This is a genomic window from Geodermatophilus sp. SYSU D01105, assembly GCF_054050095.1.
The window spans coordinates 169,991-221,698 of sequence record NZ_JBJGYR010000009.1 but is presented as its reverse complement, the minus strand read 5'-3'; the positions used below and the strand labels follow the sequence as shown (position 1 = coordinate 221,698).

Here is a 51,708-nt window from a genome sequence, read left to right as displayed (position 1 = left end):
CCCCCCCCCCCCCCCCCCCCCCCCCCGCCCCCCCCCCCCCCCCCCCCCCCCCCCCCCCCCCCCCCCCCCCCCCCCCCCCCCCCCCCGGGCGGTCTAGAGCGCGTCCAGGACCTCGTTGGCGCTGGCGGCCTCCCAGCGGCCCATCCGCGTCGACCGCGGACTGCCCCTGCAACTGCACAGCGGCTACGGCGACCCGGACCTGGACCTGCACCGGGCCAACCCGCTGCTGCTCATGCCGTGGCTGCGCCGGGTGGAGCCGACGGCGGTGCCGGTCATGCTGCTGCACAACTACCCGTACCACCGCGAGGCCGGTTACCTGGCGCAGGCGTTCGACAACGTCTACTTCGACGTCGGCCTGGGCCTGAACTACGTCGGCAGCCAGAGCCCGCAGCTGATCGCGGAGTCGCTCGAGGTCGCCCCCTTCACCAAGCAGCTGTACTCGTCCGACGCCTGGGGGCCCAGCGAGCTGCACCTCTCGGGCGCGCTGCTGTGGCGGCGGGGGATCAGCGCGGTGGTCGGGCGGTGGGTGGCAGCGGGGGAGTGGTCGGCGCGCGACGCCGAGCGGGTCGCGCGCCTCATCGGGCACGAGAACGCCCGGCGGGTCTACCGGCCCTGAGCGGCCGGCGCCGGACCGCCGGGGCGGCCCCGCCCCTGTGCCGCACGGCAGCGACCGCGACCGGGGACCGATGACCTGACCGACGACCGGCTCCGCGAGCAGGATCGGCGGCACCGATCCCGAACCGCGCCGTCCCCCGAGGAGTCCCCATGCCGGACACCGCGCTGGCCCGCCCGCACCGCCGCTCCGGCCCGGACCGCGGGTGGCGGCACCTGTACCTGGCGGGTCTCACGGCGCTCACGGGCTACTCGGCGGCGCTGGGCTGGCAGGCGCAGGTGGTGTCCTACCCGCTGTACCGGGCCGTCGGGGACGCGGAGTTCGCCGCCTACCACCGGCAGTACGACGCGGCGATCCCGCTGGTGGTCGTCGTGCCGGGCTTCGTGTCCTTCCTCGCCGGCGCCGCCTTCCCCTGGGCCCGGCCGGCCGGGGTGCCCCGGTCCGTGGCGGCGGTCGTCGGCCTCGGCGGCGTCGTGTCGATCGGGTCGACGGTCCTCTGGGCCATCCCGATGCACGACCGGCTGGACGAGGCCGGCCGGTCCGACGCCACCATCGACAGCCTGCTGCGCGCGAACCTGCTCCGCACGGTCGCGCTGACCGCGAGCACCCTGGCCCTGGTCTGGTCGGCGTGGCGCTGTGGCCGCGGGACCGGCGCCGCCCGCGCCTGACCCCGGTCGGTCCTCCACCGCTCCCGGCGCCGTGCGGACGGGCCCCCGCCCGCCCTCGTCGCGGGATCAGGCGGGCTCGGGCACGCCTCCCGGGTCGCCACCGGGGTCCTCCGGTGTCGCCTCGACCGGCGGCGGCGGGAGCGGCTGGGGCGCATCGGGCAGCAGCTCCGCCGGGTCGTCCGGCACGGGTGCGTTCGGGTCGATCTCCGGGTCCGGCTCCGGCAGCGGCACGGTCATGCGACGAGTCAACCAGTGCAGCCGCGGGGCCGGACGGCGCAGGTGGGGGCTGGTGTGGCGGAGGGGTTGCCGACCTCCGACCAGGTGGTGATCGTCGTGGTCGACCAGGCAGCTGAGCGGGACCTGGGTCGGGCGCGTCACAGGGAGCCGGGATGCGGATCGTGCTGTTGACGGCCGGGAGTCGCGGAGACGTCGAGCCGTTCCTCGCGCTGGCCCGACGAGCGCGGGACGACGGCCACGATGTCCGTCTGGGCGTGACGCGCGACTTCCTCGACACGGCCGAGGACGTGGGCGTCGACGTCGCGCCCCTGGACGCGGACTTCACGCGAGTGGTCACCCAGCAGGGGGTCTCGGCGTGGGCCGCGCTCCGGTCCTACCGCTCCGTGGTGCGGCCCATGATGGTCGCGATGCTGCGGTCCGCAGCCGAGGCCGCGGTGGCCTTCCGCCCCGATGTGGTCGTCCACCACCCCAAGGTGCTGTCCGCGCCGGTCGCTGCCGCCCACCTGGGGGTGCCCCACGTGCTGGTGGAGCTCGTCCCGACCCTGACCCCCACCCGCGAGTTCCCCGCGGCTGGGGTCACGACGGCGGACCTGGGGCGGTTCAACCCGTTGACCTATCGCGTGCTGGCCGGCGCCTCCACGGCGTTCGCCGGGGCGCTGCGCGAGATCCGGGGCCGCTTCGGGGTGCCGGTGCGCGGTCCGCTCCCTCCTCCCTCGCTGACCGTCGTGCCGATCAGCGAGGTCCTCCTGCCGCGGCCCCACGACTGGCCGGACACCACCCGGATGACCGGGGTCTGGCAGAACCCGCCGGCGGGTCCGCAGCTCGACGCCGAGCTCGAGGCCTTCCTCGACCCCGGGGACGTCGTGTACGCCGGCTTCGGGTCCATGGCCGCCGGCGACCCCCTCGCTCGCGGCCGGGCGGTGGTCGACGCGGTGCGCGCAGCCGGACGACGGGTCCTCGTGACCACGGGATGGGGAGGCCTGCGGATCCCCGAGGACCGGACCGGCGATGACGTCCTCGTCCGCGCCGGCGTACCGCACGCCGCGGTCCTGCCCCGCTGCAGCGTCGCCGTGCACCACTGCGGCGCCGGCACGGTGCACGCCGTCCTGCGGGCGGGGGTGGTGTCGGTGCCGGTGCCGTTCCTCGCAGACCAGCCCTTCTGGGCTGCACTGCTGCACCGACGCGGCCTCGGCGCGGCGCCGGTACCCGCGCGGCGGCTCACCGCTGACCGCCTCGGGGAGGCACTGGCCACCCTCCCCGGTCCCGGCGCCGCGGCGGACGCCGCCCGTGCGATGGCCGGGGAGGACGGCTGCCGGACCGCGATCGAGCTCCTCCGACAGCTGTCCTGAGGTCGTGTCCGGGCAGGTGTCCCCGCCGCCGGCCCGGCCTCGGCACCGTGAGTCCCTCGCGACCTGCAGTGAGCAGCGCGCGTCGCCGACCGGCGATCCGCCCGGGTAGCACGCAGCTCCCTTGACAGGTGATCGCGGGTCGAGGGAGGACAGCGTTCCTGCCCGAACCCCTCTGGAGGACGGCCATGACCTCGGTGACCGGTGGCCGGTCGGCGGGTGTCCGGCGCGATCGACGCGCCCTGGCGTTCGCCTGGGGGGTCACCCTCCTCCTCAGCAGCCTGCCCGGGATCATCGCGGTCGAGGTGGCTGGGGTGCGCCCTGCCGCGGCTCACTGGTGGGGGTTGGCCGCCGCTGTCCCCCTGCTCGGCGTCGCGGGGGTGTGGCGGCCGGCCCGGCCCGTCCTGCGGTACCTGCTCGTGGCGCTCGTCGCGTTCTGCGTGGCCTACGTCCTGCCACCGCTGCTCAGCAGCTGGATCGGGGCGGGCGGGTCGGACCTCGGCCGCATCCTCGTCAGCAGGACCCTCTTCCTCGTGGTGGCGGTGGTCGTGGCCGGCCTCCTCGTCGCCGGCCTGCGGATGTCACCGGCGGAGGCGTTCCTCACGCCCGGGCGGATGGCCGCACCGAGCGGACTGAGCCTGCCCGGGACGTCGCGCACGGTGAGCTGGGCGGTGCTGGGACCCTGCGCCGCGGTCGCCCTCTTCGCTCTCATGGCGGCCGTGACGTGGCCGGGCACGGGTCGCGACCCGACGGGCCTGGCGGCGCTCGTCCCCCTGCTGCCGTGGGTCATCGGCTGCGCGGCCGCCAACGCCCTCGGCGAGGAGGTGGTGTACCGATCCGGCCCCCTGGCCACGCTGGTCGACGTCGTGGGCTCCGGTCAGGCGGTCCTCCTGACCTCGGTCTGGTTCGGGCTCGCCCACTACTCCGGCTCGGTCCCCGAGGGGTTCGGGGGAGTGCTGCAGTCCGGCGTCCTGGCGCTCCTCCTCGGCGCGGCGATGGTCGCGACCAGGGGGCTGGGCTGGCCGTTCCTCCTGCACTTCGCCGTCGACCTCGTCGTGTTCGCCTCGATCGCGCTCGTCAGCACCTGAGCGGCGCACCGACCACCCCCGGCCGTCCCCGGTCAGCCGGCGCGGTCCTCCCGTTCCACCGACCCGGGCGGCCGGATCGCACCGGCGCACCGGGCTGCGGACGCCGTCGGCACAGATCGCGCCGTCCGCCGCCTCCCGGTAGGACTGGAGCGGGGCGCCACGGGCGTCCTCATCGCTCTCCCGGGAGGACCCGCGTGACCGCCCCCAGACTGGACACCGCCCCGTGGGTGGTCCGCGAGCCACACGTGGACCTCGAGACGATCGGTGTCACCGAGTCGGTCTTCAGTCTCTCCAACGGCTACCTCGGGATCCGGGGGACGCTCGACGAGGTCGAGCCCCACGGCATGCGCGGCACCTACCTGTCCGGGGTCCACGAGACCCATCCGTTGTCCTACCCCGAGGGTGGCTACGGGCAGCCCGAGGAGGGGCAGGCGATGCTCAGCGTCGTCGACGGCACGCCGCTGCGCCTGCTGGTCGACGGCGTCCCGCTGGACGTGCGCGAGGTCCGGCCGGAGGTCCACGAGCGCACGCTGGACCTGCGGACCGGCACCCTCGACCGCCGCGTGCGCTGGACGGCGCCGTCGGGCACGTCGGTGGAGGTGTCCTCCCGGCGGCTGGTGTCCCTCGCGGAGCGGTCGGTGTGCGCGGTCCGGTACGAGGTCCGCGTGCTGGACGGGCCCGCGCACGTCGTGGTCCGGTCCGACCTGGCCGCCGGCGAGGTGACGCCGACCGGCGTGGAGAACGACGACCCGCGCGTCGCGGAGTGTCTGGACCAGGCCTTCGAGCCCCGGGCACAGATCGGCAACGCGACCGGTGGCGCCCTGGTGGAACGGACGCGCCGCTCGGGCATCACCGTCGCCGCCGCGGTCGGACACCAGGTCGACGGCGGACGGGTGCGCACCCACGTCGACGAGCAGCACGTCATCACCACGGTCGCCGCCGACCTGCTCCCCGGCGAGGGGATCACGATCGTCAAGGCCGTCGGGTACAGCTGGTCCTACGACGCCGGGTCCGACTCCGTCCTCGGCGAGGCGTCGGCCGCCCTGAGCTCGGCCCTCGACCTCGGGTGGGAGGGGCTGCTCGCCGGCCAGCGGGCCGCGCTCGACGAGCTGTGGGCGAGCGCGGACGTCGAGGTCGACGGCGACCCCGAGCTCCAGCAGGCGCTGCGCTACGCCGTCTTCCAGCTGCACTGCTCCGCCGCCTGCATCTCCCGTGCCCCGGTCGGCGCCAAGGGGCTGACCGGCATGGGGTACAGCGGCCACACGTTCTGGGACGTCGAGGGGTTCGTCCTGCCCGCCCTGACGCTGCTGCGCCCGGAGGCGGCGGCACGCCTGCTGCGCTGGCGGTCCAGCACCCTCGACCTCGCCCGCGAGCGCGCCGCGACGCTGGGGCTGGCGGGGGCCGCCTTCGCGTGGCGGACGATCAGCGGGCGCGAGGTCTCCGCGTACTGGCCCGCGAGCACGGCGGCGATGCACGTGAACGCCGACATCTCCCGCGCCTTCTGGCTCCACCAGAACGTCACGGGCAGGGACCTGGTCGGCGTCGGGGGCCTGGCGGTGCTCGTCGAGACCGCGCGGCTGTGGATGTCGATCGGCCACGAGGACGCGGCCGGGGGGTGGCACCTGTTCGGCATGACCGGGCCCGACGAGTACACCGGGGTGGTCGACGACAACGTCTTCACCAACCTCATGGCCCGGGCCAACCTGCGGCGCGCCGCCGACGCCTGCCGGCGACACCAGGAGCGCGCGGCGGAGCTCGGGGTGGACTCCACCGAGACCGCCGCCTGGCGGGCCGCGGCGGACGCCGTGCACCTGCCGTGGGACGAGGGCCTGGGCGTGCACCCGTCGAACGCGAACTTCACCACCTACCGGGAGTGGCCCTTCGAGGACCAGCGCGACGCCTACCCGGTCCAGGAGCACCAGCACTACGCCACGTTCTACCGGCGGCAGGTGCTCAAGCAGGCCGACCTCGTCCAGGCGCTGTGGTGGTGCCGGGACGAGTTCACGGCCGAGGAGGTGGCGCGCGACCTCGAGTACTACGAGGCCCGCACCGTCCGGGACTCCTCGCTGTCGGCCGCCGTCCAGGCGGTCGTGTGCGCCCAGGCGCAGCACCCCGACCTCGCCCTGCGCTACCTGCGCGAGGCCGCCCTCGTGGACCTGCGCAACGTCACCGGCGGAACCGCCGACGGGCTGCACATGGCCTCCGTGGCCGGCACCTGGCTGGCGTTCGTCGCCGGTCTCGGCGGGCTGCGCGAGGACCACGAGGACCTCGAGATCGCGCCGCTGCTGCCGTCCTCGCTCTCGCGGACCGCCTACTCCGTCACCTGGCGCGGCCGGCTGCTCCGCGTCGAGACGACGCGGGAGGGCACCACGGTCACGCTGGTGCGCGGAGAGGGTCCCGTGACCGTCGTCGTGGACGGCACCCCGCGGTCGGTCGACGCCGGAGCCCCCGTCCAGGTGCCGCTCCGTGCCCCCACCCCGGTGCTCGACGAGCCGCGGCAGCCGGTCGGGCGGGAACCGCGCACCTGAGGGGTGTGCCGCCCGCCGCCCTCCTCAGGGGGAGCCATCCGGCCGGCGGGCACCCGGGACGCTGTGCCCACCCGACGCTCCGGGCGCCGGGGCGCCGGTGGACTCCTCCCCGCCCGGCAGCTCGCCGGCCACCTCCGCGTCCCCGCTCCTCTCCTCCGGCGGGTGGGCTGCCGTGGCCAGGGAAGCCCGTGCTGCCGCCGCGTCGGCGAGAGCCCGGTCCCGCGCCTCCTCCGCGCGCAGGCGGTCCCGCCGGCTCTCCTCGGCACGTCGCTCGGCGCGCTCAGCGCGGTCCTCCTGCTCCCTCGCCCGCTGCGCCGCGGCACCGGCTCGCGCCTCCGCCGCCTGGATGCGGCCCTCCGCGGCCGTGGTCTCCAGCCGGGCGGCCGCCTCCGCCTGTTCGGCGCGACTGACCGCCCGTGCGGCGTCGTCCCGGGCGCGCGCGGTCTCCGCGCGGGCCGCGCGCTCGGCCTCCAGGGCCGTGTCCCGCGCGGCCTCCGCGGACGTCGCCCGCTCGTGTGCTGACGCGGCCTCGGCGAGCGCGCGGTCCCGTTCCTCCTGCGCACGGGCCGCCTCGCTGCGTGCGGCCGCGGCGTCGCGGGCGGCCGCGTCGCGGCGTCGTTCGGCGTCCCGTCGCCCCGCCTCCGCCTCACCTGCGGCCGCTCCGGCGGCGGCCGCATCGGCGCGCGCCCGCTGCGCTTCGGCCTGCGCGGCGTCGGCGGCCTGCCGGGCGGTGGCCGCCCGTTCCCGCGCGGTCGCGGCCTCGTCCCGGGCACCGGTCGCGTCGGCCTCGGCCCGCGCCGCCACCTCGAGGGCCTCCCGCGTCGCCCCCTCCGCGACCGCGCGCACCCGGTCGGCCAGGGACGCACGCTGTTCGGCCTCGGCGACCTCGCGACGCGCGTCGGCGCGGACGGCCGCCCGCTCCACCTCCAGCAGATCCGCGTCGGCGGCCCTGGTCAGCACCTCCCCGGCACGGCCCACCTGGACCTCGATCTCCGCCAGGGTCTGACGGAGCCGGTCGGCGACCTCGGTCAGCGTCTCGGCGGGCCGCGCTCCCGGCAGCGGGGCCGCGGGCGTCTCCGGTGCGGCGGGTGCGCGCCCGGCCGCCTCCGCCCGGCGGGCGGCGAAGGCGGTCGTGCGGTTGTGCTCCGGGAGGGAGCAGTACGACGAGCGGCCGCCGGTCGGCGGCGGTGGGGCCACGGGGCGGTCGCAGTGCGGATAGCCGCAGGTGGCCGTGCCAGGGGTCATGGCACCGAGTCTGCGTCCGTTCGTCCGATCAAACGACCGGGGCGGACGAACGACCGCGCCGGTCCCGGGGACCTCTGGACGGCGCGGGCGCCACCCGCACTCCATAATCAGCTGTTATGGAGCGTGCGGACGGCGGCGGGGGACTCGTGCCCTCGGGCGCCGCGCCCCCGCCCGGCGGGCACGGGGGCGCCGCCGCGGGGGGCCTGGTGCTCCCCGGCGACGTGGAGTCGGTGGGGCGCTACCTCACCGCGGCGAAGGCCGACTCCACCCGGAAGGCCTACGACGCGGACTTCCGCGCCTGGACCGCCTGGGCGCGGCAGCGCGGCTTCGTCCCGCTGCCGGCGGCGGACGCCGCGGTGGCGGCCTACCTGGCGGCGCTCAGCGACGCGGGGGCGAGCCCGCGCACCATCGCCCGCCGGCTGTCCGGCATCGCGCACGCGCACCGGGAGGCCGGGCAGCCCAGTCCGTCCGAGCACCCCGGCACGCGCGAGGTCCTCCGCGGCATCCGGCGCACCGCGGCCCGCGACGGCCGCCGCCCGAGGAAGGCGCGGGCGCTCGACACCCAGACGATCCGTGCGCTGGTCGAGGACCTCCCGGACGGGGTGGCCGGCCTGCGCGACCGGGCCCTGATCCTCGTCTCCTTCGCCCTCGGGCTGCGCGCCTCGGACGTCTGCGGACTGGACGTGACCGACCTGGCCCCCGCCGGGCACGGCGGCCTGGACGTCACCATCCGCTGGTCGAAGACCGACCAGGAGGGCGCCGGCGACGTGCTGGCCCTCGCACCCGGGGTGCGGGCGCGGACCTGTCCGGTGCGCGCGCTGCACGCGTGGGTCGACGCGGCGGACCTCGGCGGTTCCGGGCCGCTGTTCCGCAGCGTCGGGCGGGGTGCCCGGCCCCGGGTCGGACGGACCCGGATGGCCAGGTCCTCCGTGCGGCTCGTCCTGCGGCGTGCCGCCGAGCGTGCCGGCGTCCCCCTGGAGGGGCTGAGCCCCCACAGCCTGCGCCGGTCGTTCGCGACCGAGGGGTACCGGGCCGGCGTCAGCGAGCGGGAACTGGCCCGGACGGGCAGGTGGGCCTCGGTGACCACGATGCGGGGGTACGACTCCAGCAGCCGCTGGGCGGACCCGGCATCGGCCCGGCTCGGTCTCTGAGCGGCCCGGGCCAGGCCGCCCCGGGACCCGGGGCGGCTCCTGTCGAGGTGGTGCCCGTGGCCGCTGCGGTCCTGCCCCGGGTGACAGGATGCGGCGCATGGCCTCGCCAGGGGTGTCGGCCGGGCCCGACCGCACCGCGTTCGTGCTCGGTGGCGGAGGAGTGCTCGGTGCGGCCGAGGTCGGGATGCTGCAGGCGCTGTTCGACCACGGCGTCCGGCCCGACCTGGTCGTGGGGACGTCGGTGGGGGCCATCAACGGCGCGGTCGTCGCCGCCGACCCGACGCCGAGCGCGGTGGACCGGCTGCGCGCGGTGTGGGAGGAGCTGGCCTCCCAGCGGGTCTTCGCCGGGTCCGTGCTGGCGCGGGTGGGCACCCTGGTGCGGACCCGCACCCACCTGCACCCGCGCGAACCGCTGCGCGACCTGCTCCTGGCCCACCTGCCGGTGCAGACCTTCGCCGAGCTGCGTGTGCCCTTCCAGTGCGTCGCGGCCAGCATCGAGCGGGCCGCCGAGCGCTGGTTCACCGACGGCGTCCTGGTCGACGCGGTGCTCGCTTCCTGCGCCGTCCCCGGGCTGCTGCCGCCGGTGGAGCTCGCCGGCGAGCACTACCTGGACGGGGGGCTGGTGCACAGCATCCCGGTCGGCCGGGCGGTCGCGCTCGGCGCCGCCACGGTCTACGTGCTGCACGTCGGGCGGATCGACCGTCCGCTGCGCCCGCCCACCCGGCCGTGGGAGGTCGCCCTGGTGGCCTTCGAGATCGCCCGGCGGCACCGGTTCGCGGCGGACCTGGCAGCGCTGCCACCGGGTGTCACCGTGCACGTCCTGCCCTCGGGGAACCCGGGCTCGCCCGCGACGGGCACCCTGCGCTACCGCGACTTCTCCGGTGTGCCGGCCCGGATCGAGCGCGCGCACGCCGCGGCCCGCGGCTACCTGGAACGGAGCGGCGCGTCCTGGGACGGGGGAGCCTGAGGTGCTGCCCCCACGCCGCGTCCGCCGGGTCACCGGTCCGCTCCTGATCGGCGCGCTGGTGGCCGCGGTCGTCCTCCTGCCCGTGCTCGTGGTCGCGGCCGTGCTCGCCTCGGTGTTCCTGCCGGGGCGCTGGCGCGTGCTGCGGCTGCTGTGCTTCGGCCTGGTCCACCTGGCGCTGGAGGTGGCCGGGCTCGCCGTCGCGGCGGTGCTCTGGGTGCTCAGCGGGCTCGGTCGCCGGTTGTCGGCCCCGGCGTTCCGGGCCGCCCACTACACCGTGCTGCGCCTGCTGCTCGACGTGCTGATGCGGGTGGCACAGCGGGTGTTCGCGCTGCGACTGGTCACCGACGGCGAGTCCTGGTCGCCGCTGGACGACGGGGTGCCCGGCTCGACGAACGCCATGGTGGTGCTGTCCCGGCACGCCGGTCCGGGCGACTCCTTCCTGCTCGTGCACACCCTGATGAACCGCGACCACCTGCGCCGTCCGCGGATCGTCCTCAAGGACGTCCTGCAGCTCGACCCGCTGATCGACGTCTACCTCAACCGGCTGCCCAACCACTTCGTCCCGGCCGATCCGACGGCGGGGTACCGCTCCGAGGAGGCGATCGCCGACCTGGCCCGCGACCTGGGCGAGGAGGACGCGCTGCTGATCTTCCCGGAGGGTGCCAACTTCACCCCGCGGCGCAAGGTCCGCGCCATCCAGCGCCTCCGCGACCGGGGGCTGCTGTCGGCGGTCCGCCGGGCCGAGGCGATGCGGCACCTGCTGCCCCCGCGTCCGGGCGGGGTGGTCGCGGCGCTGGGTGCGGCCCCGCACGCCGACGTCGTCCTCGTCGCGCACACCGGTCTGGAGCACCTGAGCACGGTCGGCGATCTGTGGCGGGGCCTGCCGATGGACAAGACGCTGCACCTGCGCTGGTGGTTCATCCCGGCCGCCGAGGTGCCGCGGGACGAGGCCGAGCTGACCGACTGGCTGTACCACTGGTGGGAGACGATCGACGACTGGATCGCCACCACCTCGGCGGCGGCGCGGTCCGAGCGGGGGGTGCGCCGTACCGGTGCGCCGGCGGCACCCGACCCGGCCTGAGCCCACGAGCCCCGGGCGACGGCCGGTGGCGGCGCCGGCCCGACGTCCGCGCCACCACGGGACGCCCCGTGACCCCACGGGACGGCCGTGGAGCCGCCGACGACGCCGGCCGGGCCGTGGTGTCGCCGGAGTGCGTCCCGGGAGCGTGGTGCCGTACGTCGAGGAGCGACCCCGGTCGCCGTCGTCAGGCGGCAGACCGGCGCACCGGCGCCACCTAGCGTCGCTGGGCGACGGCGACCCGCCAGGGCGCCGGGACGACCAGCGAGAGGACGCACCGAGATGTCGCGCACGAGACTCACCACGGTGGCGCTCATCGCCGTCGTGTGGACCGCGATGCTCTCCTTCGGCGGTGTCGCCGCCGAGACCGTGGTGCTCTACCCGAACGTCTTCGGCGACCCCCCGGCGTCGCTGGACCGGGCCCGGGAGTTCCTGGCCGCGGCAGGTCCCAGCGACTACTTCCCGCCCCTGGGCGCCGCAGTGGTGGTCAGCGGCCTGGCGGCGACCGTGGCCACGTGGCGGGAGCCGCGACTGCGGTGGTGGGTCCTCGGCGCGGCCGCGGTGTTCGTCGCCTGCGACGGCGTGTTCTCGGTGCTGTTCTCCTGGCCGCGCAACGAGATCATGTTCGTCCACCCGCCCGGCACGCACCCGCCGGAGCACCTGCGTCAGGTCGCCGGGGAGTTCGTCGCCGGCCACTGGGTGCGCCTGGCCGGCGGCGCGCTGACCGCCGCGCTGACCTTCACCGCGCTGCTGCGCTGGGTCCGGATGACCGCCCCTGTCCCGGCTGCGGCCGAGCCGGTCGCGGCCGATCGGTGACCCCCCTCGTGTCCGTGCCGCCGTGCCGCACCGGGCCCGCGGTCCACCGCTGCGGGGTCCCACGCGGCCCGTCCCGGTCGTCGCCCCGGAGCGAGGAGCCGACAGCATGACCGCGACCCCGCCCGGCCCCGAGCTGCGGGTGCAGCACCTGCCGACCGGCGAGACGATCCGGGTCACCGGCTCCGCCTCCGGCTGTCGTCGTCCGCGCGACGGTGAGGGTCCCGCGGGCGGTCGCCGCGCCGACGCGCGAGGACGTCCGCCGACCCGCCGGGCTCCCTACCCTGACGTCGTGCCCGATCCCCGGGACGGCCGTGCGCGCGGCGGCGAGGTGGACCCACGCCGGGCCGACCTGCTGCTCGCGACGACGCAGACCCTCGCCGTGGCGCTGGTCATCGCCGCCGACCTGGAGGGGACCGGCCGGGCCACCCCCGGCGCCCACCTGTTCGCCGTCGGGTTCGGCGCCCTGGTCCTGGCGGGCCGCCGCGCTCCTCGCCTGGTCCTGGCGCTGACCGTCCTCGGCGTCTTCGCCTACTACGCCCTCGGCTTGCCTCCCATCGGCATCGCCCTGCCGGCCGTCGCCGCGCTCTACCGCGCGGCCGAGGTCGGTGTCCTCCGCTGGGCGGTCGCAGCGGCGACGGTCCTCGTCGCCGTGGCCGCCTGGGCCCGGGTCGCCGAGGGGCTGCCGACCGCGTACCTGCTCAGCTACGAGTTGCTCACCAACGTGGCGCTCGCCGCCGCGGCCATCGCACTCGGCGTGAGCGTCCGTGCCCGCCGGGAGGCCCGGCTCTCCCAGCAGCGGCTGCGGGCGCTGGCGGCCGCCGACCAGGCCCGGGAGGCCGAGCGGCGGCTGCAGGCCGAGCGCGTGCGCATCGCCCAGGACCTGCACGACTCCGTCGGCCATGCCATGTCGGTGATCGCCCTGCACGGCAACGTCGCCGCGGAGGCCATCGGCCGCGACGACGAGGTGGCCCGGCGGGCGGTCGAGCAGATCGGGGTGGCGACCTCCGCCCAGCTGCGGGAGCTGCGGGCCACGGTGAAGCTCCTGCGTTCCCCCCAGGGGGACGTCGAGCGCGGAGCGGTGGGCCTCGCCGGGCTCGGGCACCTCGCGGACGCCGCCCGGGAGGCCGGGGTCGTGGTGGACCTCGAGGTCACCGTCGGCGAGGGGCACCTGGACCGTGCCGTCGAGGCGGCCGCCTACCGGATCGTGCAGGAGTCGCTCACCAACGTCATCCGGCACTCCGGAGCCACCCACGCGGCGGCCACCGCCACCCTGCGTGGGGACCGGTTGGAGCTGGTGGTCACCGACGACGGTCCCGGAGGCCGCCCGGCAGGGCCGTCGTCCGCGGGCAGCGGTCAGGGGCTGGCCGGCATGCGGGAGCGGGCGGCCGTGCTCGGCGGGCAGCTCACCACCGGGCGCAGCGCGACCGGTGGCTTCGAGGTGCGCGCGGTGCTGCCGGTGAGGTTGGACCCGTGATCCGGATCGTGCTCGTCGACGACCAGGAGCTCGTGCGCACCGGGCTGCGGACCCTCGCGGAGCGCGACGGCGACATCACCGTCGTCGGCGAGGCCGGCACCGGTCGCGCGGGCCTGGCCCGCGTCCGCGAACTGCGCCCCGACGTCGTCCTCATGGACGTCCGCATGCCGGAGATGGACGGTCTCCAGGCGACCCGTGCGGTCGTCGCGGACCCGCAGCTGCGTGACGTCCGCGTCCTGGTTCTCACCACCTTCGACGAGGACGAGCACGTGTTCGAGGCCATCCGCGCCGGCGCGGCCGGCTACCTGCTCAAGGACGTCTCGCCGACGGACCTGCGCCAGGGGATCCGCGTCGTGGCCGCGGGCGAGTCGCTGCTGTCGCCCGCGGTCACCAGGACGGTGCTGCGGTCCCTGGCCGACCGGCTGCAGGCCGCGGTGGACGACACGCCGCTGCAGGCGCTCACCGGGCGGGAGAGGGAGGTCCTCGCCCTCGTGGGCCGGGGCCTGTCCAACGAGGAGATCGCCCGGGAGCTGTTCCTCTCCCCGGCCACGGCGCGGACCTACGTCTCCCGGCTGCTGACCAGACTCGGCGCCCGGGACCGGGCCCGGCTGGTCGTGCTCGCCTACGAGACCGGGCTCGTCGTCCCGGGGACGTGAGCCCGCCCTCCGAGGGGGACCGGCCGGCTGCGCGTGTATCAGCAGGCCCCGCCCGGCGCTCCGTCCGGTGCAGGCGCGGACCGGCCACCGGCTCGGGGGAGTGGCCGGTCCCCGCCGCGGCTCTCCACCCGACACCGCACCCGGGAGTGGCCCATGTCCGCGCAGGAGCCCGGTCGCCAGTCCCCGGACGTGCCGTACGAGGCACTGCTCACCGGTCTCCGCCGGTTCATCCGGACCGAGGGGGAGCGCTACCTCGACGATCCGAACGTCTCCTCCATCGGCCTCGGCCACAAGGTGACCGACGGCCGGGTGACGTCGGAGCTGGCGGTGCAGTTCACCGTGGAGGAGAAGTGCGCCGAGCCGGAGGCCCTCACCGTGCTGGGCACCACCCCGGTCCCGGAGTCGATCACGGTCGCGGGGATCCGGATGCCGACCGACGTGCTGGAGCGCCGCTCCCTGCCCGCGTTCACCGGGGAGGACGACGGCCCCCCACCCCGTGGCTTCGTGCGGCTGGAGGACCTCTTCCTGGAGCTCGAGGTCGCGGGCCTGCGGATCGGCACCGCCGACGTCGACCGGCGACCCCCTGAGGGAGCCCTCCGCCGCTAGCGGCTGCCGTGGGGCGGTGCCCGGCGCACCGGGGTGCCGCTGTCAGTCGGTATCAGCGGCACCCTCCCGTCGGTCCGGACCACGGGCGGCCGGTCCGGCGCCCAGGGCGACAACTCGACCAGCCTGCGGGGACCCCCGGGTCCCGTGCCGCAGGCGACCCCGACGAGGCGAACCGATGAAGATCTACGACCCCGCGGACTGCGTCGTCTACGTCCACATGGGCCGCGACGAGGACCCGTCCTCGACCCCTCCGGCCAGTGGTCGTCCCTGCACCTCGCTGCCCGCCGGATACGCCAACACCTCGATGCGCACCCGCCTCCGGCTACCCGAAGGCCCCTTCGGCCAGGGAGTGCAGCGCGCGCACGCCCGGCGCGAACAGGTACTCGGCGCCCCGGGTCACCACGAGGTCGGGCCGCACCGGGACGAACCTCGGACGCCCCTCGGGCATCGGGATGGTCATCTTCCCGCTCCCCTCGGCGCCCCCGACGAACCAGTCCCGGTCGTCGCCGAGCCCGAAGGTGTCGCCGTCGTTGCACCAGTGCACCTGGATGGTCTCGAACTGGCGGGCGATGTCGGCGTTGAAGCAGAGGAACAGCAGCCCGCGACGCCCGGCATCGCCGTCGGCCCCCGGGTCGTAGGGGTCCCCGTAGGGCATCCCCCGGCGGATGATCCGGTGCCGGGCGGTCAGCCGGCCGCTGTCCCGGAGCGCCCCGCCGAAGTCCAGCGCGTCCCGGGGGTTGACCCGGCGCACGTGGGCCCCCAGCGGGCAGCGGTGACCGTCCCGGTCGTCGGGCAGGTACCGGAAGTCGTTGGCCGGCTGGTCGACCGCCACGTCGCTGAGGTCGCCCGGAGGCCTGCGGTACGGCTGGGTCTCCAGCGGTGTGCCGTCGCGCCAGCGACCCATGACCTTCGCCGCCACGAGCTCCGGGGCCAGCCCCGTGCGGCGCGCCGCCTCGGCGAGGAGGGCCTGGAAGCCGGGCACGTCCTGCTCGAGCTTGCGGTACACGACGTAGGTGCCGTTGCGGACCACGTCCGGGTGCGGCTCGGTCTCCACTTGACCGTCCTCGTCGCGGTGGCCGAGGAGGAACTCGCCGAGCCGTACCGGCCGCCAGCCACCGCCCGGCAGGGGGACCCCGACCCCGCTGTCCCAGGGCGCCCGGTGGCTGCTGGGCCGGTCGACGCCCTCGATGTCGGGCTGGGAGAACCCGTCGGCGTAGCCGAAGTGCTCCCGCCGGTGGGCCAGCTCGTGCGTCTCCTGCACGTCGGCGACCGTCAGGCCGGGGACCGCCTCGACCTCGCCGCGCCACCGGTCCCGTTCCCGCGCCAGCGCGTCCCGGTCCCGCGTGCAGGCGGTCAGCACCAGGTGCACGTGGCCGGTGCCGAGGTGGCGGTCCCAGCCCCGGGGGTCACTGGGTCCGACGTCGCCCAACTCGGCGGCCCGGTCGCGGGTCGACGCGCGGAACACCTCGGGGAACCGGGCCAGGAGCGCCGGCCGCAGCCCCAGCCGCTCGAACCCGCGGTAGGTGACCGCGACGTTGAGGGTGGCGTCGGGCCGCTCCTCCTGCGGCCAGCGGGCCGCGGTCGTCACCCGCCCCGCGACCCGGCGGAGGCACTGCCGGGCCGCCTCGGCGGTGTCGGCGTGCAGCAGCAGGTGGACGGCGTGCCCGAAGCCGTAGCCGTTGAGGATGTTGCCCTGGACGTCATCGAGGTCGAGCCCGGTGCCCATGGCTCAGGCCCCGCCGTCGCCGAACTCGGTGAGGAAGGCCGCCTGCAGGTCCACGTCGTCGCAGCCCTGGGTCTGCCCCGCGAACCGCGCGTGCCGGCGGCGGAGGTCGAGGGCGTCCCCGACCTCCTGCACCGTGGCGTCGTACGCGGCGAACCACCGGTGGACCGGCAGCCGGTTGTGCAGCAGGTAGCGGCAGAACTCGGCGGCACGGTCGTGTCCGGGATAGCCGACGCAGTGGCCCCACACCGCGTCGGCGTCGGGCCCCAACCCGTCGCGGAGGTCCTCCACGTGCCGCTCGGGCGGGCGGTTGGCGGTGCTGGTGAACAGCAGGTACTGCATCCGCAGCGGCCGCGTCCGGCGGGGGAGGCCCCGGTACCGCCAGGGTGCCCCGGAGAGCACGACCACGCGCGCGAAGTGCGTCTCGGCCACCCGGCTGAAGGGGCTGTCCCCGGCCGCGGGCAGCCGCGCCAGGGACTCCCGCAGCGCGCCCTCCTCGCCGGGGACCACCGGCGTCAGCACGGTCAGCGGGGTGGCCGGCCAGGTGGAGCTCACAGGTCCCCCTCTCGTCGGGCGAGGAAGCCGCGGTAGAGCACCGCGAACTCCTCGGCGGTGGTGGTCCGGGCAGCGCGCGCGAGGTGCCGGTGCTCCTTGGCCACCTCCAGCGCCGAGAGGACGGTGCGGACGGTCGCCTCGGGGTGGGCCGCCCAGCAGTGGGCGCCCGCGACGGCCAGCTCGCCGATGTAGCCCGCCAGCGCGGTGACCGACCGGGTGCCCGGGAACCCGGCGGAGGTGCGCCAGATGTTCTGGACCTTGGAGCCGACCGCGTGCACGAAGGTCTCGACGTAGGGCTCCGTCGGCGCGCTGTAGACGGTCTCCCAGAGCAGGACCCCGTGCGGCAGCCGTTCGGCGACCTGTGGCCGCCCGTTGTGCGGCGGCCGGGGGAGGACGGTCCACCGGATGAAGTGCACCGACTTCAGCGGACCGAGCCCGGTGAGCGCCGGGATCCGGCCGGTGAGCGCGAACAGCAGCCGCAGGCGCACGCCCCCGAGGGGCCGGAGCGCCGTGAGCACGGTGATCATGCCCGCCCGGCCGGCGGTGTCGGGGCGCAGCGGGGCCGCCCGGGGCGCTCCGGACACCGCCGGCTCGGGTGCGTCCGGCCGGGCCCGGGCGACGACCGCGGCCCGGCCCGGCGTCGGGAAGGAGCGGTACCTCATGGCCGGCTCCGCTCGCCCAGCTCGACCTCGAGGCGACCCGGGAACAGCCCGTCCCAGCGGGTGCGCCCGGCGGGACCGGGTGCGCGCCGCAGCTCCGCCGAGCGCAGCAGCGGGGCCAGGAGCGCCGGGATCTGGATGCCCATCGTGTGCTCCCCGGGGCACCGGTGCGGACCGCCTCCGAAGACCTGGTACTGCGCCGCGGCCCGCGTGGCGTCGAAGTCCTCCGGGTCGGGGACGGCGGTCTCGTCCCACATCGCCGAGTGCGTGCCGACGAGGACCACGGTGCCCGGGGTCAGGGGCCGGGCCCGCGGGGTGCCCGCGGCCAGCGTCGTCGTCGCGGTGCACCGGCGGGGCAGCCGCGGCTGGACCGGCCGGAACCGGTAGACCTCCCACAGCAGGCGGCGCAGCTCCCCAAGGTCGTCGCCCCGCGCGGCCCGCCGGGCCAGCTCCAGGGCGGGGGGACGGTCCAGCAACTCGTCCATGCCGAGCAGCGCCGCCCGCGCGCCGTGCCACAGCCAGCCGATGGCCATCCCGATGACGTTGCCGCGGATCTCCGCGTCGTCCAGCGCGGTGCCGGGAGCCGACTCCTGCCGCTCCACCAGTCGCCGCAGCAGCGTGTCGGGCCCTCCGGGGGTCCGCCGGACCTCCTCGACCAGGGACGTCAGGTGCGCCTCCCACCGCCGCCACGCGACCTCGGCCCGCTGCGCCACGGACGGGATCTCCCCGCGGTTGAGGAAGATGTGCTCGAACAGGTCGCGGCCCCACTGCAGGCGGGTCTCCCGGTCCGGGCCGGGGATCCCGACGTACTCGTCGAGGACGTCGTCGAACACCGGCTGCACCAGCTCGGCGACGACCTCCAGGCGTCCGGTGCGGCGAGCGTGCTCCACCCGGGCCTCCGCAGCCGCCGCCGTCCGTCGCCGGAGGCGGCCGGCGTCCGTGCAGCGCAGCACGGCGTCGATCTCGGCGCGCTGCCGGCGGTGCTCGGCGGGCTCGGACCCGAGGAGGAACGCCCCGGGCAGGTGGTGCGCGTACGGCCAGGCGAAGGCCTCGGTGCGGTCGAGCACCTCGTCGACGTCCGCCCGACGCGTCACCACGACCAGCGACCGACCGACGCGGGACAGGGGCCAGTGCCGGCGCACCGGCCCGAGGCGGGCCACCCGGTTGGTGCTGAGCACCTGCGCCAGCCGGGCCGACACCCGCCGCCGGAGCTCGTCGACGAGCAGCGGGAGCGGGGCGTCGGCGCGTTCCTCGGACACCTGCACGGGGATCACCGCCCCTGGGTCGCGCGGATCCGGTCGGGGGAGCGGCCAAGCTAGTGACCCGGCTCGCGGTCGGTCGATACTCCGGCGGCCCACCTCGGGTGTCGGGTGACGTCGCGCAACCAGACGACCACGTCGAGCCAGCAGTAGGCCGCTCGTCCCGACGCGACGACGTCGTCCACCGACAGCTCGGCCGGCCGACGGACCGGGGCCCGTGACCTCGGGGCCGCGTCGTCCCGGGCCTGCTCGTCCGACACCCGGAGCGCGAGGTCCATCAGCTGCCCGTCGTCCCAGCGAGGGCGATCTCTCCGGCTCACCGGCCCACCTCCCTCCGGGTACCCGCCCTCGCACCGGGACCGAGGGACGGCGGTGGGCTCCCCACGGCGTCGGTGTGGGACAGAGGGACCGATCCCCGCGGCTGATACACCCGGCCCGGGACGGGAGCCCCGATCAGCGGGACGTCAGCGGCGACGGATCCGGGTGTACCGACGGTCGCCCGGTCCCTACAGTCGGCTCATGAGCCGGGCGCTCAGGTACACCCCGCCCCTCGCCAGCCGGCACCTGATCGTGCGGCCCCGGCTCCTGGGGCCGCTGCGCAGCCGTTTCGAGCGCCCGCTCACCGCGGTCGTGGCGCCCGCCGGCTTCGGCAAGACCACGCTGCTGGCGCAGGCCGTGAGCGAGAACGCGCTCTCCCCGTCGGGAGAGGACCGCTGGCTCACCTGCCAGCGGGACGACACGACGCTGTCGGTCCTGGCCTCGGGCGCCTTCGCGGCGGTGGGGCTCAGCGCCCCCGTGCCGGAGGACCCGCGTCAGGCTGCCGTCGCGGTGGCCGAGGCCCTGTGGAGCGCGGCGCCGCGCCAGGTCGCGCTGGTCCTCGACGACGTCCACCTGGTGACCCCGGGATCGCCGGCGGCCCGCTTCCTCGGCCACCTCGTCGAGGAGCTGCCGGGGAACGGGCACCTCGTCCTCGCCTCCCGCCCGCCGCTGCCGCTGTCGGTCTCCCGCCTCGTGGCCAGCGGTGGGGCGGTGGTGCTGCGGGAGGCCGACCTGCAGTTCCGGGACGACGAGGTGGCCGAGTTCGCCGAGACCCGCGGGGTGTCGCCGGAGCTGCTCAGCGACGTCGGCGGCTGGCCGGCCCTCGCCGAGCTGACCGCCACGGCCGGCCCCTTCGCGGTCAGCGGGTACGTCTGGGAGGAGCTGCTCACCCAGCTGTCCCCGGAGCGCCGCTCCGCCCTGGCGCTGCTCGTCGCCGTGGGCGGCGCGGACGAGGAGATCGCCGCGGAGCTGCTCGGCCGGGACGTGGACCTGCGGGCCCTCCTCGAGGGGCTGCCGCTGGTCGTGCGGTCGCGCTCGGGGTGGTGGTCGCTGCACGGGTTGTGGGCCGCGGCCCTGCAGCACCGCCTCGACGCCGGCCAGGTGGCCGGCGCGCGCCGGACCGCGGCCGCCGTCCTGCGCCGCCGCGGCCAGTACCACGAGGCGATGGGGCTGCTGCTCGACGCCCGCGCGTGGGACGACGTCCGCGGGCTGGTCGTCGAGGTCTGCGAGTGCTGCACCGCGCTGGTGCCGACCGACGTCCTCGAGTCGTGGCTGCACCGGTTGCCGCGCGACGTGCGAGCGACTCCCGAGGGTCTGCTTCTCGCCGCCATGGTGGCGGAGCCGACGAGCCCGGCCGCGGCCGAGGAGCTGCTCGGGCAGGCGCTGACCGACGCCCAGGCCGCCCCCGGTGTGCGCTACGCCTGCGTGAACGCGCTGGTCCAGCTGGCGTTCTGGCGCAACGACCGGAGGCGGATGGAGTTCCTGCTGCAGCAGCTGGAGGAGCTGGCGGGCGAGGGACACCCGGGGGCGCCGGCGTTCGTCGCGCTCCTCCGGGGCGTGCTGGCGCGCGCCACCGACGAGGTCCGGTCGGCGCTCGCGGCCCCGGGTCTGGTGTCCGGGACGACGCTCAACCCGGTGCAGGACTGGCTGCACGCCCAGCTCGTGCTGCTGCGACTGGGGGACGCCGCGACCGGCGAGGTCCTCGCCCGGCGGTCGCTGTCCCACACGGCGACGACGATGCACGGCGTCTCCCGGTGCCTGCTCCTCGAGTCCTTCCGCCTCCGGGGGCGCCTCGACGAGGCGGAGCGGCTGCTGCCCTACCTGCTCGCCGACATGCAACCGGCCAAGGTGCTGACCTCGCCGGAGCTGGCGACCTGCGCGGTCTCGCTGCTCGACGTCCTCGGCCGACCGGAGGAGGCGGGGAGGGTCCTCGCGACGTCGCGGTCGATCCTCGGCGCGTCCCCGGTCGCCTGGGCGCCCCTCGCCGAGGCGCTGGCGGAGGCCTTCCACGCGCTGTCGACGGGGGACGAACGCCGGGCGGCCGACACGCTGCGGTCGATCACGGCGCGCGGCGGCGGGCGCCACTCGGCCGCCGTCCGGGCGTCCCCGGTCGCGCTGCCCCTGCTCTACGTGCTGACCCCCGAGGTCCGGGAACGCTGGGACGTCGACCCGCCACCGGGTGCCCTCGCCGACCTGCACGCGGGGGCCCGCGCCCTCGTCGAGCTGCGGGAGCGCGGGACGACGGCGGCGGTCGCGGCGCTGCCCTCCAGCGCCTGGCCGGCGCTGCGCGCCCTCCTCCCGGTGCCGTGGGTGACCGAGCTGGCCCTGGGGCTCGTGGCGGCCGGTCAGGACGCCGGGCGGGCGCTGGTCGAGGACCTCGGCCCCGCGGCCCGGGCGTCCCTGCGGGCCCAGGCCGCGACGGCCCGCCGGGACCTCGCGGCCACCGCCCGCTCCCTGCTGCGGACGATCCCGGCGGTGCCGGCCGCGCGGCTGCAGCTGCGCGTCCTCGGCCCGCTCGAGCTGCGCCGCGACGGAGTGGCCGTCACCGCGCCCGAGCTCCGCCGGGAGCGGGTGCGTCAGCTCCTGGGCTACCTGCTCACCCACGACCGGCCGACCCGCACCGCCATCACGGCGGAGCTGTGGCCCGACCTCGACGACGTGGCGGCCGGCCGGAACCTGCGGGTCACCCTCGCCTACCTGCAGAACGTCCTCGAACCCGACCGGGGCGACCTCGACCCGCCGTACTTCCTCCGGAGTGCCGGGTCCGTGCTGCACCTGGTGACCGACGAGGCGCTGGAGATCGACCTGCTGCAGTTCGAGCGCGCGCTGGACGAGGCCACCCGCCTGGAGCGGCAGGGTGCGCCCTCCGCCGCCCTGGTGGCCTACCGCCGGGCGGCGGACCTCTGGGGTGGCGACCTCCTCGCCGACGTGGCCGGCGGGGCCTGGCTGGAGTGGGAGCGGGACCGGCTGCGCAGCAGGTTCGTCGCCGGCGCCGTCCGTGCCGGGGACCTGCTGCTCGCGCGGGGGGACGCCGAGACGGCCAGGACCCTCGCCGAGCGCGCCCTGCGCGCCGACGACTGCGCGGAGGACGCCCACCAGCTCCTCGTCGCCGTCCACCTGGCCGACGGCGACCTCGTCGGCGCCTCCCGCGCGCTCCGGCGCTGCCAGCAGATGCTGGCCGAGCTCGGGGTGCCACCCCAGCCGCGGACCCGCGCGCTCGCGCAGCAGCTGGCCGCCCGCCGCTGACGACCCCGCGTGCACCCGGTCCCGGGCGCGCGCCGTGCGTCTGACCAGCGATCCTGCCCGCCCGCCGTCCCGCTGGCGCTCCGCTAGCGCGGCCCCCGGAACCTCCGTCCAGCCGGCGTGGTGCGCCGGGCGGACGAGAGGGGTCGGGACATGGAGCCTGCTGGGGTCACCATGCTGGTCACGCGGGCCGCCGAGGGGGACCAGGCGGCCTGGAACGCGATCGTCGACGAGTACGCCGGCCTGCTGCGGTCGGTCATCCGCGGGTTCCGCCTCAACGAGGCGCAGGCCGCGGACGCGGTGCAGACGACGTGGCTGCGGCTCGTCGAGCACGTCGCCGACCTCCGGGAGCCCGAGCACGTGGCGGGGTGGCTGAAGACGACCGCCCGGCGGGTGTGCCTGGAGATCATCCGGCAGAACGGCCGGGAGCGGCTCGTGGACGGCGACGAGGACCGGGCCTGGGGCAGCGGCACCCCGTCCGGGGACCTCGAGCCGGACGGCCCGGAGGCGTCCGCGCTGCGGCACGAGCAGGTGGCGCTGGTCCGCTCCGCGCTGGCCGACCTGCCCGACCGGCACCGCCGGCTGCTGGACCTGCTGCTCCTGTGCCCTCCGGTGAGCTACCGGGAGATCAGTGCCCGCCTCGGCATGCCGGTCGGCAGCATCGGCCCGACCCGTGCCCGGATCCTCGCGCACCTGCGGGAGGCGCTCGCCGAGGTCGGGGTGCACGACCTCGTCCTGAGCTGAGCGGTCCTGGGCTGAGCACCTCGTCGGGGGGCTCCGCGCGGTCGGCACGTCGGCCGCGCGGACCCCGGACGCGCGGACGCCCCGGCCCGCGGGGTGCGGGCCGGGGCGTCCGGACAGGTGGTGTCTACCGCAGGTCGAAGCGGTCGAGCTCCATGACCTTGACCCACGCCGCGACGAAGTCCTGCACGAACTTCTCCTGCGCGTCGTCGGAGGAGTACACCTCGACGATGCCCCGGAGGATCGAGTTCGAGTTGAAGACCAGGTCGGCCGCGGTGGCCGTGCGGACGACGTTGCCGTCCGCGTCCCGGCCCTCGTAGACGCCCTCGCTCTCGGCCGAGGTGCTCCACGAGACGCCCAGGTCGAGCAGGTTGCGGAAGAAGTCCTGCGACAGCACGCCCGGCCGGTCGGTGAACACGCCGTGCTGCACGCCACCGGTGTTGGCGCCGAGCACCCGCAGGCCGCCCACCAGGAGGGTCATCTCCTTGGCGGTCAGGCCGAGCATGTAGGCGCGGTCGACCAGGAGCGTCTCCGGCTGGAGCTTGGTCCCCGGCGAGATCCAGTTGCGGAAGCCGTCGGCCTTCGGCTCGAGCCAGCCGAAGTTCTCGACGTCGGTCTGCTCCTGGGACGCGTCGGTCCGCCCCGGGGAGAAGGGCACGGTGACCTGGACGCCGGCGTCGGCGGCGGCCTTCTCGACCGCCGCGCTGCCGCCGAGGACGATCAGGTCGGCGAGCGAGACCTTCCTGCCCGTCTGCTGCTCGAACTCGCCCTTGACCCGCTCGAGCACCGGCAGGACGTCGCGGACGCCGGCGTTGACCGCCCAGCTGATCTGCGGCTCGAGGCGCAGCCGCGCGCCGTTGGCGCCACCGCGGTTGTCGGTGCTGCGGAACGACGCCGCCGACGACCAGGCCGTGTGCACCAGCTGCGACACGGTCAGCCCGGAGGAGAGCAGCCGCTGCTTGAGGTCGGCGATCTCCGCCTCACCGACGAGCTCGTGGTCGACCGCCGGCACCGGGTCCTGCCAGATGAGGTCCTCGCTGGGCACGTCGGGGCCCAGGTAGCGGGACTTCGGGCCCATGTCGCGGTGCAGCAGCTTGAACCAGGCCCGGGCGTACTGGTCGGCGAAGTACTCGGGGTCGTTGCGGAACCGCTCGGCGTACCGGCGCAGCTCGGGGTCGACCTTGAGCGCCATGTCGGCCGTCGACATCATCGGCGGGTTCTTCTTGCCCTCGATGTGCGCGTCGGGCACGAGCTCCTGCGCCTCGGGGTTGGTCGGCTTCCACTGCTTGGCACCGGCCGGGCTCTCGGTCAGCTCCCAGTCGAAGTCGAACAGCGTCTCCCAGTAGGAGTTGTCCCACTGCGTCGGCGTCGGGGTCCAGGCGCCCTCGAGGCCGCTGGTGATCGTGTCGGCGCCCTTGCCGGTGCCGAACTGGTTGTGCCAGCCGAGGCCGTTGCCGTGCACCGGGCAGCCCTCGGGCTCGGGGCCGACCAGCGACGGGTCGCCCGCCCCGTGCGCCTTGCCGAAGGTGTGGCCGCCCCCGATCAGCGCGACGGTCTCCTCGTCGGTCATGCCCATCCGGCGGAAGGTGACCTTGATGTCGTGCGCCGAGGCGAGCGGGTCGGGCCGGCCCTTCGGGCCCTCGGGGTTGACGTAGATCAGCCCCATGGTGACGTTGGCGAGCGGGCCCTCGTCGAGGTCGAGCGGGTCGTCGCCGACGTAGCGCTCGTCACCGAGCCAGGTGTCCTCCGGACCCCAGAAGACCTCCTCGGGCTGCCAGGTGTCCTCGCGGCCGAAGGCGAAGCCGAAGGTGGGCAGGCCCATGTCGTCGTGCGCGACGTTGCCGGCGAGCACCAGCAGGTCGGCCCACGACAGCTTGCGGCCGTACTTCTGCTTGATCGGCAGCAGCAGGCGGCGGGCCTTGTCGAGGCTCGCGTTGTCGGGCCAGCTGTTGAGGGGGGCGAACCGCTGTGCGCCCTGGCCGCCGCCGCCGCGACCGTCGGCGATGCGGTAGGTGCCGGCCGCGTGCCACGACATGCGGATGAACAGCGGGCCGTAGTGGCCCCAGTCGGCCGGCCACCAGTCCACCGACGTGCGCATGAGCTGGCGCAGGTCGCGCTTGAGCTCCTCGACGTCCAGCTTCGCGAACTCGGCCTTGTAGTCGAAGTCCTCACCCAGCGGGTCGGAGTCCCTCGAGGGCTTGTTCAGCACCGACAGGTCGACCTGGTTGGGCCACCAGTCCCTGTTCGTGCGGGGTCGCCGGTCGGTGTGCGCCTCCGGCGACGGGATCGCCGGGTTCTCGCTCTCGCTGGTGCTCTCGGTCTGGACCTTGTTGGTCTCGTCCTTCACGGTGTGCCTCTCTGTGTGGTGCGGAGGGTGGGGGCCGTGCCGGCCGCGCAGGACGGGCAGCGTCCCCAGAACAGGACCTCGGCCTCGTCGATGACGAAGCCGGCGTCGGTGGGAGGGGTGAGGCACGGGGCGGCGCCGGTGGTGCAGTCGACGTCGGCGATGGCCCCGCAGTCGCGGCAGACCACGTGGTGGTGGTTGTCGCCGACCCGGGCCTCGTAGCGGGCGTCGGAGCCCTCGGGCTGGATGCGCCGCACGAGTCCGGCGGCCACGAGCGCGTTCAGCACGTCGTACACCGCCTGGTGCGACACCGCGCCGAGGCGGGCGCGCGCCGCGCTGATCAGGGACTTGGTGTCCAGGTGCGGCTGCGCACGAACGGCGTCCAGCACCGCGACGCGTGGCCGGGTGACCCGCAGCCCGGCCGCGCGCAGGACGCGCTCGAGGTCTGCGGTGTCGGGCACAGCGGCATCGTGACGGCCCTTCCTTGACCAAGTCAAGAAACAGCGCCGGGTCGCCGTCCGGTCCGTGCGGGAGCCGGTGCGGTGTGCGTCCAGGTCGACGTCATCCGGCCGGGGGAGTGCACTCACGCGCGGTCACGGGCAACGATGTGTCCCTGCACGGTGGGCGGTCGCGATCTGCCCGTTCACCGTCCGCAGCCTCACGCTGCGGAGTCGAGACGAGCGAAGGGTGGCCGTGGCTGACGACCGGAGCGCAGCCCTCGTCGTGCGGGCGTGGCGAGAGGGGGGCGACGGGTTCCGCGCCCGGGTGGTCGAGGTGGGCCTCGACGCGGCGGAGCAGGACCGCACGATCGCCGTCGCCTCGTCCCCGGGTGAGGTCCTCGATGCGGTCGGTCACTGGCTCGACGAGTTCGTGGGTGACCAGACCGACACGGATTGACACCGTTTCGCCGGGCTCCGAGCATCGCGGCTGCGAGGCACCGGCCGTCTCCTGCACCCCGTCCCGGGGTGCGCGAGGAGGTGTTGCACGTGACTGTCGCCCCGGCCCCCTGGGTCACGCTGCTGGACGGGTTCTCCCTGTGCCTCGGTGAGGGCACCTCACACCGGTCGCTGGAGGACCTGCCGCGGGGTGTGCAGCGCCTGGTGGCGCACATCTGCCTCTCCGGACGACCACCCCGGACGGCCATCGCCGGACACCTGTGGCCGGACGCCCCGGAGGACCACGCCCACGGCAGCCTCCGGTCGGCCCTGTGGCGACTGCACAAGGTGGCGCCCGGCCTGGTGGAGGTCAGCGGGAGCACGCTCGCGCTGGCGGACGGCGTCCGGGTCGACGTGTGGGAGCTCGGGGACTGGGCCCGGCGGGTGCGCGACCCGAGGTCCTGCCTGGCCGACGTCGAGGTCCCCGACGTCGGCCTGGCCGGCGAGCTGCTGCCCGGGTGGTACGACGACTGGGTCCTGCTCGAGCGGGAGCGGCTGCGGCAGCTGCGCATGCACGCGCTCGAACAGGCCGCCGTCCGGCTGGCCGTGGCCGGGCGCCACGGCGACGCGCTGCAGGCCGCCCACGCCGCCGTGCGTGCCGAGCCGCTCCGGGAGTCCGCGCACCGGACGGTCATCCGGGTGCACCTCGCCGAGGGCAACGTCGTCGAGGCGCTGCGGACCTACGACCGGTTCCGGGAGATGATCGCCGACGAGCTCGGCGTGCAGCCCGGCGAGCACATGGCCCGCCTGGTCCGCGGGCTCTCCGGCTCCCGCGACCACGCGTGCCGGGTGGGCGTCCGCGCGTCGTGACCTGTCCCGCGGCGGGCCGGTCCGGGCCGCCAGGGTGCGGGGGCTGCGGTCAGCGCGTGGCGGCGACCCAGGCGGCGGCGGTGACCAGGCGGGCGATGTCCGCCGCGTACCCGGCGTCGATCCGGTCGTCGGCGGGCGTGTGGTAGTGGGGGTTCATCTCGGCCGGTGGGGCGCCGGCCCCGGGGCCGGCGAACAGGTCCTCGGAGGCCAGGCAGGCCGGGAAGCCGTGGAGCTGGAAGCTGTAGTGGTCGCTGCGGGCCTCTGCGGGGTCCCGCTCGCCGTCGTGCGGGTACAGCTGGGGTGCCGGCAGCGCGGGGGAGACCTGCGTGACGAGGGCGGCGACCGTCCGGGCCAGCGCCAGGGACCGGTCCTCGACCGTGGGGGAGGGGCTGAACCCGGCGTGCAGCTCGAAGGTGCGCCCGGCCAGCACGTCCCACCCGATCATGTCCATCTGGAAGACGGCGGTGATCGAGGTGCCGAGGAGGGCCTGGTCGCGGGCATGGGCCAGGCTGCCCACCAGACCGTGCTCCTCGGCGTTGAACAGGACGAACCGCACGGCCCGGCGGGGCACGCGCAACCGCGCGTCCAGCGCCTGCACCGCGTCGGCCGCGGCGAGCACCCCGGCGATGCCGCTGCCGTCGTCATCGGCTCCCGGAGCGGGGTCGGTCCCGGGCCGGTACCCCGGGTGCAGCGCCCCGGTGGAGTCCATGTGCGCCGTCACCAGCACGACACCGTCGCGCTCCCTCGCGGGCAGCTCGGCCTCGACGTTCTCCAGCTGCCGGCCCTCGTGCGCGAAGCGGTGCCGGCGGAGGACGAACTGCCCCGCTCCGATCCGTTCCAGGTCGGCGACGAGGGTGGCGACGGCCGCGGCGTTGTCCGGGTGCTGGATGTGCCGGCTGGAGATGACCGCACCCCCGGGGGCCGGTGCGGCCCCGGTGTAGCGCGCGAGGTGGTCGGTGAGGTGCTGCGCGCGGATCCTGCACGCCAGGACCTCCTGCTCCTCGGGGCGCAGCGCCGGGGCGGCGGCGCTGGCGGCGAGGTCCGCGCGCACGTCGACGGGCTCGACGACCGGGGCGGCGGGCGTCAGCTTCAGGTTGTGCCCGTGCCGGGACGCGGAGAGGTGGTGGTCCTCCACCGACCGGCCCGCCGGGACGGCCACCACGAGGCCCTCGTCGGTCGAGGTGAGGACGGCGTGTGCCGCGGGGCCGGTCGCGAAGACGTCCGCGGAGTTGCCGTCGGGCACGAGGAAGCCGCTGTCGGTCCGGCGGTCGTCGCGCAGGAGGTAGAGCTCCGTGGTCAGCGGCGCGTCCTCGGCGCCGAGGCGGTCCACGCGGAAGCCGAGGTCGTCGAGCCGGGCGGCGGCCGGCGTCGTCCCGATCGCGTAGACCGTCGTCCCGCCCGGGCCCGCGACGTGCAGCGGCACCAGCGGCAGGTCCCGCAGCGCCGAGCGCCAGTCCCCGCCCGCGTGCTCGGGGGGGACCGTGACGCGCAGGTAGCGCAGGGGGGCTCCGCCGTCCAGCACGGCCGCCACCAGCGCCGGGTGCGGCACGACCAGCAGCCCGGCCCGCAGGGCCTGGGCCCGCTCGCCGGCGTCCTCGCCCACGAACACGACCCGCTCGGCTCCGCCGGCACGCTCCACGGCCTGCTCGAAGACGCGCGGGGTGTCCTTGGGGCCGTGGAGCACCAGGGAGGGCTCCAGGAGGTCCCGGAGGGCGGTGGCCCCGAGGGCCCGGTCGAGGTCGTCGGGAGGCACCGGACCGGGATCGGAGACGACCCCCAGGCGCGCACCGCGGTCCCGGAGCGCGCCGAGCGCCTCGGGCACGTGGGGGTACACGGTCAGGGCGTCGATCCGGTCGCCGCTCGGGGAGAGCACGGCCGAGGCCAGCGTGCCCCCGATGTCGTGGAAGACCACCGTGCCGGTCAGCGGGTCCATCGTTCCTCCTGGTGACGGGGCGGGCGCACCCGGCCACCTCCCGACCACGGGGGACCGGCGCCGGTCTGCAGCATCCGGGGACACCGTCACGCGGTCGTCACCGTCGACCCGGGGGCAGCGGGCGACGGCGCGTCCCCGGGCCGCGCGGGCGCGCCGGGGTCAGGCGGAGCCGGCGGCCGCGGTCCCGACGGGGCCGGCGACCTCCGCGTGGCCCAGGTAGCGCGCGATCGCGTGCGGATCGGTGTCGTTCTCGACCTCGACGTCGGTCAACGGGGCACCCCAGGACTTCGCCAGCGGGTGGCCGAGGGCGACGACGTCGTTGACGTCGTAGGCGGTCAGCCACTCCATGCCGGGGTGCCGGCGGCCGCGGTCGAGGAGGTTGTTCTGGACGGCCTCGAGGCCCAGCGGCGACCCGAGCGTCACCCACAGCGTGGTCCGCCGGCGCACGTCGGCGTCGTGCAGCAGGTCCCGGGCCACGACCGTGCCCAGGCTGTGCGAGACCAGCACCAGCGGGACCTCGTCCGGGACGGCCCCCCGGACGGCCCGCAGGACCTCGTCCCGGCCGGAGCTGAGGTAGATGGCGACGTCGCGCAGCTGCGAGGCGATGACCAGCTGGTCGACCCGTGAGCGCCTGGCCAGCGAGACGAGCAGCTCCCGCGCCACGCCCCAGGACAGGATGCGGTCGCGCAGCCCCTCCTCGCGCAGCCGCCCGCTCCCCGGCGCCCGCTCCACTGCCGGGGGTGGCTCGTCCGGCGGGGGCACCGCCATCCCGGCCTGGTGCGCCAGGTCGAGGAGCAGCTCGCGCTCCACGGCCCCGACGTCGGCGGGGGTGGCCGGGTGGAACGGCCCGGGCTCGTCGGGGTCCCGTGTCCTCTCCAGCCGGAGCGCCCTGCCCGCCGACTCTGCGGTGACCTCGTACAGCACGTTGCCGTAGAAGGGGAGCACCGCACGCCCGGCGTCCAGCGGGGGAGCGCCGGCCGCGGTCAGCCCCGCGTTCAGGGCGGCCAGCCACTTGCGCCGCAGCGTCGCGGGGTCCTTGAACTCCTGGCCCCGGCCGTGCAGGAACACCAGCGTGGGGGCGACCACCTCACTGCCCCCCGCCCAGGATCGGGGCGAGCAGCGCGGCCTGCCCCGGGGGCACGTCGACCGCGCGGAGGCTGCGCACGATCCGGCTGACCCGGGCCCCCTCGTTGCCGACGTAGGCCAGCGCGTCCTCGCCCAGGTCCTCGGTCCAGCGCCGTCCGTCGCGGGTCAGCTCGAAGCCCTCGTCGTCGGTCGCCGAGATCCCGCCGTGGTGCAGCGCGACCATCTCCCACTGGTCGTTGAACACCGGCGCCCCCGAGGAGCCCTCCCGGGTGTCGCTCTCGTACCGGAGCCAGAGGTCGTCCTCCGCGACCATCCGGTTGAACCGGAGGCTGACCCGCTTGCGCTCGCCCGCCGGGTGGTGGATCACGTTGAGCACCTCGCCGATCACGGCCTTGCCCGTCTGCCCGATGAGCGGGATGGAACCGTACGTCGCGCCGGGCGGCCGGCCGTCCCGCTCGACGACCGCGACGACGGTGTAGTCCAGGTCGGGGTCGGTGACGAAGCAGTCGTCCGGCGCCAGCGGCCACCGGTCCTCGGCCCGCGGCCGGCCGTCCTCGTCGTACTCGTAGGCGAACTCCACGGCCATACCGGCAGCCTCCTCGGGCGTCCGGATGACGTGGTGGTTGGTCAGCAGGAGGCGGTCGGTGACCAGCGAGCCCGTCCCGACGGGCCGGACCGGCCGGCGGACGGGCGCCTCGACGACCCGGCCGACCGACCGGGCGGCCCTCAGCCCGCAGTCGAAGAAGCTCAGCCAGACCGAGTCGTCCTGGTCGACGATGCCCTCCAGCCTCAGGTGCCGGCGCCGCAGCCGTTCCCGGCGCTCGTCCAGGTCCGCGGGGCTGTTGACCAGGCCCAGGTCCCGCCGGTCGACCGCCTCCCGGGCGGCGTTGCGCTGCTCCTCGCTGGCCTCCCACCGCTCCCGGATCGCGAGGAGCCGGTCGTGCACCCCGATCGCCACCATGGTCGTGTCCTCCTCAGGTGCCGAGGCCGGGACGCTGCCACGGCAGGAACGCGTTGGGCGCCGACCGCATCGCCGCCCGCAGCTCCGGGTGGTGGCGCAGGATCACCGAGGCCATGGTGTTCTCCGCCAGCCACGCCATGCCGGGCTCCGTGTAGACCGCCGGGGTGAAGTCCCGGGTGAGGAACCGGTCGCTGTTGAGCCGGCGCGACGCCATGAGGATGAAGATGCGGAACGCGGTGTCGCTGAACGCGAACCCCTCGGGCAGGCGCTCGGCGAACAGCCCCACCATGAGGTCGACCTTCTCGACGTCCCCGCCGTAGAGCCGCGACACCTGCCGGGCGAGGTCGCGGTCGCCGGTGAGCTCCTCGAAGGTCGCCGGCGCCGGCATCCGCAGCAGCCGCCGGAACTCGCAGTAGCGGGGGACGCCCAGTTCGCGGTGGCGCAGGATGTCGACGGCGGCGAGGTCCATGACCTTCCCGTCCGGTCGGTGGAACTCCTGCAGGGCCCTCGGGAAGTTGTGCAGGGTCACCACCCCGGGGTGCTCCGTGCCGAAGGAGTACAGCAGGTCGGCGATCGGCACGGTGTCCAGCACGGCCAGGGACCCCGGGCCGGCCAGCTCCTGCAGGCTGTAGGGCTCGTCCCGGTGCCGCCGGTCGTCCACGTGCGAGCGCAGGTCGAACAGGTCGGGCATGAGCGGGTGCATGCGGTAGACGGCGGTGAACTCCTCGGTCAGGGAGTAGGGGACGCCGTAGTCCCGCGTCGGCGACCCCGGGATGCCGCTGACCAGCTCGCTGTCGCTGAGCCGGCCGAACACGTTGCTCAGGCGCTCTCCGGCCAGGCCCCACCAGTTCGCCCGCAGCGCGGCGACCGTGGTGGGGTGGCTGATGACGGCGGGCGTCCACTCGACGGTGTGGATCTTGGCGGTCAGCGCGGCGACCACGAGCCGGGCGCGCTGGAAGAGCTCCTCGTCGCCCCACCGGGGGAACTCGCCGGCCAGCATGTCGCACACGGCGTTGTGCTCGCGCGTGAAGAGGGTCTGCAGCGGCACCAGGCCGAGCCAGAACCCCGGCTCCTCGAGCGTCGGGTGGTCGCTCCTGGGCGTCGGCAGCATCCCGTTGGCCTCGACGCGCAGCTTGCCGCCCTCGAACGCCCGGGCCTCGCGCTGCTGCTCGGCGGTGACCCCGTAGACCTGCGAGGCGTCCCACCAGTGGGTGCAGGTGTTGACCGACGTCCGCGGTGACGAGGTGTCGGGGCGGGTCGGGTCCTCGGGCGTGCGCATGATGAGCATCGGCCGCTCGGGCCACGGGTCGTCGTCGGCCAGCTCCACCCGCCACGGGTCCTCGGTCGGGCTCTTCCCGTGGCTGAACCAGTCCCGGATCATCCACTGCAGCCACGGGGCGACGAGCGCGTTGACCGACGTCGCGGGGATGAGCTCGTCCCGGGTCATCAGCTGCCGGCTGACCTCGCGCGGGCTGGGCTCGACGACCTCGGCCGGCGCCGGCCGGCGGGCCGCGGTGAGGGGGACGTTGCGCCCGAAGCGGGAGCCGGCCATCCCCGCGGCCGGGACCGCGAGGTCGTTGTAGCTGCCGTCCACCGTCCGCGAGGTCAGGACCTGCGGGTCGAACGGGGGGACGGGCGGGGCCTGCGTGGTCGGCAGCACGCCGGTGTCGTGCAGGTTGTGCCGGCGCAGCGCCTCACGGAGGCCGGCGATCACCGCGAGCCCCAGGGGCACGGGCAGCCGGTCCCAGCCGAACACGCGGTCCAGTGCCCGGGCCGCCGCGCGCAGGACCCGCCACGGCAGACCTGGCCGGTAGCCGTCCGGGACCGTGGCGGCGGCCGTCCGCGCCGTCGTCCCGGGTGCCCGGGTCCGGAGCTGACCCGCCCTCGGCACGGCCCTGGGGGATCGGGTCGGGGGTGCCGCGGTCGTGGGCGCCTTGGTCATGGTGCCTCCTCGGGGGTGGGGATCGGCCGTGCGCTGCCGCAGGTGCCTCACGGGTCCAGCGGCCCGAGCCGGGCCAGCTCTTCGGAGAGCTGGGCGGCCAGCTCGCTGATACGGGTCAGGGCGTCCCGGTCGTCGCGGGTCCCCGCGCCGTCCCCGGCCCGGGCCGCGCGCGCCGCGGCACCGTCACGCACGCGGTCGACGACGTCCCGCAGGTCGATCACGCCGTCCACCTGCTCGGTCGGTACGCGGACGGCGTCGCCGTCGGTCTCCTGCGGTCCGCTCACGTCACACCACCTCGATGGTCGGTACGTCGATCCGGTCGATGCCGAGGTCGGAGAGCGTCAGGCCGAGGACCTCGTAGGGCAGCACGACGTCGTGCAGCTCGAGGGCCCCGACCGCCAGGCCGGTCCGCAGGTCGTCGAGCACCAGCTCCCGCACCCGGATGCGCGCACCCGGCACGGCGCGGAGGGTCAGCGTCAGCACGCCGGCGTCCGCGACGAAGCGGACCGGGTTGGCGGTCCCGAAGGCGTCGACCGGCCCGGTGGTGACCCGTCCGGCCGACGCCTCGGGCACCCGCAGGTCGGGGATCGTCAGCTGTCCGAGGGGCAGCGCCTGCCCGTGCAGGCGCTCGACCGTCGCGTCGGCCGCCGCGGCGCCCGGGATGCCGAGGCCGGTGAGACCGATCCGGCCGACCCCCAGGCCGGTGAGGGTGAAGTCGGGGACGGGGACGGTGACCCCCCGCAGGCGCAGCTGCTCGGCCACGAGGGGGCCCAGCCGCAGGTCCCGCAACGGCCCGACCACGGCGCGCACCCCCTCCACCGTCGTCGTCGGCAGGACGAGGTCGGCCGACCGGAGCCCGGGGACCTCGACGTCCCCGAGCCCGACGGTGAGCGAGTGGCTGCCCATCTTGACGGTGCCGCCCCAGCCGTAGCTGCCGGCCAGCGGGATCCGGATCGTCACCCGCCAGTCCAGCTGCAGGTCCAGGTCGACGGTCACCCGCAGGTCGCGGAAGACCGCCGTGCCGCTGCTGAGGTCCACGTGCACGGCGTCCAGGACCAGCCGTCCCACCTCGAGGGGGCCGACCGCCACCTCCCGGACGTCGACCGAGCCGACGGAGAGGGTGGCGACCGAGGCAGCGGGGACCGAGGCCTTCACGGGGCACCTCCGGGTCGTGTCGGTGCGCCGGCCCGTGCCGGTCGCGGCGCGGGGACGGGGCCCGCGTCCCCGGTGCCGGCGTCCGCGGCCGGTCCGCCCGGGGCCGCCGGGCCTGCCGGTGGCGGCCCCGGCTCGGTGCGCCACGGAACGCGGGTGTCCGGCGGGTCCGGGAACATCGCGGTGGCGTGCTCCTGGCCGAGTGCGATGGCGCGGGCGATGAACTCGGGGTCGAAGAGCAGGTAGCTGAGCACGTCCCCGCGGCGGGGCCCGTCCCCGCCGAGGAGCTGGGCGAGCAGCGGGAGGTCGGGCTCGCGCAGGGTGCGCAGCGCGCCGCGGAGCCCGGTGAAGTGCTCCCGGTACACGTCAGCCGCCAGCCGGCTGAGGGTGGCCCGTTCCGGCGGCCCGGCGAACAGGTGCGGCACCACCGACAGCGGCCGTCCGGTGCTCCTGCCCCGGCCGCCGGCGGCCACGAGCTCGTTGACCCTGGTCAGCGTGCGCAGGTCCTCGACCATGCGGTCGACGAGGGCCGCGTCCAGCAGCATCACGAGGGCGTCGTCGACGTCGGGCCGGTCGTGGTGGGCGGTGCCGGGGTCGACGGCGTACGAGTCCGGGTGGGTCGCCGCCACCACCACGGCGTCGCAGCCGAGGTCGAGGGCCGGCTTGAGCGGGGCGTTGAGGCGGACCCCGCCGTCGAGGTACCACCCGGCCCGCTCCGGTGGCTCGGTCACCCGGACCGGGGGGAAGACGACGGGGATGGCCGCCGAGGCCCGCACGTGCGGGCTCCCGACCGGGGCGGCGACGTAGTCCAGCGCCCGGTCCTCGTCGGCCGGCGGGAGGGCCCGGCCGGGCGCCAGGTCGGCGAACACCACGGTGCGGCCGGTGCGCCCGGAGGTGGTGACGACGGCCAGCGCCTGGCAGTCCCCGCCCTCGACGTTGGCGCGCAGCTGCGCCCAGTCGACGGCCGCGTCGGCGGTGCGGGACAGCGGCGTGGTGTCCACGAGGCCGGTCAGCCGCACGCCCCCGATGCCCAGCCGCTGGGCGAGCCACGTGCCGGCCGTCCGCGGGGTGGAGACCAGCAGGGGCCCGAACACGTCGCGCGGGCCGATCCGGCGCCACACCCGGAGCAGCGCCGCGGCCTGCTCGTCGGCCGGCAGGTGCGCGCCCGCGGCCAGCAGGGTGGCGTTGATCGCCCCGGCGCTGGTGCCGACGAACACCCGCGGGCGGACCCCGGCCGCGGCCAGCCTCGGCACCAGGACCGACAGGGCACCGGCCTCGTAGGCGCCCCGGGCGCCCGCGCCGGCGATCACCATCCCCACCCGCTGCGGGGCGGGGGCGCTACGCGGGCCGGGGTCCGCCGGGCTCACGGCCCACCCCCACTGCCGACAGCGCCTCGGCCAGCTCGCGCGCCAGCCGTGCCACGCGTTCCAGCTCCTGCCTGTCCCCGGCGTCCTGGGTCTCCGCGGCGCGCGTGGTGGCCGACGCGGCGAGGCGGTCCAGCAGGTCGGGGAAGCCCAGGGTCCTCGGGCGTCGTGCCGGGTCGGCGAGACGCTCCCTCGAGACCGGCGGCTGCGGCGTGGTCAGGTCGACCGGTTCGGGGCTCATGGCTGCGCGACCGTGATCGTCGGGATGTCGATGCTGTGGACCCCGAGGTCGGCGAGCGTGAGCCCGTGCACGGTGAAGGGGACGGTCACGTTGCCGAGCTCGACCAGGCCGGCGGCCAGCGACGCCCGCACGCCGGTCAGCTGCAGCTGCGCGACCCGGGTCGCCACCGCCGGGCGCGCGAAGACGCTGACCCCGACGAACCCGAGGCTGAAGCCCCCCAGCGAGATCCGCTCCCGCCGCTGCAGCGGGATGTCCACGGTCCCGCTGCGGATGTCGCCGGCCGCGGCGCTGGGCAGCTCGAGCCCCCGCAGCCGCAGGGTCGGCAGGGTGAGCGGGGTGCCGCCCACCCGGCGGACCGTCGCCGCGGCCACCCCGGCGGCCGGGACGTCGACGTCGGCCACCGTGAGGGAGGTGAGGTCGAGACCGGCCAGCGTGAACCCCGCGGTCGGCAGGACCACGCCGGAGGCGCGCACGTCCTCCGCGGCCAGCCCGGTCAGCCGGAGGTTCGCGAGGGGGTCGGCGCGGGTCTGCACGTCCGTGCCGGTGAGGGTCGCGATGTCGAGGTCGATGTCCCGGAGGCCGGGGATCTCGAAATCGCCCAGCGCGAAGGGGATGGTGACGACGTCGAGGTCCTCGGTGCCCGACTCGCGGAACAGCCCGACGTCGACGAACCAGTCGACGCTGATCTCCAGGCGCATCGTGACCACCACGTCCCGCAGCAGGGCCCGGCCGGACCGGATGGCGACGCGGGCGTCGTCCACCCGGAGCCGGCCCACGACGATGTCGCCCAGCGACACCTGACCGACGTCGACCCGGCCGACGTCCACCCGTGCGATGACGGCCTGCTGGACCTGCGCTTCCACGTGCGCCTCCTGGGTCTGTCTCGGGCCGTCCGCGGGCCGGCGGGCGGGTCAGCGGGAACGGGACAGGCGGCGCGGCGGGGGGCGGCGCTGCCCGCCCAGGTTCGCCAGCGCCAGCACCAGGTTGACCGCGGAGATGGCGGTCGCCATCGCCCCGGCACGCCGGGGCAGGTCGCCCCGGCGCCAGGCCAGGAACGCCGAGACGGTGTCGCTGCCGTGGACGAGGGGCGCCAGCTGCTCGGCGTGCCACCGCCGGCGGGCGTCGCGGTCGAGCAGCTCGGCGCCGATGAGCACCGTCCGGATCCCGAACATCCGCAGCGGGTAGCGCATCCCCGGCTGGACGGCCGGGTCGATGTCCAGCCGGCGGATGACTAGGCCGGGGGCCAGCAGGCCCGCCGTCCCCATCGTGAGGCGGACGCCGGCGAGCAGCACCCGGGCGAGGTCGGTCCCCGACGTCATGACGAGGTCCTCCCGTCGGCCACGGGTCCGGAGGCGACGTAGTGCAGGGCGCGCAGACCGGGCAGGAAGAAGTAGCCGCCGCCGCGGACCCGCACGAACCGGGGCAGGTCGAGCAGCCGGTGGCGGACGGGGGTGGCCGGGACGACGAACACCCCGCCGTCGTCGGGCGGGTGGTGGCCGGTGATCGGGTCCGGGCTGTCCTGGAGGCCGGCGAACGCCGGGTTGTTCAGCCAGGTGTGCTGCACGAACTCGAACTGCCGGCCGAGGTTGGCGTTCAGGCAGAGGAAGTGCAGCCCGCGTTCGACGTCCGCCCCCGCCGGGTCACCGCCGTCGCCGGCCGCCGGCGCGGGGCCGTACTGCCGGCCGCGGCGGATCAGCCGGTGCCGGTCGTTCACCCGGACGGCGGCCTCGGACCCGGGACGCGGGTCGAGCGAGTCCCGGGGGTTGGCGCGGCGGACGTGGGCGCCGATCGGGCAGCCGAGGCCGAGCGCGTCACCGTCGCGGTGGTAGCGGAAGCCGTTGTCCCCCGCACGGGTCTCGTCGTCGTGGTCGGGACTGACCGTCAGGGACGTCCCGCTGGGCCACCGTCCCACCATCTTCGCGGCGACCTGCTCGGTGGGCAGCCCGGTCCGGGCCGCCCACCGCCGCGCGTGGTCCCAGAAGGCGGGGGCGTCGACGGCCAGGGTCCTGGCCACCAGGTACGTGCCGTTGCGGCCGAGGTCGACGCTGCCCGGCGTCTCGGCGTCGGGCGCGGGAGGCAGCAGCCGGAGGGGGTCGGCCGCCGCCGGCAGCAGGGGGCGGCCGGTGCGCCGGCCGTAGGCGTTCGGGTACCCGAGGAGGAACTCGCCCAGGGCCACGCCGCCGTCGGCGCCGCTGCCGTGCAGGCCGGCCACCGCGGGCTGGGAGATCCCGTCGGCGAAGCCGAGGTGGTCGTGCCGGGTGAGGGTCGTGGTCGGGAGCGTGGCGGCCTCCTCCAACCCGTCGGCCGGGAGGAGTCGGTGGACCTCCTCGGTGTGCGCCCGGAGCTCCGGGGCCGACGCCGCGTAGAGGAGCAGCAGGACGTCGACGCGGCGGGTGGCGGGGCCGCCCCACGTCCAGGTCGAGGGGGCGTGCTCGCCCTCGTCGCCCAGGAAGGCGCTGCGGGTGGGGGTGGTCATCCCGCCGGCGAACTCGAGCGAGAACTGGTCCAGCGCCGCCTGCGGCAAGCCCAGCCGGGCGAGGCCGCCGTGGCTGAGGGCGACGTTGAGGGCCCGGCTGCCGTGCTCGGCGGCCATGCTGGTCACCCGGGGGAGGAGGTCGGCGAGGAACGCGCGACCCGCGGCGCCGTCGTCCACCCGCAGGCCCAGGAACACCGCCTCGGGGAGGCGCCCGTACCCGCTGCCCACGATCCCCTGGACGTCGGCGAGGTCGAGGTCGCCCCCGCTGCGGGGAGCGGGGCGCGGTGCCGGTGCGGCCGGCGTGCGGGCGCCGCGGTCGACCCGGGGAGGCGCCGCGCTGCGGGTCGGTGCCATGTCCGTACCTCCGGCTGTGCGGGTGCGGCGGTGGTCAGAGCAGGGTGAGCCAGTCGCGGGCCTCGTCGTCCGACAGCGTCCGGCGGGCCAGTCCCCGGCGGATCGCGGCGTTGGAGCCGGCGTTGACCGCGGTGAGGTCCTCGTAGGCCGACCACCAGACGTGGTTGAGGGCCTGGTGGTTGCGCAGGTGGTCCTTGAACCGCTCCTCGTCCCGGGCGCCGCGCCAGAGCAGCAGGACGGTCCGGGGGTAGCCCAGGCCGTTGCTGAAGATGGCGTTGAGGCCCCAGGCGACCTTGTCGATGAAGTCGTCCATGTAGCTCTCGAGGCTGCCGTCGTAGGTGCTGAGGAAGACCATGCGCTCGGGGGAGAGGTAGACCCACCGGGCGAAGTGGATGGTCGTGACCCCGGCGAGGCTGCCCCGGTTGAGCACGTGCCGGACGGCGTAGCTGATGGCGAACAGGACGGTGCGGGTCAGCGCGGCCCGGAAGGTGCCGGGCTTGAGGAACCCGACGGCGGCGAACGGGTTGTGGGCGACGTGGTCCTCGCTGGCCCGCAGGCGCTCCACCACGGCGGGGTCGGGGCGCCGCCGGTCGGGCACGTCGCGCGCCTCGTGCAGGAGGAGCAGCACGGCCACGACGGGCAGGGCGAGGAGGACGACCGGGAGCAGCGGCAGGAGGAGCGCCGGGACCGCCACCAGGTGGGCGAGCTCCCGGGCCCGCCACCACGCGGGTGGACGCCGCGCGGGCACCACCCCTGCCCGCAGCTCCGGGTCGGTGAGGGCGTGCCGGCGCAGGACCGCGTGGATCTCCGCCGGCGGGAGGTCGACGAGGCCGTCCCGGTGCTGGTCCAGGTAGGCCTCCAGGCCCCTCCGCAGCCGGGCCTCGGTGCGCACCTGCGACACGCCGCGCCCCACGGTGTTCACGTAGAAGGCGGCCTCCGGGACGCGGTGTGCCCGCAGCCACGCCGTCCGGCTCGCCGGGTCCGGCCGGGTCGGGTAGTCGGGGCAGCAGGCGAACGCGCGGTCCAGGCCCGCGCCGGAGACGTCGGCCAGCGCCCGGAGGTGGGCGTCGGCCGAGCCGTCGAGGTCGGCGGAGTAGAGCAGGCTGGGCCCGACCTGTGCCCCCGAGGGGCTCTGCCCGCCCTCCAGCAGCACCAGCCGGGCGAAGTGCAGGCCGGCGAGCCGGTCGAAGGCCAGCGCCGCGCGGCCGGGGCCGGCCAGGTCCGCCAGCGCGGCCGCGGCACGGTCGTGGTGCTCGGGCGGCAGCGGGGCGAGGACGGTCACCGCGGACTGCTCGGGCATGGGGACCTCCGATCAGCGGCCGGAGCCGGCGTGCGGACCGACGGCGGTGACCCGGCGCGCCCGCTCCGGCGGCCGGTCGTCGTCGGCGAACACCTCGCTGCCGTCGGGTTCGACGTGGGGGACGGCGTTCATCGACTGGCGCAGCTCGGCCAGCTCCGCGTACATCCGGCGCCGCGCCCGGTTGGAGTTCCCGAGGGGACGGTGCTCGGGCAGGCTGTGCCAGGGGTTGAAGCGCAGCACGTCGGCGAAGGCCAGCTGCGCGTCGCTGTCGAAGCGTTGCGCCGGGAGCCGCAGCCGGGCCACCGGCACGTACGGGGAGAGCCGCTCCGGCCACTTCACGGTGGCGTCCTCGATCGGCATCCGGTGCGGGTCGGTCTGCACCTGCACCATGAAGTCCATCTCCCAGTCGCCCCGGGCCAGCGTGGCGACCATGGCCTCCCGCAGGTGGTTCTCGGCCGGGTGGGCCGGGATCCTCGTCCGACCGCGCTGCCGGGGCTTCAGCGAGTACTCGACGGCGCGGCCCTCCCCGAGGAGGAACGGCACGTTGCTGTAGTACTGGACCTCCAGCGGGTTGGCGTGCATCGGGCTGTAGAGCAGCTGCATCGCCAGGTGGATCAGGTGGCGGCCCGGTGGGTCGAGCAGGTACCCCAGGTAGGCCTTGGCGCGCACCCACCGCTGCATGCGTGCGTTCTCCCGGATGTCGGGGGTGACGAAGCTGGCCGGGGAGACCAGGATCAGGTCCTGGGTGCGCTGCTCGTCCGGGAGGAGCTTCGGGCCGTCCACGCCCATGACCTTGATCGCGACCGAGCACTGGCCCAGGTCCTCGAGGTCGGGCGGGGCGTAGGGCCCCGGTCCGGAGAAGCGGACCCAGGCGGGGTGGGTGCGGGGGGAGGCGAACAGCCCGTGCCGCAGCTCCTCCGGCACGTCGGGCAGGACGGTGAACTCGCCCCGCAGGACCCCGAACGTCTTGGTGTTGCCGAACCGCTGCGCCGCGCCCGGCAGCCAGTTCTCGCGGGTGAAGGCGCGCAGCTCGTCGATGATCTGCTGGGTGTACCGCTCCTCGTCCGGCAGCGGCTTCTCCTGCGCCAGGGCGAGGTGCTCGTCCCTGCGCAGCAGGTTCTGCAGGCCCTGCAGCAGGGCGAACAGCGGGGGGCGCAGCCACCGGTCGAACGGCTGGCGGTAGAGGAACTCGATGCGACGCTCGAGGCGCCACGCCCAGACGAACAGGTCGCTGAGCGGGCGGAGGACGAAGAACGTGAACGGACCGTCGGGGTTCATGGCGAGGGCCTCGGGTCGGGAGGGCGGGGTCCGTCGGCGGGGCGACCGCGAGCCGTCAGGGCTGCTGCTGGCGCAGCGTGAACCAGCCGGCCCGGCGCCTCCACAGCCAGACGACGCCGAGGTACAGGTCGGGGGCGACGAGCCGGATCTCGTCGCGGACCATGCGCGCCACGACCGACGTCCGCGAGTAGTCGATGAGGACGCACGGCTCGCCGTCGACCCAGCTCCGGTCCATGGACAGCAGGGCCCGGATCGCCCGGGTCCCCAGCGGTCCCACCAGGTTCTGCAGGGACCCGCCCGAGGCCTCGGTCTCCTTGCCCTTCCAGACGAGCAGGCCGATCAGCCGGGCGAGGGGGCCGCAGGCGGGGGTGCCCGGGAACACCAGCCCCGTCCCGGGCAGGCGTCCCCGCGGGACCTCCCCGGCGGGGCTCGACCGGAACAGCAGGTCCAGTTCGCGGTCGTCCATCCGCTGCAGGGCCCGCTCGTCGAGGACGTCGTCCCGGAGGGCGCGGGCGGTTCGGAGCGTCACGGCGGCCTCCGGCGAGGAGAGGGCGGTGCTGCAGGACGGGCGGACCGGGCCAGGATCCCGGCCCTCCGTCACCGGGGCGTCACCGCCGCGGGACGCCGGGGGCCCGGACCGGCGACGGGTGCCGCGGGCCCGCGGGGGAACGGGCACGGGGACCGCCGGGCCGGTGACACGCCCGTGACGGGTTCGGAGTAGGCCTGCGGGGGTGAGCCGGGGCGCACCTGCGGAGTCGCACGGGCTGACCCGGGCGGACGTCGAGGCCGCGCTGGCCGAGCTGGCCCGGGCCCGGGACCGGGTCTACTTCGACGCCGAGGCCGACGCCGCTGCCGCCGAGGAGTACTACCGCGGGCTGGCCCCGCGGCAGTTCGGCGACCTGGTGCGGCGCTCGCACGTCCGGACACCGCGGTACCGGCCGGCTCGGGAGCTGTACCCGTGGGTGGACCTCCAGCCCAGCGGGGTGCTGCGGAGCCTGTACACCGCGCACGAGTGGGACCCGGAGGAGCTCATCCGCGCGGACCTGGCCGTCGCCGTGGACCGTGCCCGGGAGCTGGCCGCTCGGCTCGCCGGCCCCGGCTCGCACCACGACCCCGAGGCGGCCGCCGAGGTGGAGGCGGCGCTGCCGTTCAACTGCGAGCACGTGGTCCCGCAGAGCTGGTTCGGCCGGGCCGAGCCGATGCGCGGGGACCTGCACCACCTGTTCGCGTGCGAGTCCCGGTGCAACAGCTTCCGCGGCAACACCCCCTACGCGGAGTTCGCGGACTTCCCCGAGCCGGGGAGGGCGCACCCGGGGACCGTGGTGCGCGGCGAGTGCGGCAAGAGCGAGGGCGACGGGTTCGAGCCGGCACGCGGCAAGGGACCCGCCGCCCGCGCCGTCTGCTACTTCCTCCTCCGCTACCCCGGCATCGTCGAGGCGGCGGAGATGCCACCCCAGCGGCTCGCGACGGTGCTCGCCTGGCACGAGGCCGAGCCGGTGACGGAGTGGGAGCGCCACCGCAACGCCGCCGTCTTCGCGCGGCAAGGGAACCGCAACCCCTTCATCGACCACCCCTCCCTGCCCGGGACGCTGCTGCCGCGGAGGTCCTGACGAGCGCGTCCGGGCCTCCGTAGAGTGCGGTCGGGGCCCGGCTCGCGCGGCGCGCGGGTCGACGGTCGTGGGCCGCGCCGGCCCACCCGACGGAGGGGGCGGGCAGTGGCCACGCTGCGCATCGCGCTCGAAGAGGGCTTCGCGGGCGACGCGGTGGTGGTCGAGGTCGACGGTCGCACGGTCCTCGAGCGCGACGACGTCCGGACCCGCATGCAGGTCGGCTTCGCCGAGCGGCTCGAGGTGCCCGTCGACGCGGGTGAGGCGACCCTCGAGGTCCGGGTGCCGCAACGGGGCGCAGCCGGTCGGCTCACGTGTTCCGTGGCCGACCGGCTGCACGTCGGCGTCTCGCTCCGGGACGACGAGGTCGTCTTCCGCACCTCGGAGCAGCCCTTCGGTTACGTCTGACCGCGGAGCCGCTCCCCGGGACCGCGGCCGGCGCTCACCGGGCCCCGACCGTCGCCCCCGACTCCTGGTACCGGTCGCGCTGCTCGGCCAGGTCGTCCAGCACGTCGGTCAGCACCTTGCGCTTGCGCACCACCCGTGCCGACATGGTCTGGTGGGCCACGTCGAGCAGCCGGACGGCGGCCGGCGTGTCGTCGGACCGGGCGAGCGACGCCGAGGCCGTCCGGCTGGACTGCACGTAGCCGATGTGGCCGAGCGTCTCGGCGGCGTCCTGCGGGCGGGAGGTCAGCGCCCGGTCGAGCAGCTCCTCCGCCCGCTCGGGCCGGGCCGGCTTGGTCTCGATCCGGATGCCCGCGGGGGCGCCGGGAGCCGACATCAGCAGCTTGTGGTCCCTCGCCAGCGGGAGACCCAGTGCCAGGGCGGCGTGGACGGCGATCCGCCGGTCGCCGTGCCGCTCCACGACCTCGGTGAGGACGTCGTTGGCGTCGGACAGCACCGCGCTGCCGCCGAAGACGAGCGCCCGACCCACGTCCTCGGTGAACACGTCCTGCGCGGTGAACTCCTCGCTGCGGTCTGCCGGCGGGCGGATCCGGACGGTCAGGACGTTGGACAGCAGGTCCTCCTCGCCCCGGCGCAGCGCCACCTGGATCCGGTAGCTGCCCGGCTCGGCGATGTCCCAGCCCTGGGCGCCCGCGGAGACCTGCAGCGGTGCGTAGAGGGACTCACCCGGCCCGAGGACCGTCGTCCCGGGGGTGTAGCAGTACCGCGCGAACGGGACGAACTCCCGCGTGGGCCGGTTCTGCGGCGTGATGACCACGGTCATGCCGTCCAGCGACTTCAGGGCGTTGGCGTCCACCAGCTGCGGGTCGGACGAGACGTTGGTCAGCTTGAGCTCGAGCAGGACCGGCTCGAGGAACTCGAAGACGCCGCCCACCCGGTTGACGCGCACCTCGAGGCGCAGCCCCTGCTGCTGGGGGACGCGGGCCTCGGCGAAGCCGTGGTGGTCGAACCAGGCCGCGTTCCCCATCTGCACGAAGCGCTCGGGGGCGTGCCGGAGGAACAGCAGCTCCGGGTCGCTGAACCGGTAGGCGAAGTCCGCGAAGAACGCCGCCTGCCCACCACCGACCCGGAACGGGTAGTTCATGAAGCTGCGCGCCTCCGGCTCGTCGGCCAGCCCCGGCCGCCACGGGGTGCCCCGGGACTTCTGCCACGAGTGCGCGAGGTTGAAGGCGTGCCCCATCTCGTGGACTGCCGTCCAGAACACCATCCGGCGCACCCAGGCCTGCGGGTCGGGGTCACCGGCCGGCGGCACGGAGATGAAGGCGTCGTTGAAGATCGCCGTGCCCTGGCGGTGGTTCGGGCCGATGTCGTCGAACATGATGCCGCCCAGGTCGGTGCCCTCCTCGTGCAGCGAGGCGAAGAAGACCCACATGGCCCACTCCGCCGTCGCCGAGAAACGGGACCAGAACGCCTGCATCGCGTCGTGCATCTCGGCGTCGCTCCAGAGCGCGTCGGTCCCGGCGCCGGTGATCGGCACCGCCCCGCCGGGTGACTCGGTGACGTCGAACCCGGCGCGCTGGAACACGCTGCGGATGCTCAGCAGCTCGGCGGGCAGGGTGGGCGGGCGGTTGGGGTGGGCGCCGGTGTCGACGCTGGTCGTCGCCGACTCCCCGGTCGCCGCGTCGAACTCGAAGTCGACCGTGTGGAAGTACGGGGACCGGTAGCGGAAGCGCCGGGTCCGGTGCAGCCCACCGGGCGCCTCGAACCGGACGCGGGCGGCCTGCTGCCCGGCGTCGTCGTGGCCGTGGCCGAGGACCTGGATCTGCACCGTCGTGTAGGGGAAGGCGGCGGTGCTGCCGTCCTTGTAGTGGATGGGGCCCTGCCACCGGTCCTTGCCCAGCGGGACCAGGGCGGCGATCCAGTGGACGCGGTCGAGCCCGAGGACGACCACGCCGCTGGCGGTGCGCTGGGGGAGGGAGCCGTCGACGTCCAGGCGCAGCTCCTCCCGTCCCGTACCGGAGGCGAGGGGCGCCGGCACCGTCGGCTCCCTCCCGTCGAGGCCCTGCGGCACCTCCAGCGACACGTCGTCCGGGTCGCCCGGCTGCGCCAGGTACAGGCCGCTGACGACGCGCCGGGGGGTGCCGTGGTCCTCGCCGGCCGCGCCCTCGGGGGAGGGGGGCTGCACGGGGGCTTCGCGGGGGGCGGCGTCCGGCTTGATGATCATGTCCTTCTCCTGCTCGCACGGGGAGGGTCGCCCTGGCGCAGCGTGGGCACGCCATCGGGCTGCGGGGCTCGTCGAGACCGCTGTCGAGGCTCCCCGACGTGCCTGCGCCGGGGCCCCGCCATCGTCGGCACCGGGCCGTCACGGGGACGTCACCCCGGCATCACCGCTGCCGGAGCGGCCCGGGACCCGGACCGCGCCGCGGTGTATCTGCGGCGTCCGCGCGCGCTCTCCAAGAGACACCCATGCGTCCGAGAGCGAGCGCCACGGAGGTGTCCCGCGTGGCTACCGGATCACCGGCACGGATCGGCCTGCTCGACGGGTTCTCGCTGGAGGGGAGGAGCGGGCCGCCCCCCGGGAGCGGCCGCGCCCTCGCGCCCGGCCTCCAGCGGCTGGTCGCCCACGTCTGCCTGTCGGGGAGGGCCGTCCGCCCCGCGGTCGCGGGCCTGCTGTGGCCCGACGTCCTCGAGGAGCAGGCGCAGGCCAGCCTGCGCTCGGGGCTGTGGCGGGTGCACAAGGCCGTGCCGGGCCTCGTCGAGGTCTCCGGCGAGGTGCTGTCCCTGGCCGCCGGCGTCCGGGTGGACGTCTGGGAGCTGCGGGAGTGGGCGCGGCGCGTCGCCGACCCCCGCGCCGGGATCGGCGAGGTCGCGGTGCCCGACGTCGCCCTGCGGGGGGACCTCCTCCCCGGCTGGTACGACGACTGGGTCCTGCTGGAGCGGGAACGGCTGCGCCAGCTGCGCCTGCACGCCCTGGAGGCGGCCGCCGACCGGCTCGCCTCGGCGCGGCGGTACGGCGAGGCGCTGCAGGCCGCCCACGCGGCGGTCCGCGCCGAGCCGCTGCGGGAGAGCGCCCACCGCACGCTGGTCCGGGTGCACCTCGCCGAGGGCAACGCGGCCGAGGCCCTCCGGGCGTACCGGTTGTTCGCCCACCTGCTCGGCCAGGAGCTCGGCGTCGCGCCGTCCGAGCAGATGACCCGGCTGGTCCGGGGCCTGCCGGCCGACCGGCCGTGCCGCGTGGCGTGACCGCGGTCCCCCGGGACCCGACGGCGCCGGTGGCTCGGGAGGCGACCCGGCGCCAGGGGACGACGACCCTGGCCGCTGGGAGCACGCGGTCGGATGATCCTCGCGGCTCCCGTCGGCTCCGATGCCGACGCCCGCGTCCGACGGGAGGGACGACGTGAGGGGCTACGTGCTGGTCGCCGCCGTGGTCGCGGGCAGCGCCCTCCTCCTGTTCGCACTGGGGGAGTGGACCGAGTGGCCACTGCTGACCGATCCCTCGCCGGGGATGGACGGCGCCGGCGTCGCTGCGGCCCTCCTCGGGGTGGGGCTGCTGACCGCGGACGTGGTCCTGCCGGTGCCGTCGAGCGCGGTGATGGTGGGGCACGGAGCGCTGTTCGGCGTCGTGCCCGGCGCTGCGCTGTCCCTGGTCGGCGGGGTCTCGGCCACCGTGGTCGGCTTCGCGGTGGGACGTCGCGGTCGGGGCGTCCTCGAGCGCGGGACGACGCCCGCCCAGCGGGTCCGCGCCGATCGGCTGCTCACGCGCTGGGGACCGTGGGCCGTCGTCGTCAGCAGAGCCGTCCCCGTGCTGGCGGAGACGGTGGCGGTCCTCGCGGGGACCTCGTCGATGCGCTGGCCGGTCCTGGTCCTGGCCGGCGCGGCAGGGACCGCCCTCCCGGCGTGCCTGTACGCAGCCGCGGGGGCCGGCGCGGGCGCCGCGGCGGGTACGGCGCTCGCGGTCGGCCTCGGGCTGGCTCTCGCAGCGGCGCTGGTCGCCGCCGGCGGCCGACCCGCCCGGTCGACCCCGCCCGCGCGCCGCCCGGAGGTCCGATGACCACGCGCACCGGTGTCCAGCCATCGCCCGCGGAGGCGCCGTCGTGATCGACACCCGCGAGGAGCTCACGGTGGCGCTGCACGAGGCCGCCGAGCTCGAGCACGGCCTCATGATCCAGTACCTGTTCCCGGCGTTCTCGATGAAGAAGAGGCTGGACGAGGGGCTGACCGCGCCCCAGCAGCGGGCCACCCGGTCGTGGGCGGGCACCATCCTCCGGGTCGCCGTCGAGGAGATGGGTCACCTGGGCACGGTGTGCAACCTGCTCGCCGCCATCGGCGAGGGCCCGCACTTCGACCGCCCGAACTTCCCGCAGCCCTCGGGGTACTACCCGTTCGACTTCGCCCTGGTCCCCTTCTCCGACGAGGCGCTCTACCGGATGCTGGTCTTCGAGCTGCCGCAGGGGGAACCACTGCCACCTCCGCCCCACGTGCCGGGAGCGGACCGCCCCGCCCTCAGGCCCGAGGCGTTCGCGGCGGCGCCGGAGCCGTTGGTCTACGAGTACGTCGGGGAGCTGTACCGGCAGATCGCCGAGGGCTTCGCGCGGATCGACGAGCGGGAGCTGTTCATCGGTCCCCGTGCTGCCCAGGTGGACGACGCGTGGTCGACCGGCCTGGACATGCGGCAGGTCGTCGACCGGGCCTCGGCGCTGGCCGCCATCGACGACATCGTCGTGGACGGGGAGGGGACGCCCACCGGCCGGAGCGACTCCCACCACGGGCGGTTCTCCCGGATCCGGCAGGAGTACGCCGACAGCGGCTTCTTCGCTGCGGCGCGTCCCGTCGTCGTCAACCCCCGGACGCGACGCCAGCGGGATGCCCCCTCCGGTGCGACCCTGATCGGCGACGAGGCCACCCGCCGCGTCGCGGAGCTGTTCAACGGCGCCTACGGGGCGGTGCTGCTGATGCTCGAGCAGTTCTTCGGCACGACGTCGGCGACCCCGGAGCAGCGCGCCGTCCTGCGGGCGTCGACGAGCCGGATGATGAGCGTGGCGATCCGGCCGCTCGGCGAGGTGCTCACCGAGCTGCCCGCCTTCGGGCCCGGGGACCCCGCGACCGCCGGCGCCCCGTTCGAGATCTACGACCGGGAGTCGGTGTCGCCCTTCCCGTCCGCCCGGTGGACGATCCTGCTCGAACGCCTGCAGGCGGTCGTCGACGACGCCCGGTGCCTGGGCGAGGTCGCCCCCAGGGTCGCCGCGATCGGGGACACGGTCCGGTACGTCCGTCGCGGCCTCGCGGAGGTGGCCGGGTGATCGACCTCACCTTCCGCGGCTGGTTCCAGTGCCGGCTGGCCACCGACCCCGATCCCTACGACGAGCCGCGCGGGGTCTCCGGCTACGTGCACGCCTACGCCGGCGAGCCGGACCTCGACCGGGTCCTGCGGATGCGCACGCCCCCCTTCGTCCGGGCGTACGGGCCCTCCGTGGGTGTGACCGTCGACCAGGTCTGGGCGGACGGCCGACGGCAGCCCGCCCACCCGCTGGAGGGAGCGGTCGTCGACCTGCTCGACGAGCCGCGGTTCGAGGGACGCAACGGAGCGATCGCCGACGACGGCTTCGAGCCGGTCTGGCCCTTCGCCCTGCAGGTCACGCAGGGGCCGTTCGCGCTCACCCGCCGCGCCGTGCCCGCGGAGCCCGACGACCCCTTCGCGGGCCTGTTCGGCAGCGGCCCGGAGCGGGCCCCGCTCGAGATCCGGGAGGCGACCGGGATCGGGGACCTGGCGAGCCTGTGGCGGGACAGGGTGTCCCGGCTGCGCACCGACGTCGGGACGGCGGCGGAGCCGGAGCGGACGGGCATCCAGGAACGCCTCGAGTTCCTCGAGCGCAACCTCGCGGCCCCGGGGGGAGGCGCGTCCCGGTTCTTCGGCGCGCGGGTCAGGTACGGCGTCGCGCTCACCTCCCCGCCCGTCCTCGAGGACCCCGACGGGTGGCTCGCCCCGTCGGTCGACCCCACGAGCTCCTGGTCGGTGGAGTTCTGGCTCGGTGGCTGGGACGCCGACGTGCTGTGCGGCTTCTGCCGTGGGCAGCTGCGGCTGCCCACGGTGCAGGACGGTGCCGGCCACGGGGCCGGTGCGTCGCTGCGGGTCACCGACCGTCGCCCGTGAGCGGGACCCGCTACCGGCTCGGGTCGCGACCACCGCCCCCTCGACAGCGCTGTCACCGTGACACCGGCGTGACGAGCTGGTGACGCGGCGCCAGCACACTCGTCCCGGTCTGTGCGAGGAGGCCAGGATGGCAGTCGCTCCCGGTCCAGCCGGCCGGCCACCACCGGCGCACGACGGGCACGGGGGCCACATGAGCCTCATGGTGGCGACCGCGCCGGAGTCGTTCAGCGCGCAGTCCGAGCCACTGGCGCCGACCGGGTGGACGGCGACGGCCGGCGACGCGTCCCCCGGTCATCCGGTGGGCAACGTCCTCGACGGCGACCCGGGCACGATGTGGCACTCCCGGTACGAGGGCACGCCCGCGCCGCTGCCGCACACCGTCACCATCGACATGACCGCACCGCGGGACGTCTCCGGCCTGCGGTACCTGCCGCGCCAGGACGGCACCCCGAACGGCCGCATCGGCCGGTTCAGCGTCTCCACCAGCCTCGACGGCGTGGCCTACACCCTCGTGTCGACCGGGACGTGGGCGGACACGGCAGCCGAGAAGGCCGTCGCCTTCCCGCCGCACTCGGCCCGGTACGTCCGCCTGACGGCGCACACCGAGGCCGGCGGTCGCGGGCCGTGGACCTCGGCCGCGGGGATCGTCGTGCTCCGCGGCCAGGTCGCCCCGCCGGAGCTGCCGCGGGTGGGCTGGACCGCGACGGCCGGTGACGCCTCACCCGGGTCCCCGGCGGCCAACGTGCTGGACGGGGACGCCGCCACGATGTGGCACTCCCGGTTCGAGGGCACGCCGGCGCCGCTGCCGCACTCGATCACCATCGACATGCAGTCGGTCCAGGACATCGCGGGGCTGCGCTGCCTGCCGCGCCAGGACGGCGACCGGAACGGCACCATCGGGCGGTACTCGGTGACCGTCAGCCGGGACGGTGCGACCTTCAGCGCCCCCGTCGCCACTGGTACGTGGGCCGACAGCGCCCTGGAGAAGACCGTCCTGTTCCCCGCCGTGTCCGCCCGGTACGTCCGGCTGACCGCCGGCACCGAGGCCGGCGGCCGCGGTCCCTGGTCGTCGGCGGCGGAGATCACCGTGCTCGGCGCGGTCCCGCCTCCGGTCCTGCCGCGGGCCGGCTGGTCGGCCTCGGCCAGCGACGCCAGCGCCGCGCACCCGGCAGGGAACGTGCTGGACGGGGACCCCGGCTCCTTCTGGCACTCCCGGTTCGAGGGCACGCCGGTGCCGCTCCCGCACACCGTGACCGTCGACATGACGGCACGCCGGGACGTCTCCGGGCTGCGGTACCTGCCGCGCCAGGACGGCACCCCGAACGGGAACATCGGCGAGTACGCGGTCACGGTCAGCACGGACGGCGCGACCTTCTCGGCACCGGTCGCCACCGGCACGTTCGCCGACTCGGCCACCATGAAGCCGGTGCGGTTCCCCGCGGTCCCGGCGCGGCACGTCCGCCTGACCGCGCTGACCGAGGCCGGCGACCGCGGTCCCTGGTCGTCGGCAGCCGAACTCCAGGTCCTCGGCGTGGACCGGCGGGCCACCTACGCCGGCAGGTGGGGCCCGACCATCTCCTTCCCGATCGTCCCCGTGTCCGCCGTCGTCCTGCCCAACTCCAAGCTGCTCACCTTCTCCGCGTACGCGCCGATGGCCTTCGACATGACCAGCACGGTCACCCAGGTCGCCGTCTACGACCTGGTGACCGGCGAGGTCGGCCCGTCCGCGCACATCGACGTCGGCCACCAGATGTTCTGCACCGGCCTGACGCTGCTCCCCGACGGGAGGGTCCTCGTCAACGGCGGCAGCAGCGACGCCGCCACCACGATCTACGACCCGTTCGCCGACACCTGGACGCGCGGCCCGAAGATGACCATCCCGCGCGCCTACCAGGGCAACACCCTGCTGTCGGACGGCCGGGTCTTCACCATCGGCGGGTCCTGGCACGACCGCGCCGGTTCCAAGCACGCGGAGGTCTGGAGCCCGACCGGCGCGACCGGCTCCTGGCGGCGGCTGGCCGACGTGCCCGTGGACGGCATCCTGACCGACGACCCCGACGGCGTGTACCGCGCCGACAACCACGCCTGGGTGTTCGGCGTCTCGAACGGCGACGTCTTCCACGCCGGTCCGAGCCGGCGGATGAACTGGATCACCACCGGCGGGAGCGGCTCCATCCGCAGCGCCGGGACCCGGGCCGATGCGCCGGACATGATGAACGGCAACGCGGTCATGTACGACGTCGGCAGGATCCTGGCCGTCGGCGGAGCGCCGGGATACGACGACAGCGCCGCGACCAGCCGGGCGTACACCATCGACATCACCGGCGGCCCCTCCGCACCGGTGAGGACGGCGCGGGTCCCGGACATGGCCTACCCGCGCTCGTTCATCAACAGCGTC

47 protein-coding genes (1 of these 47 running past the window's edge) are annotated in these 51,708 nt (G+C 75.7%); 23 read left to right on the top strand and 24 right to left on the bottom strand.

Annotation, left to right across the window (positions count from 1 at the left end; all coding sequences use genetic code 11):
• Positions 1-115 precede the first annotated feature (115 nt).
• Together ACI79I_RS11170 and ACI79I_RS11165 are read left to right on the top strand one after the other, a co-directional pair.
• On the top strand, positions 116-616 hold the full coding sequence (locus tag ACI79I_RS11170; protein ID WP_456992405.1) for an amidohydrolase family protein: 501 nt from the start codon (positions 116-118) through the stop codon (positions 614-616).
• Positions 617-765: 149 nt separating this feature from the next.
• Positions 766-1,281, top strand: coding sequence for a hypothetical protein (locus tag ACI79I_RS11165; protein WP_456992404.1), 516 nt, complete (start codon positions 766-768; stop codon positions 1,279-1,281).
• A gap of 66 nt (positions 1,282-1,347) precedes the next feature.
• Here the strand turns inward: ACI79I_RS11165 and ACI79I_RS11160 are convergent, their stop codons facing one another.
• Entirely contained in the window at positions 1,348-1,518 is a 171-nt protein-coding gene (locus tag ACI79I_RS11160) for a hypothetical protein (protein ID WP_456992403.1), read from the bottom strand.
• A 152-nt stretch (positions 1,519-1,670) separates the two neighbouring features.
• On the opposite strand from ACI79I_RS11160, the gene ACI79I_RS11155 reads away from it, so the two are divergent.
• From ACI79I_RS11155 to ACI79I_RS11145, 3 genes are all read left to right on the top strand, one after another.
• On the top strand, positions 1,671-2,867 hold the full coding sequence (locus ACI79I_RS11155; protein WP_456992402.1) for a glycosyltransferase: 1,197 nt from the start codon (positions 1,671-1,673) through the stop codon (positions 2,865-2,867).
• A 185-nt stretch (positions 2,868-3,052) separates the two neighbouring features.
• Positions 3,053-3,952 carry a CPBP family intramembrane glutamic endopeptidase gene (locus ACI79I_RS11150; RefSeq protein ID WP_456992401.1) on the top strand — a complete coding sequence of 300 codons (900 nt, stop codon included), beginning with the start codon at positions 3,053-3,055 and terminating at the stop codon, positions 3,950-3,952.
• Positions 3,953-4,146: 194 nt separating this feature from the next.
• A complete protein-coding gene (locus tag ACI79I_RS11145; protein WP_456992400.1) occupies positions 4,147-6,480 on the top strand; it encodes a glycoside hydrolase family 65 protein in 2,334 nt (777 codons plus the stop codon).
• Positions 6,481-6,504: 24 nt separating this feature from the next.
• Here ACI79I_RS11145 and ACI79I_RS11140 read toward each other — a convergent pair whose 3' ends face one another.
• Positions 6,505-7,725: a hypothetical protein gene (locus tag ACI79I_RS11140; RefSeq protein ID WP_456992399.1), complete on the bottom strand. Its 1,221-nt coding sequence runs from the start codon at positions 7,723-7,725 to the stop codon at positions 6,505-6,507.
• Between the two features lie 116 nt (positions 7,726-7,841).
• On the opposite strand from ACI79I_RS11140, the gene ACI79I_RS11135 reads away from it, so the two are divergent.
• The 7 genes from ACI79I_RS11135 to ACI79I_RS11105 all read left to right on the top strand — a co-directional run bounded on the left by ACI79I_RS11135 (position 7,842) and on the right by ACI79I_RS11105 (position 14,473).
• A complete protein-coding gene (locus ACI79I_RS11135; protein ID WP_456992398.1) occupies positions 7,842-8,876 on the top strand; it encodes a site-specific integrase in 1,035 nt (344 codons plus the stop codon).
• Between the two features lie 97 nt (positions 8,877-8,973).
• Entirely contained in the window at positions 8,974-9,843 is an 870-nt protein-coding gene (locus ACI79I_RS11130; RefSeq protein WP_456992397.1) for a patatin-like phospholipase family protein, read from the top strand.
• Between the two features lies 1 nt (position 9,844).
• Positions 9,845-10,924 carry a lysophospholipid acyltransferase family protein gene (locus ACI79I_RS11125; RefSeq protein ID WP_456992396.1) on the top strand — a complete coding sequence of 360 codons (1,080 nt, stop codon included), beginning with the start codon at positions 9,845-9,847 and terminating at the stop codon, positions 10,922-10,924.
• A gap of 279 nt (positions 10,925-11,203) precedes the next feature.
• The gene (locus tag ACI79I_RS11120) at positions 11,204-11,737 is read left to right on the top strand and encodes a hypothetical protein (RefSeq protein ID WP_456992395.1); all 534 of its coding nucleotides are present in this window, start codon (positions 11,204-11,206) and stop codon (positions 11,735-11,737) included.
• Between the two features lie 289 nt (positions 11,738-12,026).
• The gene (locus tag ACI79I_RS11115; RefSeq protein WP_456992394.1) at positions 12,027-13,211 is read left to right on the top strand and encodes a sensor histidine kinase; all 1,185 of its coding nucleotides are present in this window, start codon (positions 12,027-12,029) and stop codon (positions 13,209-13,211) included.
• Positions 13,208-13,867, top strand: a complete 660-nt coding sequence (locus ACI79I_RS11110) for a response regulator (RefSeq protein ID WP_456992393.1) — start codon at positions 13,208-13,210, stop codon at positions 13,865-13,867. The genes ACI79I_RS11115 and ACI79I_RS11110 overlap by 4 nt, the downstream gene beginning before the upstream one ends.
• 153 nt (positions 13,868-14,020) lie before the next feature.
• Positions 14,021-14,473, top strand: coding sequence for a hypothetical protein (locus ACI79I_RS11105; RefSeq protein ID WP_456992392.1), 453 nt, complete (start codon positions 14,021-14,023; stop codon positions 14,471-14,473).
• Positions 14,474-14,795: 322 nt separating this feature from the next.
• Here the strand turns inward: ACI79I_RS11105 and ACI79I_RS11100 are convergent, their stop codons facing one another.
• The 5 genes from ACI79I_RS11100 to ACI79I_RS11080 are packed head-to-tail and all read right to left on the bottom strand — an operon-like array spanning position 14,796 to position 18,989.
• A complete protein-coding gene (locus ACI79I_RS11100) occupies positions 14,796-16,199 on the bottom strand; it encodes a Dyp-type peroxidase (RefSeq protein WP_456992391.1) in 1,404 nt (467 codons plus the stop codon).
• 3 nt (positions 16,200-16,202) lie between these two features.
• Positions 16,203-16,751, bottom strand: a complete 549-nt coding sequence (locus ACI79I_RS11095; protein WP_456992390.1) for a hypothetical protein — start codon at positions 16,749-16,751, stop codon at positions 16,203-16,205.
• Positions 16,748-17,413 carry a hypothetical protein gene (locus ACI79I_RS11090; RefSeq protein ID WP_456992389.1) on the bottom strand — a complete coding sequence of 222 codons (666 nt, stop codon included), beginning with the start codon at positions 17,411-17,413 and terminating at the stop codon, positions 16,748-16,750. Before ACI79I_RS11090 ends, ACI79I_RS11095 begins: the two co-directional genes overlap by 4 nt.
• Complete coding sequence (locus ACI79I_RS11085) at positions 17,410-18,684, bottom strand: cytochrome P450 (protein ID WP_456992388.1); 1,275 nt, start codon at positions 18,682-18,684, stop codon at positions 17,410-17,412. The genes ACI79I_RS11090 and ACI79I_RS11085 overlap by 4 nt, the downstream gene beginning before the upstream one ends.
• 41 nt (positions 18,685-18,725) lie before the next feature.
• Positions 18,726-18,989: a hypothetical protein gene (locus ACI79I_RS11080; RefSeq protein WP_456992387.1), complete on the bottom strand. Its 264-nt coding sequence runs from the start codon at positions 18,987-18,989 to the stop codon at positions 18,726-18,728.
• 199 nt (positions 18,990-19,188) lie between these two features.
• Here ACI79I_RS11080 and ACI79I_RS11075 point away from each other — a divergent pair, with 199 nt between their 5' ends.
• Together ACI79I_RS11075 and ACI79I_RS11070 are read left to right on the top strand one after the other, a co-directional pair.
• Positions 19,189-22,233 (top strand): BTAD domain-containing putative transcriptional regulator, encoded by a 3,045-nt coding sequence (locus ACI79I_RS11075; protein ID WP_456992386.1) that lies wholly within the window; start codon positions 19,189-19,191, stop codon positions 22,231-22,233.
• A 150-nt stretch (positions 22,234-22,383) separates the two neighbouring features.
• Positions 22,384-22,974, top strand: coding sequence for an RNA polymerase sigma factor (locus ACI79I_RS11070; RefSeq protein ID WP_456992385.1), 591 nt, complete (start codon positions 22,384-22,386; stop codon positions 22,972-22,974).
• Positions 22,975-23,098: 124 nt separating this feature from the next.
• On the opposite strand, the gene katG is transcribed toward ACI79I_RS11070, so the two are convergent.
• Together katG and ACI79I_RS11060 are read right to left on the bottom strand one after the other, a co-directional pair.
• Positions 23,099-25,318 (bottom strand): catalase/peroxidase HPI, encoded by a 2,220-nt coding sequence (katG, locus tag ACI79I_RS11065; protein ID WP_456992384.1) that lies wholly within the window; start codon positions 25,316-25,318, stop codon positions 23,099-23,101.
• Positions 25,315-25,776 carry a Fur family transcriptional regulator gene (locus ACI79I_RS11060; protein ID WP_456992383.1) on the bottom strand — a complete coding sequence of 154 codons (462 nt, stop codon included), beginning with the start codon at positions 25,774-25,776 and terminating at the stop codon, positions 25,315-25,317. Before ACI79I_RS11060 ends, katG begins: the two co-directional genes overlap by 4 nt.
• Positions 25,777-26,008: 232 nt before the next feature.
• On the opposite strand from ACI79I_RS11060, the gene ACI79I_RS11055 reads away from it, so the two are divergent.
• Both ACI79I_RS11055 and ACI79I_RS11050 read left to right on the top strand, forming a co-directional pair.
• Positions 26,009-26,212: a hypothetical protein gene (locus tag ACI79I_RS11055; RefSeq protein WP_456992382.1), complete on the top strand. Its 204-nt coding sequence runs from the start codon at positions 26,009-26,011 to the stop codon at positions 26,210-26,212.
• An 89-nt stretch (positions 26,213-26,301) separates the two neighbouring features.
• Positions 26,302-27,060, top strand: coding sequence for an AfsR/SARP family transcriptional regulator (locus ACI79I_RS11050; RefSeq protein WP_456992381.1), 759 nt, complete (start codon positions 26,302-26,304; stop codon positions 27,058-27,060).
• Between the two features lie 49 nt (positions 27,061-27,109).
• Here ACI79I_RS11050 and ACI79I_RS11045 read toward each other — a convergent pair whose 3' ends face one another.
• From ACI79I_RS11045 to ACI79I_RS10980, 14 genes are all read right to left on the bottom strand, one after another.
• Complete coding sequence (locus ACI79I_RS11045) at positions 27,110-28,993, bottom strand: M28 family peptidase (RefSeq protein ID WP_456992380.1); 1,884 nt, start codon at positions 28,991-28,993, stop codon at positions 27,110-27,112.
• Positions 28,994-29,152: 159 nt separating this feature from the next.
• Positions 29,153-30,079, bottom strand: a complete 927-nt coding sequence (locus tag ACI79I_RS11040) for a hypothetical protein (RefSeq protein ID WP_456992379.1) — start codon at positions 30,077-30,079, stop codon at positions 29,153-29,155.
• Position 30,080: 1 nt separating this feature from the next.
• Positions 30,081-31,040: a trypsin-like serine peptidase gene (locus tag ACI79I_RS11035; RefSeq protein WP_456992378.1), complete on the bottom strand. Its 960-nt coding sequence runs from the start codon at positions 31,038-31,040 to the stop codon at positions 30,081-30,083.
• Between the two features lie 13 nt (positions 31,041-31,053).
• Complete coding sequence (locus ACI79I_RS11030) at positions 31,054-32,982, bottom strand: peroxidase family protein (protein ID WP_456992377.1); 1,929 nt, start codon at positions 32,980-32,982, stop codon at positions 31,054-31,056.
• A 47-nt stretch (positions 32,983-33,029) separates the two neighbouring features.
• The gene (locus tag ACI79I_RS11025; RefSeq protein WP_456992376.1) at positions 33,030-33,266 is read right to left on the bottom strand and encodes a hypothetical protein; all 237 of its coding nucleotides are present in this window, start codon (positions 33,264-33,266) and stop codon (positions 33,030-33,032) included.
• A gap of 1 nt (position 33,267) precedes the next feature.
• Positions 33,268-34,137: a hypothetical protein gene (locus ACI79I_RS11020; protein WP_456992375.1), complete on the bottom strand. Its 870-nt coding sequence runs from the start codon at positions 34,135-34,137 to the stop codon at positions 33,268-33,270.
• Complete coding sequence (locus ACI79I_RS11015; protein ID WP_456992374.1) at positions 34,134-35,501, bottom strand: patatin-like phospholipase family protein; 1,368 nt, start codon at positions 35,499-35,501, stop codon at positions 34,134-34,136. Before ACI79I_RS11015 ends, ACI79I_RS11020 begins: the two co-directional genes overlap by 4 nt.
• A complete protein-coding gene (locus ACI79I_RS11010) occupies positions 35,473-35,739 on the bottom strand; it encodes a hypothetical protein (RefSeq protein WP_456992373.1) in 267 nt (88 codons plus the stop codon). Before ACI79I_RS11010 ends, ACI79I_RS11015 begins: the two co-directional genes overlap by 29 nt.
• The gene (locus ACI79I_RS11005; protein ID WP_456992372.1) at positions 35,736-36,602 is read right to left on the bottom strand and encodes a hypothetical protein; all 867 of its coding nucleotides are present in this window, start codon (positions 36,600-36,602) and stop codon (positions 35,736-35,738) included. The genes ACI79I_RS11010 and ACI79I_RS11005 overlap by 4 nt, the downstream gene beginning before the upstream one ends.
• A 48-nt stretch (positions 36,603-36,650) precedes the next feature.
• Positions 36,651-37,058: a hypothetical protein gene (locus tag ACI79I_RS11000; protein WP_456992371.1), complete on the bottom strand. Its 408-nt coding sequence runs from the start codon at positions 37,056-37,058 to the stop codon at positions 36,651-36,653.
• Positions 37,055-38,569, bottom strand: coding sequence for a Dyp-type peroxidase (locus ACI79I_RS10995; RefSeq protein WP_456992370.1), 1,515 nt, complete (start codon positions 38,567-38,569; stop codon positions 37,055-37,057). Before ACI79I_RS10995 ends, ACI79I_RS11000 begins: the two co-directional genes overlap by 4 nt.
• Positions 38,570-38,603: 34 nt before the next feature.
• Entirely contained in the window at positions 38,604-39,869 is a 1,266-nt protein-coding gene (locus ACI79I_RS10990; protein ID WP_456992369.1) for a hypothetical protein, read from the bottom strand.
• Between the two features lie 12 nt (positions 39,870-39,881).
• Positions 39,882-41,147: a catalase family protein gene (locus ACI79I_RS10985; protein WP_456992368.1), complete on the bottom strand. Its 1,266-nt coding sequence runs from the start codon at positions 41,145-41,147 to the stop codon at positions 39,882-39,884.
• A 55-nt stretch (positions 41,148-41,202) separates the two neighbouring features.
• A complete protein-coding gene (locus tag ACI79I_RS10980) occupies positions 41,203-41,676 on the bottom strand; it encodes a hypothetical protein (protein ID WP_456992367.1) in 474 nt (157 codons plus the stop codon).
• A gap of 202 nt (positions 41,677-41,878) precedes the next feature.
• Here ACI79I_RS10980 and ACI79I_RS10975 point away from each other — a divergent pair, with 202 nt between their 5' ends.
• Positions 41,879-42,757 carry an endonuclease I family protein gene (locus tag ACI79I_RS10975; RefSeq protein WP_456992366.1) on the top strand — a complete coding sequence of 293 codons (879 nt, stop codon included), beginning with the start codon at positions 41,879-41,881 and terminating at the stop codon, positions 42,755-42,757.
• A 105-nt stretch (positions 42,758-42,862) separates the two neighbouring features.
• Entirely contained in the window at positions 42,863-43,162 is a 300-nt protein-coding gene (locus tag ACI79I_RS10970) for a hypothetical protein (RefSeq protein WP_456992365.1), read from the top strand.
• A 34-nt stretch (positions 43,163-43,196) separates the two neighbouring features.
• On the opposite strand, the gene ACI79I_RS10965 is transcribed toward ACI79I_RS10970, so the two are convergent.
• Positions 43,197-45,383, bottom strand: a complete 2,187-nt coding sequence (locus tag ACI79I_RS10965) for a hypothetical protein (RefSeq protein ID WP_456992364.1) — start codon at positions 45,381-45,383, stop codon at positions 43,197-43,199.
• Positions 45,384-45,661: 278 nt separating this feature from the next.
• On the opposite strand from ACI79I_RS10965, the gene ACI79I_RS10960 reads away from it, so the two are divergent.
• The 5 genes from ACI79I_RS10960 to ACI79I_RS10940 all read left to right on the top strand — a co-directional run.
• Positions 45,662-46,402 (top strand): AfsR/SARP family transcriptional regulator, encoded by a 741-nt coding sequence (locus ACI79I_RS10960; RefSeq protein WP_456992363.1) that lies wholly within the window; start codon positions 45,662-45,664, stop codon positions 46,400-46,402.
• Positions 46,403-46,556: 154 nt separating this feature from the next.
• Positions 46,557-47,210: a TVP38/TMEM64 family protein gene (locus ACI79I_RS10955; protein ID WP_456992362.1), complete on the top strand. Its 654-nt coding sequence runs from the start codon at positions 46,557-46,559 to the stop codon at positions 47,208-47,210.
• 43 nt (positions 47,211-47,253) lie between these two features.
• Positions 47,254-48,459: a ferritin-like domain-containing protein gene (locus tag ACI79I_RS10950; RefSeq protein WP_456992361.1), complete on the top strand. Its 1,206-nt coding sequence runs from the start codon at positions 47,254-47,256 to the stop codon at positions 48,457-48,459.
• On the top strand, positions 48,456-49,310 hold the full coding sequence (locus ACI79I_RS10945) for a hypothetical protein (RefSeq protein WP_456992360.1): 855 nt from the start codon (positions 48,456-48,458) through the stop codon (positions 49,308-49,310). The genes ACI79I_RS10950 and ACI79I_RS10945 overlap by 4 nt, the downstream gene beginning before the upstream one ends.
• A 127-nt stretch (positions 49,311-49,437) precedes the next feature.
• Positions 49,438-51,708 carry the 5' portion of a discoidin domain-containing protein gene (locus tag ACI79I_RS10940; protein WP_456992359.1) on the top strand. The gene runs 579 nt beyond the window's last position, so only the first 2,271 of its 2,850 coding nucleotides appear in the window; it begins with the start codon at positions 49,438-49,440; its stop codon lies beyond the right edge, outside the window.

Excerpts from the sequence above, each read along its gene's own strand:
- ACI79I_RS11165 (WP_456992404.1), top strand. The coding sequence starts at position 766 with ATGCCGGACACCGCGCTGGCCCGCCCGCACCGCCGCTCCGGCCCGGAC.
- ACI79I_RS11160 (WP_456992403.1), bottom strand. The coding sequence starts at position 1,518 with ATGACCGTGCCGCTGCCGGAGCCGGACCCGGAGATCGACCCGAACGCA.
- ACI79I_RS11155 (WP_456992402.1), top strand. The coding sequence starts at position 1,671 with ATGCGGATCGTGCTGTTGACGGCCGGGAGTCGCGGAGACGTCGAGCCG.
- ACI79I_RS11150 (WP_456992401.1), top strand. The coding sequence starts at position 3,053 with ATGACCTCGGTGACCGGTGGCCGGTCGGCGGGTGTCCGGCGCGATCGA.
- ACI79I_RS11140 (WP_456992399.1), bottom strand. The coding sequence starts at position 7,725 with ATGACCCCTGGCACGGCCACCTGCGGCTATCCGCACTGCGACCGCCCC.
- ACI79I_RS11135 (WP_456992398.1), top strand. The coding sequence starts at position 7,842 with ATGGAGCGTGCGGACGGCGGCGGGGGACTCGTGCCCTCGGGCGCCGCG.
- ACI79I_RS11130 (WP_456992397.1), top strand. The coding sequence starts at position 8,974 with ATGGCCTCGCCAGGGGTGTCGGCCGGGCCCGACCGCACCGCGTTCGTG.
- ACI79I_RS11120 (WP_456992395.1), top strand. The coding sequence starts at position 11,204 with ATGTCGCGCACGAGACTCACCACGGTGGCGCTCATCGCCGTCGTGTGG.
- ACI79I_RS11105 (WP_456992392.1), top strand. The coding sequence starts at position 14,021 with ATGTCCGCGCAGGAGCCCGGTCGCCAGTCCCCGGACGTGCCGTACGAG.
- ACI79I_RS11100 (WP_456992391.1), bottom strand. The coding sequence starts at position 16,199 with ATGGGCACCGGGCTCGACCTCGATGACGTCCAGGGCAACATCCTCAAC.
- ACI79I_RS11090 (WP_456992389.1), bottom strand. The coding sequence starts at position 17,413 with ATGAGGTACCGCTCCTTCCCGACGCCGGGCCGGGCCGCGGTCGTCGCC.
- ACI79I_RS11075 (WP_456992386.1), top strand. The coding sequence starts at position 19,189 with ATGAGCCGGGCGCTCAGGTACACCCCGCCCCTCGCCAGCCGGCACCTG.
- ACI79I_RS11070 (WP_456992385.1), top strand. The coding sequence starts at position 22,384 with ATGGAGCCTGCTGGGGTCACCATGCTGGTCACGCGGGCCGCCGAGGGG.
- ACI79I_RS11045 (WP_456992380.1), bottom strand. The coding sequence starts at position 28,993 with ATGGACCCGCTGACCGGCACGGTGGTCTTCCACGACATCGGGGGCACG.
- ACI79I_RS11035 (WP_456992378.1), bottom strand. The coding sequence starts at position 31,040 with ATGGTGGCGATCGGGGTGCACGACCGGCTCCTCGCGATCCGGGAGCGG.
- ACI79I_RS11030 (WP_456992377.1), bottom strand. The coding sequence starts at position 32,982 with ATGACCAAGGCGCCCACGACCGCGGCACCCCCGACCCGATCCCCCAGG.
- ACI79I_RS11010 (WP_456992373.1), bottom strand. The coding sequence starts at position 35,739 with ATGAGCCCCGAACCGGTCGACCTGACCACGCCGCAGCCGCCGGTCTCG.
- ACI79I_RS11000 (WP_456992371.1), bottom strand. The coding sequence starts at position 37,058 with ATGACGTCGGGGACCGACCTCGCCCGGGTGCTGCTCGCCGGCGTCCGC.
- ACI79I_RS10995 (WP_456992370.1), bottom strand. The coding sequence starts at position 38,569 with ATGGCACCGACCCGCAGCGCGGCGCCTCCCCGGGTCGACCGCGGCGCC.
- ACI79I_RS10990 (WP_456992369.1), bottom strand. The coding sequence starts at position 39,869 with ATGCCCGAGCAGTCCGCGGTGACCGTCCTCGCCCCGCTGCCGCCCGAG.
- ACI79I_RS10985 (WP_456992368.1), bottom strand. The coding sequence starts at position 41,147 with ATGAACCCCGACGGTCCGTTCACGTTCTTCGTCCTCCGCCCGCTCAGC.
- ACI79I_RS10965 (WP_456992364.1), bottom strand. The coding sequence starts at position 45,383 with ATGATCATCAAGCCGGACGCCGCCCCCCGCGAAGCCCCCGTGCAGCCC.